This window comes from Nitratireductor rhodophyticola, from assembly GCF_019891355.1.
GTDB classification, from domain to species: domain Bacteria; phylum Pseudomonadota; class Alphaproteobacteria; order Rhizobiales; family Rhizobiaceae; genus Nitratireductor; species Nitratireductor rhodophyticola.
In genome coordinates, this window is record NZ_JAHSSF010000001.1 from 1,077,183 (window position 1) to 1,132,784 (window position 55,602).

Here is a 55,602-nt window from a genome sequence, read left to right on the forward strand (position 1 = left end):
AGCCGGTTGATGCAGCGGATCATGGTGGATTTGCCCGAGCCGGAAGGCCCGCAGACGACGATGCGCTCGCCGCGCATTACCCTGAGATTGATGTCTTTCAGCACATGAAAGTCACCATACCATTTGTGCATGCCGACAATATCGATGGCGACATCGGTGTCTGAGACCTGCATCTTGCTCCGGTCTGCGCGGAGCTCTTCGGCCCGGACGGCGTTTTCCTTTGCCATTTTGTTGTTTCCCCTTGGCCCACGGGCCTAGCGTTTGTGGCCGGTATCGAGCCGGCGTTCCATGAAGATTGAATAGCGCGACATGCCGAAGCAGAACAGCCAGAACACGAAGCCGGCAAACACCAGGCCGGTGATCGGTGTCTGGGGCGATGCCCAGTTGGCGTCCGCAAAGTTCTGCCGCACGGCTCCCAGAAGGTCGAACATGCCAATGATGTAGACCAGGCTCGTATCCTTGAAGAGGCCGATGAAGGTGTTGACGATGCCTGGAATGACCAGCTTGATCGCCTGAGGAAGAACCACAAGGTTCATCTTCTTCCAGAAGCTCAGGCCCAGCGCATCGGCGCCCTCGTACTGCCCTTTCGGAATCGCCTGCAGACCGCCGCGGATGACTTCCGCCATATAGGCCGAGGCAAACAGCGCCACGCCGACCAGCGCCCGCAGAAGCTTGTCGAACGATGTTCCCGGCGGCAGGAAGAGCGGCAGCATGACGCTCGCCATGAACAGGATGGTGATCAGCGGCACGCCGCGAATGGTCTCGATGAAGACAACGCAAACCAGCTTCACCACCGGCATTTGCGACCGGCGGCCAAGTGCCAGAAGTATGCCGAGCGGAAAAGAGACCGCGATGCCCACATAGGCGAGCACCAGTGTCACCAGAAGCCCGCCCCAGAGCGGGGTCGGGACCGGCCGAAGCCCGAACGCGCCACCCGAGAGGAGGAAGAAACCGACAATCGGGAAAACGACGAACAGAAGAATGGCATTCAGCCCCTTGCGCGGAACGCTGGGGATCAGAAGCGGCGTGAGAAGCGCCACGAACAGAAAGCCGGTCAGGTAAACGCGCCAGCGTTCGTCGATCGGGTAGCGCCCGAACATGAACTGCTGGAATTTGGCGTCCACAAAGGCCCAGCATGCGCCGGACCAGCCTTCCGGCTGGGTGCCGCCCTGCACCACGGTGGCGCAGACAGACCGGTCCGCCCCTGTCCACTGGGCATCGATAAAGGCCCACTGGATCACCGGCGGAACGATCATCACGATCAGCGCAATGCCGAGGATTGTGAAAATCGTGTCCGTCATGTTGGCGAACAGGTTCTTGCGCAGCCACGAAACAGGGCCGTGGTCCGAGACAGGCGGTTTCTGACTGGCCACCATCTCGGCGCGAACGAAGGAAAGATCGTGTTCTTGCATCCTACCGCTCCACCAGCGCCATGCGCGCATTATACCAGTTCATCAGGGCAGCCGTACCGAGACTGAGCCCCAGATAGACGACGAGCCAGATCGCAACGACCTCAATGGCCTGCCCGGTCTGGTTGAGGGTCGTCCCGCCCGTGGCAACGAGATCGGGATATCCGATCGCCACCGCCAGCGACGAGTTCTTGGTCAGGTTCAGATACTGGCTGGTCAGCGGCGGAATGATGATCCGCAGTGCCTGCGGTATGATCACCAGCCGCATGGACTGCCCGGAGCGCAGGCCCAGCGCCTGCGCGGCCTCGCTCTGGCCATGGCTGACGCCCAGCACCCCGGCGCGCACGATTTCGGCGATGAACGCGGCCGTATAGAATGACAGGGCCAGGTAGAGTGCCAGAAACTCCGGCCGCACCTGAATGCCGCCGCGCAGATTGAACGTCGACAGTTCCGGAAACTCGAAGCTCAGCGGAAAACCGGTCACGACAAACGCAAGAAGCGGCAGCCCGACAATCAGCCCGGCGCCGGTCCAGAACACCGGGAACTGCTCGCCCGTCGCCATCTGTCGCCGGTGCGCCCAGCGGCGCACGAAGAAGGTGAAGACGATGCCGAGAACGAGACCGACCAGAACGAGCCAGGCGCCCTCGCCCCACAGGAAGCGCGGGAAGTAAAACCCGCGGCTGTTGAGATAGGATCCGAGCGGCAGGTCGATGCTGTCGCGCGGCAGCGGCAGCACGGAAAGAACGCCGAAATACCAAAAGAAGATCACGAGCAGCGGCGGAATGTTGCGAAACACCTCGACATAGACGAGGCAGATGCGGTTGATCAGCCAGTTCTTCGACAGACGGCCGATGCCGATGATGAATCCGATAATCGTTGCCGTGATGATCCCGACAACCGCGACGCGCAGCGTGTTCAGGAACCCGACGAAAAGCGCCCGCCCATAGGTGGAATCGGAAGAATATTCGACAAGGCTGTCGCCAATGTCGAAGCCGGCGCGTCCCTGCAGGAAAGCGAAGCCGGATGCGATGTTGGCACGTTGAAGATTTGCTGTCGTGTTGCCGATGATCCAGTAGATCAGGGCAATCAGGCCGGCAAATACAAGGACTTGATAGGCAATTCCTCGAACGCGCGGATCATAGAAGAGCGGCACACGAGGCGCCGCGCCCTCCACAGTTGATTGCGGGGTGGCCATGGCTATCCTCACCAGGAATGGTGAAAGGCGGCGCGAACCGCCTCTCACGCACTATGTTGACGGGAACCGATCAGCGGATCGGCATACCGTACTGAAGGCCGCCCTTGGTCCACAGGGCATTGATCCCGCGCGAGATTTTCAGCGGGCTCTCGGCACCCACATTGCGCTCGAAAATCTCACCGTAATTGCCCACATGCTTGATCGCACGCACGGCGAAGTCATTGGTCAGACCAAGGTCGGTGCCAAGCTTGGTGCCGTCTTCGGTGCCCAGCAGACGGCGCACCTCTGGATTGTCAGAGCCCATCTTCTCGTCGAGGTTGGCCTGGCTGATGCCCAGCTCTTCGGCGTTGACCAACGCGTAATAGACCCACTTGACGATGTCGAACCACTGGTCGTCGCCATGGCGCACCGCAGGACCGAGCGGCTCCTTGGAGATGATTTCGGGCAGAACGACGTGATCATCCGGATTGGAAAGGTTTAAGCGCACCGCATAAAGACCGGACTGATCGGTCGTGTAGACGTCGCAGCGCCCCGCATCATAGGCCGCGTTCACCTCTTCGAACTTCTCGAAAACAACAGGGCTGTACTCCATGTTGTTGGCCTTGAAGTAGTCGGCAAGGTTCAGCTCCGTGGTCGTGCCAGCCTGCACGCAGACCGCAGCGCCCGAAAGCTGAAGCGCGGAGTTGATGCCCTCGAGCTTCTTCTCGTTGATCATGAAGCCCTGACCGTCATAGTAGGTGACGCCGGCGAAGTTGAGGCCGAGTGCCGTGTCGCGGCTGATCGTCCAGGTGGTGTTGCGCGAAAGCACGTCAACCTCGCCCGACTGCAGCGCCGTAAAGCGGTCTTTGGCGGAAAGCGGGGTGAACTGGACTGCGTCCGGATCGTCAAAGATTGCGGCGGCAACGGCGCGGCAGAAATCCACGTCGAGGCCCTTCCAGTTGCCCTGGTCGTCCGGCGCGCTGAAACCGATCAGGCCGGTGTTGACACCGCACTGGACGTGGCCTTTCGCCTTCACGTCATCCAGCGTGGCTGCCGAAGCCGGCGCTGCCATCATCGCGATCGCGGCCGAGCCGAGCAACGCTTTGACAATTTTTTTCATGATTACGGACCCTTTTTTCTGTGTTCGGGCTTATCCCCTGACATTTTCAGTGCGGAAGCAGGCGAATGTCCCGTACACCCCAAAAGGAGTGCCGGCCCGGAAACGGGCGGACACGCGCTTCCTCTCCCACGCACTGGTCCCATCGAATGCCATAAATCCGTTTGGGTCAAGAGAGAAAGACCCTTGCTCCAGAAGCAAAAGCGCGCTCCATCCCCGGTTGACGGGTCGCCGACAATGGCGTTCCATCCGGCATCCTCCGCGCCCCGTTTCAGGGGATTTCTTCCCCCGGAAGCCCCCTGAAGCCCCCGGGGCGCGCGCCACAGACAATCAAGCGACAGGTCCCATGAACGACAAGAACAAGACTAAAGTCGGAGACAACACGCGGCTTGCCCATATCGGCAACAACCCGCGCGCGTTCTACGGTTTCGTCAACCCGCCGGTGGTACACGCGTCGACGGTGCTCTTTCCCGACGCCGAGACCATGGCGTCGCGCAACCAGAAATACACATACGGGACCCGCGGCACGCCCACGACCGACGCGCTGGCTGCCGCGATGAACGAGCTCGAAGGCGCTGCCGGCACAATCATCGTGCCGTCGGGCCTCGCAGCCGTCACCGTTCCGATGCTCGCCTTCCTGTCTGCGGGCGACCACGTGCTGATTGTCGATTCGGTCTATCACCCGACCCGGCATTTCGCCGATACGATGCTCAGCCGGCTCGGCGTGGAAGTGACCTACTACGACCCGGCTGTGGATGCTGGCATTGGCGCCCTGATGCAACCCAACACCAAAGTGGTCCTTACGGAAGCGCCCGGCTCCGGAACGTTCGAAATGCAGGATATCCCCGCCATCGTCGAGGTGGCGCACCGCGGCGGGGCCATCGTCATGATGGATAACACCTGGGCAACCCCCCTCTTCTTCCGGCCGCTCGACCATGGCGTCGACATTTCCATACAGGCCGCAACCAAGTATCCGGCAGGGCATTCAGACATTCTTCTGGGAACGGTTTCGGCCAACGAGGCCTGCTTCGAACGCCTGCTCGACACCCATGGCGCTCTCGGCATCTGTGCTGCGCCCGACGATGTCTACCAGGTGCTGCGCGGCCTGCGCACCATGGGCGTGCGTCTCGAACGCCATCAGCAGAGCGCACTGGCGCTGGCGCGCTGGCTGGAAGGACAGAAGGGCGTTGCCCGCGTTCTCCACCCGGCGCTCGAATCGCACCCCGGCCACGCGATCTGGAAGCGCGATTTCACCGGCGCCAGCGGTCTCTTCTCCATCGTGCTCGATGGCGGCGGCCAGGCGCAGGCCCATGCATTTCTGGACGCCCTGAAATATTTCGGTCTCGGCTATTCCTGGGGCGGCTATGAAAGCCTTGCCGTGCACGTGCAGCTCAACGACCGCACGATCGCGCACGCTCCGAAGGAAGGCCCCGTCATGCGTCTGCAGATCGGCCTTGAAGATGTGGGAGACCTGAAGGCCGATCTCGCCGGCGCCCTCGCCGCAGCCGCGAAGGCCTGACCGGCACAGCCCCCCCCCGCAGCACGCTCCGGCGGTCAAACCGGGGCGTGCTCCTCCCCACGCTCCCCTTCCCGGCTCGACCGGCCAGGGGATGATCCGGGCGCGCCGTGATGGGATGAGCGTGTTCGAAACACCGGCAGTGCGATTTCATCGTTGATGCGCGCGAACGCTTCGGCTATGAAAGCCACGCGCTGGCGCTTCGCCGCCCTCGCGTTGGCCAGCACCCGTAGCTCAGCTGGATAGAGCGCTGCCCTCCGAAGGCAGAGGTCACAGGTTCGAATCCTGTCGGGTGCGCCAGATACCCCGATTACCCTCCGCAGTACGCCATAGCCACCGAACCTACGCCCGCGCGAGGAACGGGAGACAGCGCCTGTATGAGAAGCGCAGAAACGGCGGCGTTTTACAGGAAGAAAGTTCGAATATCTTCCAGTCGGTCGCTCGACGCCAAGCAAGTGTTGAGCAACTGACAAATCCATGGCGGCGAAACGGCGCGAAGGGGGTGGACAGCGGAGCGGCAGCTACTGAACGAGAAACGGTGGGAGCGAACCTGGAAGTGCGTTGACTTACTTTAATCATCCATTATTTATACGATGTATAATTTGGAGGCTTAAATGATCACCGGACACGTATTCATCGCCACGAGCCTCGATGGCTTTATTGCCCGTGAAAACGGGGATATCGATTGGCTACTCGAGCACGATCAAGCAGGGGAGGATTATGGGTACGATGACTTCATTCGGGATATCGACGTCATTGTGATGGGGCGGGGCACCTACGAAGCGGTCCGGAGCATGGGCGCGTGGTTTTATACCCGGCCGGTAGTGGTTCTGTCGGAACGGCTTGTGCGAGAAGAGGTGCCAAACGAGCTCCGCGGAAAGGTTCGCTTTTCGGACAAGTCTCCCGAAAGCGCGATGGCCATGCTGACGTCCGAGGGCGCTCGACGCGCCTATGTGGATGGCGGGCGTATCATTCAATCGTTCCTCGAACGTGACATGATCAGTGACATGGTGATCACGAGAGTGCCGATCCTGCTCGGTACTGGGCGCCCTCTTTTTGGTGGCGGTCGTCGCGATGTGGCCCTTGCGCACAAGGGCACAAGGTCCTTTCCTTCTGGATTGGTCCAGTCTCAATACGAAGTCATAAAATGACGGCAAGGGGGCGAGGTCGGCCACCAGCGGGCGGAATGCCGGTTTCGCCAGAGAGCATTCTTTCCGAGGCTTTGGGCATACTCGATGCCGACGGTCTCGACGGCCTGAGCATGCGCGCATTGGCAACACGTGTGGGCATTAATCCCATGACAATCTATCACCACTTCAAGGATCGAGATGGACTTATCAAGGCGCTTGCTGAGCTTGTATATGCGGACGTCGCGGCGCCTGAAACGGGCGAAGCGCTTGCGCGAGTCCACAGTCTCCTCACAGCTTACTACTCGAAAGTTGTTCTCTATCCAGATTTGACCTTGGCCATATTTGCGCGGCCAGCGATTTTCCCCGATCATGCCTTGAGGACCACCAACGAGCTGACTCGCTTGTTGAGTGAGCGCAACAACGCCGTTCGCTGGACGCACATACTGGTCGACTACACGCATGGTGCAGCTCTCGCCGTGGCGAGCCAGGACGGAAACGAAAGGCGCCGGCGCTCACATGAAATCATGCTCAACGAGTATGAAATCGGACTTGCAGAACTGCTGGAGGCGTTTGGAAATTCTCCCGATCGCCATAGCGCATAGATCGAGCGCATCAGCCTTCGAGATGACCGGTGCAAAGCGATTCCCGAATGCAGTGGACCGCGCGTAAGAGCGTGAGCGGACGGAAACGCCGCTCCACCCTGTCCGTCCGTTTTCCGCAATTGCGCGGATGTCAGGTGGTTCCACCTGACCGCAAGATGTTCGAGCGGGTTGTCGCTGTTGCGATGGCAGTTGCGCCTGCGCAAGCCATCGCCTTGAAGCTGCCGACGTCCGCTGCGTCGCAGAGCAGCAGCGGCGATCCTCCAACGTGCAATCTGGCAAAACGCACGGCTGTTTCTTTGCTGCTCATGTCGCATTCTCCTCCTGCATCATCTCCAATGCCGGACGCATTCCGCGCCATCATTCTTGGATCAGCTCGAAGTCGGGAACCTGCGCGCTTAGGGCGTCAAGAAAGTCGCCGGCCTCAAACACTGCGCCCGGAGCCCGGGCGCCGCTGCCGCGGCTTCTTCCGTCCAGCAGACGCTCGACGGCTTCGCAGATCAACGGTGCGGAAAAGGCGTAGATATCGCGGCCCCGTGCCGCAATCCGGCGCGTTTCGCCGCCCTTTCGGATAGCAGCTTCTATGGCGAATCGCTGCGGTGAACGGCCGGTTTCGTCGGTGGCCTTCGGGGCCGGGGTCGCGGCGTCACGGACATCGCGCAGCGCAGCCCGGTTCAGAAAGGAATGCAACTCGCGCGGCCGCAGATGGCGGGTAATGACGGGAATCTCGGAAAAGGGCAGCGCGACGACGTTCTGTCGGCCAAACGGCTCAGGAAAGTCCATTTCGAGATCGTCTGCGGCGGGTACGAGCGGCACCAGGCTGCCGTTTGAAACGACCAGCCGCTGCGCCGTGTTGCGCTCGCCCGTGATCCGCGTGCCCTTGGTCGGATGCCAGGTGTCGAGGGCGATGGCGATGCGAATGTCGTCCACATCCGTCCAGCCTCCGGCGGCAGCGGTCACCAGCAGATCGCCAAAACCGCCATAGAACCCCATTGCGGGAAGAATGAGCACACCCGCATTGCGCGCCGCTTCGTCGAAGGTCTCAAAAGTCGCCATTGCGCTCGGCTGCTCTGCGGTCACATCCAGATAATGCGCACCCGCACGAATGGCCGCTGCCGCGACAGGCCGTGCCGTATCCAGGAAAGGACCCGCGCAGTTGATCACCGCGTCCACGCCGGCAAAGGCGCGGTCGAGCGAGGCGTCGTCGTCGATGCCGGCTTCCCGTATATCGATCTCTGAACCGAAGACGCCTTCCCGCTGGAGCGTCGCGGCACTTCGCACGACGGCCATCGGCGCGATGCCCCGCCGCGTCAGCTCCGCCACCACGAAACGGCCCGTATGACCGCCCGCTCCGAAAACGGCCACCGCCTTCGCCTGACCGCCCTTCACCGTATTTTCCTCAGCGGTTTCCACTTGCCCGATCATTTTCCCGCTCCGCGCTACAGACCTGTTTGTATCAGCACAGTACGTACAGGTCTGTAGCGCGTCAAGCGCGATTGTGTTAGGGTCCTCTCGATGGAGGTGCCCGAATGGCGAAAACAGGCAGCAGCGTAGCCGAAACGATGGCAGTAAACGGCACGGATGTCCGTGAACGGGTGCTGGAAACAGCCTCGAAGCTTTTTTACGCGCGCGGTGTCCACGCGGTCGGGGTCGATCTCGTTGTGGCGGAAGCCGGGGTCGCCAAGACCAGCCTCTACCGGCATTTCCGCACCAAGGATGATCTGATCGCCGCCTTCCTCAGACGCGAAGACGAAGACTTCTGGAGCACCTGGAACGCGGTCGCACACGAAAACGCCGCAGATCCGGCCGCTGAACTGGACGCGCATCTTGCCTGGATCGGCGAACGCGCCGGTCGGCCGAATTATCGCGGCTGCCCGCAGATCAATGTCGCCGCCGAGTTTCCGCAAGCCGATCATCCGGCACGCAAGGTCGCGCACGATCACAAGGCGGAAATGCGCCGCCGCCTGACTGTCCTCGCCGAACGCCTTGGAGCAGGAAAGCCGGAAGAGCTCGGCGGACAGCTTGCCGTGCTCATCAACGGCGCTTTCGTCAGCTCCGGAATGCTCGATGGCCGGGAAGCGATCCCCCTATTGCAGCACATGGCGCGGGCGCTGGTGGCCGCGAGCTGCGCATAGGTAGAAAGGACGAGGGCGACTTCCATCCAGTCCAGCTTCCGGCGATAGCGGGCGATGCTGCACACGCTTTCCCGACGCTTCGTCAGCGCTCACGCGGCCATGTGACATGCATGTCGTCGATGACATAGGCATGGGCATGGCGGTGCCCGTGCCCGGCGTCGGCAAGATGGGGATGATCTGCCGGAAGGTCGTCATGGGTGTGCTCGATGACCACCGGGTCGTCGGCCGGCCAGATCGCCAGGGCGATGCCGATGGCGATGGCGGCCACGGCGGCAAGGATGACCGCGGTGAACGGCAGGCCAAGCGCTGCACCCGCCCAGCCGGCAAGCGGATAGGCGATCAGCCAGCAGGCATGCGAGAGCGCGAACTGTGCCGCGAACAGCGCCGGACGGTCCTCTGGATTGGCCGAACGCCTGAGAAGCCTGCCCGAAGGCGTCTGCGCGGTCGAATACCCGATGCCAAGCACGAACCACAGCGGGAGCATCCAGCCATAGCCGGGCAGCACCGCAGCCAGAACTGTGCCGGCGGCCAGGAGCGAAGCCCCTGTCAGCATTGCAGTGCGGTCCGGCATGGTGTCCAGAAGCCGCGGCAGCGCCAGCGCCGCCGCCATCGAACCGCCGCCGAATGCCGCAAGCGCCAGCGCCGTCGCCTGGTTGTCGAGGCCGAAGGCGGCCTGCACATAGACCACCGTGTTGACGATCACCAGTGCACCTGCCGAGGCAACGGCAAGGTTGACCGCGAGAAGCCCGCGCAGGCGCGGCGTTGCCAGATAAATACGGATGCCGCGCGTCGTGCGGTCGTAAATGCCGCGCGGCCGGGCAGGCTTCGGGCTCGGCAGCGCCACCGACACGACAAGCGCGGCCGAGGCGAGAAACCCTATCACAGTCCCGGCGAACAGGCTGTGATAGGTGATGAAGGAGAGCAGCGCCGCCGCCAGCATCGGGCTCACCACACTTTCCAGATCATAGGCGAGACGCGAAAGGGAAAGCGCGCGCGTATACGCTTTCTCATCCGGAAGGATATCTGGAATCGTGGCCTGGAAGGTGGGCGTGAAGGCCGCTGAGGCCGATTGCAGCATGAAGATCAGGATATAAACCTGCCAGATTTCCGTGACGAAGGGCAGAAACACCGCGACGCCGGCGCGCACCAGGTCGAGCGCCACCAGCATGGCGCGGCGCGGCACCCTTTCTGCGAAGGCCGAAGCGATGGGCGCGACGCCCACATAGGCGATCATCTTGATCGCCAGCGCCGTGCCCAGAACGGCGCCTGCGTTCTCGCCGGCCAGATCGAAGGCGAGCAGACCGAGGGCCACCGTCGCAAGGCCGGTTCCCACCAGTGCGATGATCTGGGCAGCGAAGAGATGACGGTAGGTGCGGTTTTTAAGGATCGCCAGCATCAAAGATACTTCGCTATTTCCCTGAATTCATCGATCGACTGCCGCCGCTCGCGCGTCATGGGGCCGACCACCGCCTCCAGACAATGATCGAGATGATCCTGAATCAGCGTCTTCTTTGCCTGGGCGATGGCCTTTTCGACGGCGTGGAGCTGCTGGGCGATGTCGAGGCAGGGCCTGCCGGCTTCGATCATGTCAATGACACCGCGCAGATGCCCATCGGCGCGCTTGAGCCGCTTGACGATCTGGGGGTGGGTTTCGTGCAGATGGGGTTTTGTGTCCATTTGGATATGCTATCCCCCTGTAGAGGATATGCCAAGACATTGCGCCGCCAGAAATTCGCCCTTTGAGCATGCGACCCCGCCAAGCGACCCGCCGAGCGACCCATCGAGCGACCCGTTCAGCTGCGACGCTCCCAGCCATGCCCAGGCGGCACAAAAAGCCGTACTGCACGTCATCCCTGCGTTGGCGCATCGCTGTATCGGTGCAGGGCCGGCTGCTACGCCGCGCTCCGCATGTTCTGTCGCCAGCGCCCGCATTTCCTGGAATTGCCCTGAAGAGCCGGACCGGCAATCCTCGCCGATCCGGTCCTCATCCATGTCGGCCGTGGGATCACCGGCTCGTTCTCCGGCTGGATCAGGAGCCTGAACATGTTTCAAATCGTTTCGCCACGAACGGCACTGTCGGCCCCGGCATTTTCCGCCAGGTCCGGCCCGGCATCGGAGAGCCGCGTCCATATCGCCCGGGCGACCGGCCCCAGCGCCTGATCGCGGCGTCGAATGGCAAAGAGTTCAGAGCGACGCGGTGGAAACGCTTCGACAGTCAGCGGCACCAGCGTTCCTGCGGCAATCTCATCTCTGATCAAGTGATCCGGCATGCCGCCCCAGCCCTGCCCGCTCAGGATAACCTGTTTCTTTGCAGCGAAATCCGACACCGTCCATTTGCGCCCTCCTGGCAGCAGGTCACGGCTTTGGTCGCCTTCCGGTCCCCCGGTACCTGCAACGACAATTTGCGGAATGGCCTGCAGCCCCGCCGCCGACTTTGCATCAGGTCCCAGCCGGTCGGCCAGAAGCCGGCTGGCCACGGGGCGGATGGTGACGTCAGCCATGCGCCGGGTTTCCACCGCATCCATCGGCACGCCATCCAGCGTCGCCACGGCAAGATCGGCATTGCCTTCCATCAGCCGTGCGATCGCACCGCCCATCATTTCAGTCGAGAGGCGCAGGTGCGTGGCGGCAAACCGTCGCCCGATTTCTTCAAGCACCGGCAGGAGCCGTTCCAGCGGCAGGGTGGCGGTCACCGCGATCCGCAGTTCGGCTTCTTCGCGTGCCCTGAGCCGCGCCGCGATCTCGCCAAGCGCCTGCATCTGCGCCAGAGCGCGGCTGGTTTCACGAAAAAACACCTCCCCCTGCGCCGTCAGTTTCGGCCGGTAGCCATCACGAGAAAAGAGCTTCAATTCCAGTTCGTCCTCCAGCTGCCGGATCGCGTGGCTCACCGCACTCTGGGATTTGTTCAATCTCTCGGCGGCCTTGCGGAACGTGCCGGCCATAACGATCGCATCGAAAGCGAGAAGCTGGTCGTATTTCATGATGATCTATTTTATGCATCGAGCTGTTGAAATCTTGATATTATCATTAGATCGAATTCGGAGCTAGAGAGAGTCATCCTGTCAACCGGAGACTTCAGAATGAAGCTTTATTACAAACCCGGCGCCTGCTCTCTGGCGAGCCACATCGCCCTTTATGAGACCGGCGCGGATTTCCAGATCGAGCGGGTGGATACCGAGGCCGGACGCACCGAGACCGGCAGCGACTATCGCGCAATCAACCCGAATGGCTACGTGCCCGCCCTGCACCTCAACGACGGGAATATCCTGAGTGAAGGTGCCGCCGTGCTTCAGCTCATCGCCGACCGTCACCCCACGGCCGGACTGGCACCGCAGGCGGGCACCTTTGAGCGATCCCGCCTGCACGAGGCGCTCAACTGGGTGGCGACGGAGTTGCACAAGGCGTTCGGACCTCTTTTCCGAACCGGCGCAAGCGAAGACGAGAAGGCGGACGCCAGGACGGCCGTGGCCACCAGGTTCGACCGGGTCGAACAGCAGCTGGCCAATGGCGGCGAATGGCTGGTGGCGGACCGGTTCTCGGTGGCGGATGCCTATCTCTTCGCCGTAGCCAGTTGGGCGAAGGTCACGGAGATCGACCTTTCCCCCTGGCCCCGTCTTGAAGCCTTCATCGAGCGCGTCGCCGCGCGCCCTTCCGCGCAGAGCGCCATGAAAGCGGAGGGCCTGATCCAGTGACCCCCGCCGATCACAGCGAAGTGGTGGCGCTGATGGCGTCCTATTTCGAGGGACTTTACCGGGCCGACAGCACGCTGCTGCGCGACGTTTTCCATCCGCGTCTTGCCTATGTCTGCGCAACGGAGGGAGACGAACTCTACCTCGACATCGACGCCTACATGGCCCGCATCGACAGGCGCGAACCACCGGTCAAACGCGGGGACCCGCGCGATGAAGCCATTCTCGAGATCGCGTTCGGAGGCGATCGCATCGCCCGCATCACCGCGAGAATGAGCATGATGGGACGCGATTATCTGGACTATCTGACGCTCGTCCGGCACGCTGGCAAGTGGCGCATCGTAAGCAAGACCTTCTCTTACATTCCCCGAAAGGACTGACCCCATGCCCTATGTGAACATCAAGATCACGCGGGAAGGAGGTCCGGGCGGCACCGGCCCTTCAGCCCGGGACAAGGCCCGCCTGATTGCCGGCGTTACGGAGTTGCTCCGGGAGACACTTGGAAAGCATCCCGCGACAACCTTCGTCGTAATCGACGAGGTGGAGCTCGAACACTGGGGAATCGGCGGGCTGCCCGTGGAAGACTACAGGGCAAGGCAATGAGGACCCGGCTCACGGAACGGTTCGGCCTCACGCTGCCGCTGATCCAGGCGCCGATGGCCTTCGTTGCGGGAGGCGCGCTTGCTGCCGCCGTCTCCCGCGCCGGCGGCCTCGGGCTGATAGGCGGCGGGTATGGCGACAGGGGCTGGATTGAAGATCAATTCGCCATTGCCGGCGATATGCCGGTCGGATGCGGCTTCATCTCCTTTGCCCTGGATGATCAGCCTGACCTGCTCGAAACGGTGCTGATGCTTCAGCCCCGTGCGCTGTTTCTGTCCTTTGCCGATCCTGCCCCGTTTCTCGCCACGGTGCGGAAAGCCGGCGTACCGGTGATCTGCCAGGTTCAGACCTTTCGCGACGCCTGTCATGCCATTGACCTCGGCGTTGATGTGGTGGTGGCCCAGGGGGGCGACGCGGGCGGGCACGGCCAGAGCAGAGGCACGATGGCCTTCGTTCCTGAAGTGGCCGATGAGATTGCCCGTCGCCGCAGCGAAACGCTTCTCTGCGCTGCCGGCGGCATTGCCGACGGACGTGGTCTCGTTGCCGCGATTGCGCTTGGTGCCGACGGCGTGGTGGTCGGGACACGTTTCTGGGGCGCGGCAGAGTCCCTGGTCGACAGGAGGCTGATCCAGACGACTCTCGCCCATACAGGCGACGATACGGTCCGAACCCGCGTGATCGACACAATCCGCCGCATCGACTGGCCCGAACGCTATTCAGGCCGGGTGTTGCGAACCGCCTTCGTGGACCGTTGGACCAATGACGAAGCCGGCCTCAGACGAGCGCTGCCGACAGAAGAGCAGCGCTGGCAAACCGCCGTTGAAGCCGCAGACACGTCCATTGTCGCACCTTTCGTCGGGGAGGCTGTCGGCCTTGTCGATACCGAGCAGAGCGCCTCGGATATCATCGCTTCGATAAGCGCTGAAGCACAGGGAATTCTCGACCGCAGGCTGGGTCTCTCCTAGAAATGTCGACTGATGCCAGAGCATCGCACCGAAACGTGAAATCCGGTTTTCGGGTTATTCCGTTGCTCCATCAATAGCCTGGATCGCCGTGCCTCCGAATGGACGCACGGCGATCCAGGCCGCTGACCTGTCACGAGTGGCTGCCTCCGGCACCCATTGGCTTCATCAGCATTGGCGGCTGGCCTCTCGTGCGCTCGCCGATTCCGCCGCCCCTGCCATTCTGCGCCCTGCATAGGCGGCACGATTTACCGCCCAGCCGCTCCGGCTGCTATAGGGGGCAAAATCACCCACTGCACCAAGCAGCGCCCCCATCACGGCAGCGCCGTCCTGTGATTGTCGTGCCTGTCCGCACGCGTCTTTCCGCGACGCATACCGAGCCACACCCTTCTCGCCGGAGGCGGAGACGCTCCTCCCCGGGCCGTCCGATGTCGAACTGCAGGCTGCGATAGAAAGACAGAGCAAAACAGCCAAAATGATCTTCACAATACCCTCCAAGAACCTTCAGCCATCCTCGCGATAGCTGCCTTGTAAGGGGTTCATCACAGCAAAGTCGGGAAATCTACCTGTACAGGTGTACTATGCAGGGATGGGAACTCGTTCAAACCTGGGAGATTACGGCTGCTACGAGCGCGATAGCTGACAGGCAATCGGAAGCGAGGCGATCAGATCGCGTTGCGCCTGCCGAAATTCAGGGTGGCGATCCCGGCAGGGCTCGAACCTGCGACCATCGGCTTAGAAGGCCGGTGCTCTATCCAACTGAGCTACGGGACCGACGCGTGAACGCCGAATTCAGTGCGTCCACGGGGTCTTGCGGTCATAGCGGAAATTGTCCGCGTAGGAAACCTGGCGCCGCTTGGGCTGGTGCGGTTCTTCCACACGGAAGGGAATGCCGTTCCGCTCCGCGTAGGCCACGGCCTCTTCCCTGCTTTCAAAGGTCAGGCGAACCTGGCTCTTCATGTCGGAAGAAGACGTGTAGCCCATAAGCGGGTCGATCTTGCGCGGCACCTCGGGATCGAACTCCAGTATCCAGAGGCCGGTCTTGGCCTTGCCGGACTGCATGGCCGTCTTGGCCGGGCTGAAAATGCGCGCAGACACGTCGTAAACCTCGTTTCCAGCAGGCGTAAAAACGCCGAAACAGGCAGCATGTCGCAGTTCATGCGACATGCGGAAAGATGGTCGGAGCGGCAGGATTCGAACCTGCGACCCTCTGGTCCCAAACCAGATGCGCTACCAGGCTGCGCTACGCTCCGAGCGAGAGAACCCCTATAGTCTCAGAATTTTCCGCGCAAGCCCAAATTCATGATTTCCGCATGAAGCGCGACAACAAGTGTGGCTTCGCCCCGAGACGGCGGGCGACGGGAGGCATTATTGGGCTGGCTCGGGCGTCTCGATGATAACTTTCTCTGGCACATCGATATTGATGCCGCTGCCCTCGCCTCCTCCCAGGGCACCGCCGAAAAGCAGGAAACCTCCAATAATCAGGGCGACAATCAGCCCTCCGGCTATGAACCAGCCGGCCCCACCGCCGCCTGAAGTCACCACTGTGGTCCGTTCCTTGCGCTCATCCGTCATCATGCACTCCTTTGCCGCTTGTCTGGCCTGTGGAGAGCAAACAGAGACAGGCGCAATTGGTTCCCGGCAACCAACCGCGCAGCCGCGCAGCCGATTCGCGATACCGGTCAGCGGCTAATTTTCCGCAGGGTTTTCACCCGCTTCGAGTGCCGTCACCACCTCTGCCGCCAGGGGCCGGGTGATGCGCGTCTTGCGCTCGAGTGCGGCACGGTCGATGGCGTCCACCACCCGGATCGCGCTCGACAGGGAGCGCTCGATGCGGCGCACGAGAAACTGCACCACATGCGGTTCCACATCCACCTGACGGTCGGCAAAGAGTTTCGTGATCACGCCGGCGAGCAGCATGTCGTCGGGTTCGTCGATCTCCACGGTCGCCGCCGCCTTGAGGCGCGACAGGAGATCCGGCAGTTTGACGCCCCAGGCGCCGGGAAAACGGCGCGCGGTCAGAAGCATGGGCTGGCCGCCGGCGCGCGCGGCGTTGATCAGGTGGAAAAGGCCGTTCTCGTCGATCGGCCCGCTGTCGACATTGTCGATCAGGATCGGCCGCAGCCCAGCTTCTTCGATCGCCGCCGCTTCGATACCGTCGCAGGCTATTTCGGCTGCGCCCGCTTCCTCGCGCCAGATGGCGGCGAGATGCGACTTGCCGCTGCCGGCGGGGCCGGCAAGAATGACCACCGGCGCCGGCCAGGAAGGCCAGTTTTCGATCAGGGCGGCTGCGCGCGCATTGGCCGGCGTCACCACCAGATCGTCGCGGCTCAGCGCTTCTCCCGGGGCCAAATCGAACGGTAGCTGGCGCGACGGCATGGCTTCAGCCCCGGGATTTCGGCGTTTTGGCCGGCGTTTCCGCGTGCCCGCTATAGAGCGGCGAAGCGAGGTACTGGTTGATGGCGAAGCGCACCAGAACGGCAACGGCCGCCGCCGCCGGAACGGCGATCAAGAGCCCCGCAAAGCCGAACAGATAGCCGAAGGCGAACAGCGCAAACATCAGCCACACCGGATGAAGGCCCACGCTCTTGCCCACCAGTTTCGGCTGCAGGATGTTGCCTTCCAGGAACTGGCCGGAGAAGAAGATCGCCGCCACCGCGAGCACCCACCACCATTCGGGCCAGAACTGCACCAGCGCGATGCCGATCGACAGGCCGAAGCCGAGCAGCGAGCCCACATAGGGGATGAAGCTGATCAGCCCCGCAAAAAGCCCGATCAACAGCCCGAAATTGAGCCCGACCAGCGACAGACCGACGGCATAAAAAATACCGAGAATGAGACACAGCGTGCCCTGCCCGCGCACAAAGCCTGCCGTGGCCACATTGATGTCGCGCGCGATCTGGCGCACCGTCTCCACATGGTCGCGCGGCACCCAGCTATCCACCTTCTCCACCATGTGATCCCAGTCGAGCAGCATGTAAAACGCCACCACCGGCGTGACGATGAAAAGGCTCGCCACGTTGACGATCGCCACACCCGAACTCCAGACCGATTTGAAGAGCGTGCCGAGAAAGCCCGTCCCCTGCGCCAATATCGAGCTCAGATTTTCCCGCACAGCGTCGGTTTCACCATTGATGAAATTGTCGACCCATGCCGGCTCGAGCCGGTTCGCCAGTTCCTGAAGCCGCGTCAGATATTCGGGCAGACGGCTTGCGAAATCGGCTAGCTGGGTGCCCAGCACCGGCAGCACGATCATCAGGCCGAGCAGGACCGCAACAATAAAGCCGATCAGGATCACAACGGTCGCAGCGATGCGCGAAAGCCCCATCTTCTCCAGCCGGTCGGCAACGGGATCGAGGAAATACGCCAGCACCATGCCGGCCAGGAAGGGCAGCAGAATGGAACTGAAGACGTAGAGAAACAGAACGAGGCCCAGCCCCGCCAGGCCCCAGAAGGCGATATGGCGCGCCAGCGTCGGACGGGCGATCACCGGCCCGGCCTCGTTTTCAGCGTCCTTCGGCGTCACTTTCGGCATAACCACTCATATGCTTGATCCAGGCGACGAGATAGGCCGCTCCGGAAGCCACGGTCAAGAGGCCTGTGGCGACGATCAGCGCGATCCGCACCGCACCCGAACTGTATCCGAATGCGAGTTCGGCCAGAACCAGCAGCGCCAGCAATATCTGCGCCAGCGTGTTCGCCTTGGAGACGAAGAGCGGCTTCATGGCCACCGGATGCCCCATCACATTGGCCAGAAGCACGCCACCGACGATCAGCGCATCGCGCGACACGACCGCGATCACCAGCCAGAGCGGCAGCTCCATCATATAGCCGAACACCACGAAAACGCTCACCAGAAGCAGCTTGTCGGCGATCGGATCGAGATAGGCGCCAAGCTCGGTGCGCTGGTCGAAATGGCGCGCGATGAACCCGTCCACACCGTCGGAGATGCCCGCCGCCAGAAACCCAGCGAACGCCCAGCCATACTCCCCCGTCAAAAGGGCAAACACCACGCCCGGCACAAGGAAGAAACGCATCAATGTGATGATGTTGGGTATCGTCAATGGAAAATCTCCACCCTCGCCGCCCGCTGCCCTGCCCTTTTCGTTGCGGTCGGGGGCATTTTCGGGACACACTTATCGCAGGCTTTGACACATTGTAGGAGAGCGGCACGCTTTCAATAGGCCAGCCTGTTAATATCTCCCGCCTTGCGGAAGCGCCCCCTTCATGTCAGAAGCCGAAAAAAACGCGGCGGCGAGAACGAAATGGCTCAGGAACGTAAAAACGGCCTCACCTATGCCGATGCGGGCGTCGATATCGATGCCGGCAGCCGGATGGTGGACAAGATCAAGCCCATGGTGCGCGCCACGCGCCGGCCGGGCGCCGACAGCGAGATCGGCGGTTTCGGCGGCCTGTTCGATCTCAAGGCGGCCGGCTTCACCGACCCCATCCTCGTGGCCGCCAATGATGGCGTCGGCACCAAGCTCAAGATCGCCATCGACGCGGACCGGCACGACACGGTCGGCATCGACCTCGTTGCCATGTGCGTCAACGATCTTGTCGTTCAGGGCGCCGAGCCGCTCTTCTTCCTCGATTATTTCGCAACCGGCAGGCTCGATCCCGACCAGGGTGCGGCCATCGTTTCGGGCATTGCCGAGGGCTGCCGGCAGGCCGGATGCGCGCTGATCGGTGGCGAGACGGCGGAAATGCCGGGCATGTATCACGGCGAGGATTACGATCTGGCCGGCTTCGCCGTGGGCGCGGCAGAGCGGGACCGGCTTCTGCCCACAGGCGACATTGCCGAGGGCGACGTTCTTCTGGGCCTCGCCTCCTCCGGCGTTCATTCCAACGGTTTTTCGCTGGTGCGCCGCATCGTTTCCGATGCCGGCCTCGGCTGGGGCGACAAGGCTCCTTTCGCGCCGGGCAAGACGATGGGCGAAGCGCTGCTTGAGCCCACCCGCATCTACGTCAAACCGATCCTTGAAACGCTCAAGGCCGCGTGGGGCATCAAGGCGCTCGCCCACATCACCGGCGGCGGCTTTCCCGAAAACCTGCCACGCGTGCTGCCTGATCATCTGGCTGCCGAGATCGATCTCGACGCAATTGATGTTCCCGATGTCTTTTCCTGGCTTGCCAAAACCGGTGGTGTTGCCGAGAGCGAAATGCTCTCCACCTTCAATTGCGGCATCGGCATGGTTGTGGCCGTTGCCGCCGATGAGGCGGCGCAGATCGCGGCGCTCCTCCAGCAGGCGGGCGAGCAGGTCACCATGCTTGGCCAGATCGTGCCGCGCCAGGCTGCCGGCGTCACCTATCGCGGTTCTCTCGCCCTATGACGCGCCGGACACGCAAAAAGGTCGCGATCCTTATTTCCGGCCGCGGGTCCAATATGGCGGCCCTCATCGCGGCCGCCATCGACCCATCATTCCCTGCCGAGATCGTTGGTGTGATTTCCAATCGGGCCGATGCGCGCGGGCTGGAGGTCGCCGCCACGCACAGCATCCCGACAACAGTGGTTTCATCGCGCGATTATGATGGGCGCGAGGCGCATGACGCCGCCATCCATAAGGCTCTGACCGAGTTCAAGGCGGAAATCGTCTGTCTGGCTGGCTATATGCGCCTTCTGACACCGGATTTCGTGCAGAAATGGAAAGGGCGGATGATCAATATCCACCCTGCCCTCCTGCCAAGCTTTCGCGGGCTCGACACCCATGCCCGCGCCCTTGCGACGGGCGTGCGCGTCCACGGATGCACGGTGCATTTCGTCACGCCGGAGATGGATGAAGGCCCGATCATCGCCCAGGCGGCCGTTCCCGTCCTCACCGGCGATACGGAAGAGACGCTGGGCGAGCGGGTTCTCAAGGTCGAGCACCGACTTTACCCGCTGGCGCTTCGCCTTTTGGCGGAAGGCCGGGTACGGATGTCCGATGGCGTCGCCGTGTTCTCCGGCGTCGAGGACGAACATCGAGATATCGCGATCATTTCTCCCGGCGAACGCCGCGATTGAGGGGGAAGCCTCAATCTTCGTCATCCTCGGACCTGATCCGAGGACCCATGCCAAAGCGCCGGGGATAAACCGCAGCCCTTAAAGGCGTCACGCAATTTTTCTCAGCCGCACCCCATCACCACCGCAACGGCATGGATCCTATGGTCAAGCCATAGGACGACGAGGCGAATGAAGCGCGTTCCCTACTCGCTATTCGCTACTCCCTATTCGCTCTTTTCTCCCCCACCCCCAAAACCGCCGCTACACTTCCCCCCATCGCCCCTGTCGGGAACCGGGTCCGGAGCCGGGGATCAGGAGGGGCGACGGCAGCCTCCCCCTCGGGTTCGGTGACCCGAGGCCTGTGAGGGCCCGCGAAAGGCCGGCGGCCGGCATCATGTCGGTTGCGGAAAAGCCGCTAGGGCACAGATCGCCCGAGTGACCGGCCGGCAGACGGGACAGCGGCCGGCGGGGCGCGCTTTTCGCGCCACTTCAATTCCAACAGAGAGGCACGAAAAACGCGCCCCGTTTCCCGAACCACGCAAACCCCGGCGGCAACCCCGCGCGGCAACGAAGGAGCCTGTCTTGAAATGCCCGCGCCACACCCCCCTCTGTCCTGCCGGACATCTCCCCCTCAAGGGGGGAGATCAGGCGGTGGATGGGTTTCTGCCAATCGCCACCGGATTGAGGAGTGTGCAGCCTGCCTGCCAGCCATTCTCCCCCCTTGAGGGGGAGATGTCCGGCAGGACAGAGGGGGGGCAATTGCGCCAACGGTCGAAACCAGCCCCACCCCCTCTGCAGAATGCGCACCAACGTCAAACGCCCCCTTCTCCCCGCGAGCGGGGAGAAGGTGAGGATGAGGGGCGAGCGCCATCAGTGGCCGGGATACCGACAGAGGTGGAAAAGCTCGCAAGGCGCCGCCCGCCCCTCATCCCCCTGCCGGGACCTTCTCCCCGCAGACGGGGAGAAGGAGGCCGTCATCCCGGGCCTGACCCGGGACCCATTGGAGGAACGCGCGAGCGCAGGGTCCGGTCCTCACCTCCGCACCACCAGCCGCACCCTCTGCGGACACCGGCCGCGCCTCTCAATGGGTCCCGGCTCTCGCTCCGCTCGGCCGGGATGACGACGATGAGAACATCACCCCACAACGTCATCCCGGAAGCCGCAGGCTATCCGGGACCCATTGGAGGAACGCGCGAGCGCACGGCCTGGAGTTCACAAAGCGCGCACCCAGACTTTCGTGTCGTGGAACGCCGCGCCGCCATATGGCGCGATGGAATCGGCACCGGTCAGAACATTGATGCCCTCGCCGCGCTCATGCGCGCTGTTCGGCCAGATGCCCTCGGCAATCACCACGCCGCGTCGCACACCGTCGAAGAGCTTCACATGCAAAACCACCTCGCCGCGTCGATTGCCGATCTCCACGCGATCGCCGGCCTGAAGCCCGAGCTCAACGGCATCGTCGGGGTGCAGCATCAGCTCCGGCCGCCCCTCCCGTTTCACCGAGCCCGGTGTCTCCGTAAAACTCGAATTCAGGAAGGTGCGCGCCGGCGAGGTCGCCAGCCGGTAGGGATGCTCCGGATCCGCCACTTCGATAAAATCCATATGGTCGGGAAAGTCCGGCATGCGCGCGTGCGGCCCCTGCAGGCCGATAGAGGCCGGCGGACGGTTGGGCGCTGGCGTTCCGGTCCAGTCCGGCCGGAACCGATACTTGCCATCAGGATGACCGAAACCGTCGACGAAATGAGCGGTGTCGAAATCCGGCTGTACATCGGCCCAGCGATCGGCCTTGAAGCTTTCGAACGTACCAAGCCCGCGCTTCTCCAGCATGACTTCGACATGCTCGCGCGCCGTCAGGCCAAAACCGCCCTTGTCGGCAACGCCGAGACGCTCCGCAAGCTCCTCGATCACGAACAGGTTTTCCCGCGCCTCACCGGGCGCATCCACCAGTTTGGGGCCGAGAATGATGTGCTGGTGACCGCCACCTCGATAGATGTCGTCATGTTCCAAAAACATCGTCGCCGGCAGAACCACATCGGCAAGCTTCGCCGTGTCGGTCATGAACTGCTCGTGCACGCAGGTGAAAAGGTCCTCGCGCAGAAAACCCTTCTTCACCAGCCGCTGTTCCGGAGCGATGTTGGCCGGATTGGTGTTCTGGATCAAAAGTGCCGTGACGGGCGGGCCCCCATGCAGTGCCTCAGCATCATTGGTCAGAATGCGCCCGATCTGCGCCTGGTCGAGCGAACGGATCGAGGAATCGCGCAGCGCACTGCCCTCGATCTGCGACTTGTCGAGGCGGAAGATGCCGGAATTGGAATGAAACGCCCCTCCACCTTCATATTGCCAGCAGCCGGTAACGGCGGCGATGGAAAGGGCGGCGTGCATGTTCACAACACCGTTGCGGTTGCGCGTGAACCCATAGCCCAGCCGGAAGAAGGTGCGCTTCGTCTCGCCCACCAGCCTGGCAAAGCCCTCGATTTCGTCAACCGAAAGGCCGGTGATGGCAGACGCCCATTCGGGTGTGCGCGTCTTCAGATGCGCTTCAAGTCCCTTGGGGTCGTCCGTGTATTTGTCAAGAAATGCCCAGTCAGCCAAACCATCGTGGAAAAGAACATGCATGACCGCGCAGGCAAGGGCCGCGTCCGTGCCCGGCTTCAGAACGAGGCCGAGATCGGCCTGTTTCATGGTGGCATTGTCGTAGACATCGATGACGACGATCTTCGCACCGCGCTCCTTGCGCGCCTTGATCGCGTGAGTCATCACATTGACCTGGGTCGCAACGGCATTGGTGCCCCAGATCACCACGCAGTCGGACTTGGCCATTTCGCGTGGATCGGGCCCGCGCAAATCGCCCGCACCCATGACAAAGCCGGTCCAGGCGGCATTGGTGCAGACCGTGCCGAAGAAGCCGGAATAGCGTTTGGCGTGCCGCAGCCGGTCGATGGAATCGCGCTGCACCAGCCCCATCGTCCCGGCATAATAATAGGGCCAGACGGTCTCGGTCCCGTATTTTTCCTCCGCCTTCAAGAAGGCTTCGGCCACACGGTCGAGCGCGGCCTCCCAGCTCGCCTCCTTCCACTGCCCCTCGCCCTTGGCGCCGGAACGGACCAGCGGCTTCAGCAGGCGGTCGGGGTGGTGGATGCGTTCGGCATAGCGGGCAACCTTGGCGCAGATCACGCCGGCGGTGTAGCTGTTGTCCTTTGCGCCATGGACGCGGCCAATGCGGCCGTCCTTTATCTCGACATCGAGGGCACAGGTCGATGGACAGTCATGCGGACAGGCCGAATGGCCGATATGGATGTTTGCGTGTGTGTTCATGGCGGGAACACTAGCGATTTTTCGCGCGGACGCGTAGAGCCAGTGAGCAGAAAATCAGGTGCAGACCTCACCGAAGCGGGAAACATGAATTATCGCCACGCCTATCATGCTGGAAACTTCGCCGATGTGGTCAAGCACGCCATCGTTGCCCGCATCGTTGAATATCTGAAACGCAAGGACAAGGCTTTCCGCGTGATCGACACCCATGCGGGAATCGGTCTTTACGACCTGAGTTCCGAAGAAGCACAGAAAACCGGCGAATGGCGGGACGGGATCGGCCGGCTCGTCGAGGCTTCCCTCGATGAGAAAACAGCAAGCCTTTTGAATCCCTTGCTGGAAGCGGTTCACAAGGAGAATCAAGGCCGCGGCATCCAGTATTATCCCGGTTCCCCGCGCCTCGTTCGCCATCTCTTGCGCAGGCAGGACCGACTGACCGCCATAGAACTGCACCCACAGGATGCCGGGCGGCTGAAGGAAATTTTTGCCGGCGATTTCCAGACACGGGTCATCGAACTCGATGGCTGGCTGGCGCTGGGCGCGCATCTGCCGCCGAAAGAAAAGCGTGGACTGGTGCTGATTGACCCGCCCTTCGAAGAGGAAGACGAATTCGGACGGATTGTCACGAAACTCGAAAAGGCACACCGGCGCTGGCCGGGCGGCATCTATGCGGTCTGGTACCCGATCAAGAACCATGACGCGGTTCAGGCTTTCCGCAGACGCCTAGCTGAAAGCGGCATTGCCGATGTGATCGACATCCGTCTCGAATTGCGCCCACCCTCCAGTGAACCGCGCCTCGACGGGACCGGCATGATCGTGGTCAATCCGCCTTTCGTGCTGCGTGAGGAGATGGAAACGCTGCTTCCGGTTCTTGCCGGCATTCTGGGCGAAGAGGGCAAGGGGCGCTGGGCACTCGAAAGGCTTACGGCAGAATAGCGTGACCATGCTTGACCCAAACCGCGCACTGGCGCAAAACTTCAACCCACCGCACCGCAACAATCCGGGAGACAGACCTATGGCGCGCTTTTTGGCTCTTGCAGCCGGCCTCACCGCATCATTCCTTTCGATGCAGGCGATGGCAGCCGATCCGGTCGGCTCTTATGGCGCGGTGGACGATGTCTGCGCGGATGCGCGCGTTCATTCGACCATTCAGAAGCGTTTCCGCTATCAGGTCACCCATGTACCGAACCTGCCAGACGTCGACATCGTCGATTTCTACGGGTCCTACCAGACACGCTACAGCCCGTCCTCCTATGACAGCCCGATCGAGCGGCGCTATTGCCGCGCCACGGCGCGCCTTTCCGATGGGCGTGACCGGACGATCTGGTATCTGATCGAGTACGGCCAGGGCTTTGCCGGGCTCGGCAACAATGTCGAGTTCTGCGTTTCCGGCTTCGACCGCTGGAACGTCTATGACGGCCACTGCCGCGTGCTGCGATAGACGACGCGATTGCGGGGCGGACCATGCGTATCGCAAAGCGGCTTTCCGCCGCCCTTCTGGCATGTCATGTGACATTCCCTGCCCCGGCGATTGCCGGCGAGCGCGGTGCACCGGCGGGTGAGTTCGATTTCTATGTGCTGTCACTAAGCTGGTCGCCCAGCTACTGCGCCGCCGAAGGCGCGGAGGCCAACCGGCAGCAATGCGGACGCGAGCGGCCCTATGCCTTCGTGGTCCACGGGCTCTGGCCGCAATATGAGAAAAGCTACCCGGAATATTGCCAATCCAAGCGCCCGCAGCGTGTGCCCAATGCGCTGGTTGATCAGTATCGAGACATCATGCCCTCGGCAGGCCTGATGGGCCATCAATGGCGCAAGCACGGCATGTGTACGGGGTTTGCGCAGGAGGACTATTTCGCCCTCTCGCGCAAGGCGCGCGAGCGTGTGGAAACGCCCTCCGAGTTCCGCCGGCTTGCAAAGCCGGAGATGGTTTCGCCGAAACGGGTCGAAGAGGCCTTTCTTGCAGCCAATCCCGGCCTGAAGAAAGATGCCATCGCCGTCACATGCGACAATCGCTATCTGCGCGAAGTGCGCATTTGCATGACCAAAGATCTGGAGTTCCGGTCCTGCGAGGCCGTCGATCGAAAGGATTGCAGGCGCGAGCGGGTTCTGATGCCGCCGGCGCGGGGCGGATAAAGAAAAAGCCGGGCACAGGGCCCGGCTTTTCCAGTTCAGTCTGTCGCTTCGATCAGAACTGCATACCAAGGCCGAACATGACCTTGTTGGAGCTGTCGCTGACTTCCTGCGCACCGCTGCCGGTGTTGAACGCTTCGTCACCGAACTTGGTGTAACGGTATTCGACGCGGCCGAAGACCTTGTCGGTCAGCTTGGCATCGACGCCGGCACCGGCCGTCCAGCCGAGCATGGTGTTGGTGTCGGAACCGGCCGCATCGGTGATCTTCAGACGCTGCGCAGCGCCACCGGCCGTGCCGTAGATCAGGATGTTGTCGGTCGCGGCAACGCCGAGACGGGCGCGCAGCGTGCCGTCGACGCCGTGCTTGGATTCGACACCGGCATTGGTGCCCTTCATACCGTTGTAACCGACATCGCCTTCAACACCGTAGACAAAGCTGCCCGACTGGAAGTTCCAACCGGCAAAGCCGCCGCCCACAAAGCCATCGGTATCAATGTCGTTGCCGGCAACCGGCTGGTTTGCAGACGTCTCACCGGAGAAGCCATAGCCAAGCGCGATACCGGCATAGCCACCTTCCCAATCGTTGATCGGGGTGGAGATCACCGGCGCGGCAGGCGGTGCAGGCGGCTGCTCCATGACTGCGTCAGCAGCCTGTGCGGCACCGGCCGCTGCAACAAAACCGACGGCTGCGGCCGCGGAAAGAATGACGTTCTTATGGGCTTTCATGGTCCATACTCCTTAAGCCACTAGCATTTTCAAAGCTGTGGGCGCCCCTCTTGGCATCATGCCCGTTCAAACGCACCACGCTGGCGAGACCGGTCATCCTGGGAGGAAGCGGGCCGATCTCGCATGAGACCTATCTGGGCGCGAAATGAGGCTGAACGTGCCCGAAAAATGGGTCTTTCAGGGGCACCAATAAGGCGGAAAATTGACGTTGCAAAAGAGCAACATGCCGGGGCGGAGACCTTGGGGGCCGGCATTCGAGCACCTATATTCCGGCGGCTGTTCCGATTCTCACGAGGTTTCTCATGCTTTTCAGCCTGCTCATACTCGCGGCCGGTGTCGCCCTCCTAGTGGTGGCCGGTGACATATTCGTCAAGGGCGCTGTGGGACTGGCGGAAAACCTCGGCATCTCTCCGCTGATCATCGGTCTGACAGTGGTGGCCTTCGGAACGTCTGCGCCCGAACTCTTTACCTCCATCCAGGCGGCCCTTTCAGGAGCGCCCGGTCTGGCGGTCGGCAATGTGGTCGGCTCCAACATCGCCAACATCCTGCTGGTGCTTGGTCTGCCGGCGATCATCTATCCGATCGTATCGGACGGCAAAGGGCTGCGGCGTAATCTGGTGGCCATGCTCGTCTCGACCGTCATCTTCATGTGGATGCTCACGGGTGGCATCATCACCCGGATCGAGGGCGCAGTGCTTTTCGCGGGTCTCTGCGCCTTCATCGCGTGGCAGGCGCGCGATGCGGTGAACGGCAAGGCACCGGCCGACCACGACTTCCATGAAGAGATCGGCGAGGCCCCACACGACCGCAAACGGATCACCGCCTACCTGATCGCCGGCGTGATCGGACTGCCGGTCGCAGCCCAGTTGACCGTGGCCGGTGCCGTCAGGATCGCCGAGAGTTTTGGCGTGAGCGATGCCGTCATCGGCCTGACGATCGTCGCCATCGGCACCTCGCTTCCCGAGCTCGCCACGAGCCTGGCGGCTGCATTGAAGCGTCATTCCACCGTTGCGCTGGGCAATATCGTGGGATCGAACATCTTCAACATCGCCTGCATCATGGGCCTGACGGCGTTGATTACGCCAATCGCCGTGGATCCGCGTATTGTATCCATCGACATGTGGGTGATGCTCGCCGCCGCCTGTGTGCTGGCACTTCTCGGCTTCCTGCGCATCGCGTCGGGCAAGCTTATGGGCAGCGCAATGCTTGCCGGCTTTGCAGGTTACATCGCCACGGTCTTTTGATCCTGCGCGAAAACCCGGTAGCGGAAAAAAATCGTGCACCTGTCAGCAGTGAAGGGTCGAACGCTCTGCGGGCTTGGACGTCATAGGCATTGGGCTTAAACAACGTTGTTGAATGCGATGACGCTTGGCGTCAGGATTCGCAGCTGAGTTGAACAAGACGGGAAAGACATGGCTCAATCGAGAGCAACGGCACTGATCACCGGAGGTGCGAAGCGCATTGGCGCGGCCATTGCGCGCGATCTGGCAGAGCATGGGTTCGCCGTTGCCATTCACTGCAGCCGGTCCCGCGAAGCTGCCGAGAACCTGGCCGATGAGATCGTCAGGACAGGCGGTGAAGCCCATGTGGTGCAGGCTGATCTGCAGGATGGCGCGGCCACCCGCGACCTGATCGGCCACACACGACGAGTGCTTGGCGTGCCATCCATTCTCATCAACAACGCCTCGGTATTTGAAGATGACGGAATTGCCGACTTTACAGACGAAAGCTGGGATGCGCACTTCGACCTGCATGTGAAAGCGCCGGCACTGCTCGCACAGGCCCTAGTGGGAGCGCTCGAGGACAATCAGGAAGCGTTGATCGTCAACATGATCGATCAACGTGTGTGGCGCCTCAATCCACGCTTCTTCAGCTACACGCTTTCAAAGTCGGCCCTCTGGACAGCCACGCGAACCATGGCGCAGGCGCTCGGACCGAACATACGCGTCAACGCGATTGGCCCCGGCCCCACCCTGCCGAACCAGCGCCAGCAGCAGGCGGATTTCGACAGGCAGACGGACGCCCTTATTCTGGAGCGTGGCCCCGATCTGGCGGATTTCGGTCGCACCATCCGGTATCTGTGGGAAACACGTTCAATTACCGGTCAGATGATCGCGCTCGACGGCGGACAGCATCTGGCATGGGAAACGCCGGACGTGGCGGGAGTGCCCGAGTGAGCGCCAAAATCACATTGAAAGAGCCGGCGAACCTGGCGCTGGAGTGGGACAGCGGCGAGACGACGGACGGTGCTGTCGGCATTGAGGTCATCCAGTCGGCCGTCAAGCGTCTACCCAACGCTCCCGGCGTCTACCGGATGATGAATGCCGAAGGCGATGTCCTTTATGTGGGCAAGGCGCGCAGCCTCAAGAAGCGCGTGACCAACTACGCGCAGGGCCGCGGCCATACAAACCGTATCGGCCGCATGGTGCGCGAGACGGCGTCCATGGAATTCGTGGTTACGCGGACGGAAACCGAAGCGCTGCTTCTGGAAGCGAACCTCATCAAGCGGCTGCGGCCACGCTTCAATGTCCTTTTGCGCGACGACAAGTCGTTTCCCTATATCCTTCTGACCGGCGACCATCCGGCGCCCGGCATCTTCAAGCATCGCGGCGCACGCTCGAAGAAGGGCGACTATTTCGGCCCGTTCGCCTCGGCGGGGGCCGTCGGGCGCACGATCAACTCCCTGCAGCGCGCCTTTCTTCTGCGCACCTGCACCGATTCGGTGTTTGAAAGCCGCACGCGCCCCTGCCTCCTCTTCCAGATCAAGCGCTGTTCCGGGCCCTGCACGGGCGAAATCAGCGAGGAAGGCTATGCCGAACTGGTTTCGGAGGCCAAGGCCTTTCTTTCGGGCCGTTCCAGCAAGGTAAAAGCCGAAATCGCCCAGTCGATGCAGGAAGCCTCCGAGGCGCTGGATTTCGAGCGTGCCGCGATCCACCGCGACCGGCTTTCCGCCCTGAGCCATGTGCAAAGCCATCAGGGCATCAACCCGCAGGGTGTCGAAGAGGCCGATGTGTTCGCCATTCATCAGGAGGGCGGGCAGAACTGCATACAGGTCTTCTTCTTCCGGACCGGACAGAACTGGGGCAACCGGGCCTATTTTCCGAAGGCCGATCCGAGCCTTGAAGCGCAGGAAGTGCTTGGTGCCTTTCTTGCCCAGTTCTACGACGACAAGCCCTGCCCCCGCATGGTGCTCCTGTCGCACGAAATCGAGGAGCAGGATCTTCTGGCCGATGCACTCGCCACACGGGCGGGCAGGAAGGTGCAGGTCTCCTGCCCGCAGCGCGGCGAAAAGAAGGATCTGACCGATCACGCCCTGCAAAACGCCCGTGAGGCGCTGGGGCGGCGGCTGGCCGAGACCTCCTCGCAGGCGCGGCTGATGGAAGGGTTTGCCGAAACATTCGGCCTGGATGGTGCGCCGCGCCGCATCGAGGTCTACGACAACTCGCACATCATGGGGACAAACGCGGTGGGCGGCATGATCGTTGCCGGCGCCGAGGGTTTTGCGAAGAACCAGTACCGGAAGTTCAACATACGTTCGACCGACATTACGCCCGGCGACGACTACGGCATGATGCGCGAAGTGATGCAGCGGCGCTTCTCACGGCTGATCAAGGAGAACGGGTTGCCGGGCTCCGCGGATACACCTGACATCGATACGCAGGAAACGGATGCAGCGGAGATGCCTGCCTGGCCCGATGTCCTTCTCATCGATGGCGGACAGGGGCAACTGGCGGCGGTCACGCAGGTTCTGGAGGAACTCGGGATTGCCGGCCTGGTGACGGCCATCGGTGTCGCCAAGGGTGTTGACCGCGATGCCGGGCGCGAGCGGTTTTTCATGGCAGGCAGAAACCCGTTCAGCCTGCCCGTGCGCGATCCGGTTCTCTATTTCATTCAGCGGCTGCGCGATGAAGCGCACCGGTTTGCCATCGGTTCGCACCGTGCCCGGCGCAAGAAGGAGATGGTGAAGAACCCGCTCGACGAGATTGGCGGCATCGGCCCCGGCCGCAAGCGCGCACTTCTGCACCATTTCGGCACCGCCAAAGCAGTGAGCCGCGCCGGCATCGAAGACCTTACCGCGGTGGACGGCATTTCCGAGGCCATCGCACGCCAGATCTACAACCACTTTCACGAAAACGGCTGAAGCGGCGTTGTTTCGTCGCGCCCCGGAAGGTTGGCGCTTGCCGTGGGCGCCGAGTTCTGATTTGACAGGAAGTGATTGACAGGCGGCCGGTTCAAGCTGGCAGCGTCGAATTCAACAGACTGGGGCGCCCGCGGGTGCTCCGCGGCAGACCGGAGCAGGATTGCGCTTCATGGCCAGACGTAGCACACCGGCATTCAACATCCCGAACCTCCTGACCTATGGCAGAATTCTCGCGGTGCCGGCGATTGTCCTGTGCTTTTTTCTGGAAGGCAGGCTTCAATCGAGCGATTTCGCCCGCTGGTCGGCACTGGCGCTGTTTATCGCTGCCAGCATCACAGACTATCTGGACGGCTATCTGGCCCGCATCTGGGAGCAGACTTCGAACATCGGCAAGATGCTCGATCCCATCGCTGACAAGCTGCTCGTTTCCACCTGCCTTCTGCTGCTTGCAGCCGACACGGACCGCACCATCGCCGGGTGGACGCTGTGGGCAGCCATCATCATCCTTTGCCGTGAAATTCTTGTTTCGGGTCTGCGCGAGTATCTTGCTGCCCTCAAGGTCAGCGTTCCCGTCACGCAGCTCGCAAAATGGAAGACCACGATCCAGATGGTCGCGATCGGCTTCCTGCTCGCAGGCCCTGCCGGTGACAAGGTCCTGCCCTACACCACGCAGCTCGGTATCGTGCTGCTCTGGATTTCCGCCATCGTCACGCTTTATACGGGCTATGACTATTTCCGCGCCGGGCTGAAGCACATCGTGGAGGAATGACGATGAAGCTGATTTACTTTGCATGGGTGCGCGAACGCATCGGGCTGCCTGAAGAGACGGTGGACCTGCCTGCCGACGTCAAGACGGTGGCAGACCTGCTCAACTGGCTGAAAGAACGCGGCGAAAACTACGAGACCGCGCTGGAGCGCCCGGAGGTCATTCGCGTCGCCATCAACCAGGAGCATGCGGACCATGCGGCCCCTCTCCCCGCCAAGGGTGAGATTGCGCTCTTCCCGCCGATGACCGGGGGGTGACCATGAGATCCGTCTGCGAACCGCTGGTGCGCGTTCAGGCCGGTGATTTTGACCTCGCCACGGAAGCCCGGCGGCTGAGCGACGGACGGCGCGATGTGGGCGCCATCGTGAGCTTCACCGGGCTCTGCCGCGATGACGGCGGCCGGCTGGAAGCGCTTGAGCTGGAACATTATCCCGGTATGGCCGAGGCGGAGATTGGCCGCATCGCCGGCGAGGCTGCGCAGCGCTGGCCGCTTAGCGGTCTGACGGTTATCCACCGTTTCGGCAGGATCGCACCCGGCGAAAACATCGTCCTCGTGGTCGCGGCCTCCGCCCACCGGCGCGCGGCTTTCGAGGCCGCAGACTTTCTGATGGACTATCTCAAATCGCGCGCACCCTTCTGGAAGAAGGAACATGCCGCGGGCGAAACCGAGGCCGGCTGGGTGGAAGCCAAAGACCGTGACCAGGAAGACATGAAGCGCTGGAAGCGTTGAGGCCGGCGGCCTTTACGCCTTGCTAACGATAGCGATCATTTCTCTCAAGACTAGACGTTTCGACAAACCATTCAGGGTTATAGCTTCCTCAAGGTAACGCCGGTGGGAGAGCAATGTCGGAACCTTTCCAGACAATGCTGGTTGCGGGAGCACATCCCGCCTGGTTGATTGCGGCAGCAGGCATTCTGGGATGCCTGGGGCTTGGTTTTCAGTTGTTTCGCGTTAGCCGGCGCTATCGCGGCGTGCGCGACGAGCAGAAGAACCACCACGACCTGATCGAGCACCTCTCCGAAGGCATCTACCGGTCGTCGCCGGACGGGCGCCAACTGAGCGCGAACCCGGCGCTTGTGCGCCTGAACGGCTACGGAAGCGAGGCCGAACTGCTTGCCGGCGTCAAGGACATCGCCAAGGAATGGTATGTAGACCCCACCCGGCGTGAGGCTTTCCGGGCCGAGCTTGAGACCAAGGGCAAGGTCGAGAACTTCATCTCGGAAGTCTATCGCCACAAGACACGGGAGCGCATCTGGATCAGCGAATCGGCACGCCTCGTGCGCGACCGGCGCACCGGCAAGGCGCTCTACTATGAAGGCTCCGTGCGCGAAATCACGGAGACGATGAAGCGCCTGAAACTGCAGGACATGTTCGAGAAGCTTACATCGCAGCTGCCGGGCGGGCTTTTCCAGTTGCTGCGGCGTGCCGACGGCGAGTTTTCCGTTCTCTACGTGTCAAAGGGCTTCCGCCACCTGCTCGGATACGACGACCGCACCGTGCCGGAAAACCCGAACACCGTTCTTCACATGGTCCACAACGACGACCGTGCGCACTATCTGGAAACGTTGAGGGAATCAGGCACCAGGCTCACCCCCTGGGAATGCGAATTCCGCATCCATGCGGCGGACGGGACGGAGAAGTGGCTGCGCGTCGCGGCCATGCCCGAAACCACCGAAGAAGGCATTGTCTGGCACGGCTATCTTGCCGACGTCTCCCTGCGCAAGAAGAATGAAATGGAGATCGAGCGCCTAGCATTCTACGATCCGCTGACCAGGCTTCCCAACCGGCGACGGCTTTTCGATCAAATTGGCCGGCAGATGGCGATGTGCTGCAAAGACGGGCACCGCGGGGCGATCCTCTTCATCGACCTCGACAACTTCAAAACCCTCAACGACACGATGGGACACGATGTCGGCGATACCTTTCTCAAACAGGTTGCCAACCGCCTGCAGGCTGCCATCGGGCCTCAGGATTCCGTCGGGCGGATCGGCGGGGACGAGTTCGTTATTGTGCTGTCACTGAACGACACGACCGCTGCGAGTGCGACCCGCAATGCGATCGTGGCGGCCAACCGGGTGCTTGCAGCGCTGCGGCAGGAATTCGTGCTCGGGCAGATGATTCATCACACTTCGGCAAGTGTCGGCGTGCTGGTTTTCGATGGCCACGAAAAGGGGCCCGAAGTCCTGATGAAAAATGCCGACATGGCGATGTATCAGGCCAAGAGTCTCGGGCGGAACAATGTCGCCCTGTTCGACCCGAAGGTGCTGCGGAAGGAACGCCGGCGCTTTCGCCTGCTGAGCGACATGCGCAGCGCGCTGGTCGACAACAATCTGGAACTGCACTACCAGCCGCAGGTGAACGCCGCCGGCCATGTGGTTGGCGCGGAGGCGCTGCTGCGCTGGAACCACGCCGAGCACGGGGCGCTTTCGCCAAGCGATTTCGTGGGGCTGGCAGAACAGCACGGGCTTGCGGAACTGCTCGGGCGCGGGGTGATCGAGACCAGCGTGCAGACGCTCGCGCTATGGAACCAGAACCCGCGCCTTGCGGACCTGCGGATGGCGGTCAACATCAGCCTCAAATCGCTGCGCGACCCGGATTTTCTCGATTTCCTGCACGACCGGCTCAACGCGCATGGCCTCGACCCGCAGCGTCTCACCCTGGAGATGACGGAACGGGTGCTGACCAGCGACCAGATGCAGATCACACGGCGGATGAACGAGTTGAAGGCGCTTGGCGTACGGCTTTCGCTGGACGATTTCGGGACAGGCTACTCGTCCATCGCCTATCTGAAGAAACTGCCATTTAACGAATTGAAGATCGACGGCAGCTTCATCACCGACATCGAAGGCAGCGAAAGCAACCGCGCGCTTGTTCAGACCATGCTCGACATGGCATCGACACTCGGTCTCTCGGCGGTGGCGGAGCATGTACAGACACCGCAGCAGGAAGCGCTTCTGAAATCGTCAGGCTGTGCGTATTTTCAGGGTTGGCTCTATGGCCGCGCGATGACGGGCAAGGACTTTTCCAAATTCGTCCTCGAGCGCAATCCCGCCTCGATACTCAAGTTTCCGAACTCGCGGCAGGGTGCATGAAAAAACCGGGGCCGAAGCCCCGGTTTCAAAAAAACAGCGTTCGATGAACGTTTGTCCTCAGCCGACGATTTCCGTGTCAGAGAACCAGTAGCGGATCTCCTCGGCTGCCGTCTCGGGCGCATCGGAACCGTGAACGGAGTTCTCGCCGATCGAGGTGGCGAACTCCTTGCGGATCGTGCCTTCGGCGGCTTCAGCCGGGTTGGTGGCGCCCATAACTTCACGGTTCTTCAGGATGGCGTTCTCGCCCTCGAGAACCTGAACGATGGTCGGGCCGGAGGACATGAACTCGCACAGCTCATCGAAGAACGGACGCTCCTTGTGCACGGCATAGAAGCCCTCGGCCTGACGGCGGCTCATCCACACGCGCTTCGATGCCACGACACGCAGGCCGGCATCCTCGAGCTTCTTGGTGATGGCACCGGTCAGGTTGCGCTTGGTGGCATCCGGCTTGATCATGGAAAATGTGCGTTCGATCGCCATGGTCTGTCCTTCGATTGTCTGGATTGAGAGCGTGAGCTCATTCGTGGAGATGGCGCGCTCTATAGCGGTCCGGAACGCACATGGGAAGGCCCTTCCCTTCAGGCGGCGGCGGGCACAGCCCGGCCAAGACCATCATGAAGGTCCAGGCAGCGACCGAACCACGCGGCAACCGGATCATCCGGGGAAAGAAGCTGGAATGGCGAGATGACGCGGGCCCACTGAAAAATGCCGGCCACGATATAGTCGGCGAAGAGGGGTCCCTGCCCGCCGATGAACGGCTGATCGGAGAGCATCAGGCGCAGCGGCGCCAGGCTCGCCCGAAAACCCTCAAGCCGATCCTCACGGCCCTTCGCCGTTTCCTCCAGGGTGCGCCCGAAACGTTTTTCACGGCTTTTGCGGAAATAGGCCTGATCGGCAGGCTCAAGTGCTGCATGGATCTCTAAAAGCAGGGAGGGGCCGATATAGCCGACAAGCGCGGTCTGCGCCCATTTTTCGATGAAGCGCGAAAGAGACCTGCCGCCTTCGCCGGCAAAAAGCGAGGGCCGGTCGGGATAGGTCTCCTCAAGATAAAGTGCGATCTGGAAGGAATCGGTCAACGCCCGCTCTCCATCCCGAATGACCGGAACGGTCCTGAACTCTCCAGCCTCGATGCCCGCGATCTGGGTGAAGCGCACGGGAACCGACCTGAAATCGAGCCCCTTGTGGGCCAGCGTAAAGGCAGTTTTCCAGCAATGCGGACTGAACGGACGCGTTTCGTCCGCGCCCACGAGATCGTACAATGCAATCGTCACGCTTGGACCTTTCGGTTACGGATGAGACCTGACAGGGTGCGCACGATTGCACATTCGGCTCGTATGACAATGCGCCAAATGCAGGAATTCCTGCTCCAGATTCCGGACAAGAGACGATGAAACAGCATTTTGAAATGTTCGCTTCCTACAATTTCTGGGCCAATGCCAGAATCTACGAAGCCGCGCAGACCCTCGATGCGGCGGCGCTCAACCGCGACGTGGGTGTCTTCTTTAAATCGCTTATGGGTACGCTGAACCACATCCTCGTGGCCGACCTGATCTGGATGAAACGTTTCACAGGCGAAGGAGCCGCCCCCGGTCGTCTCGACACAATCCTGCATTCAGCGCTGCCAGCCCTGCGCATTGCCCGGGAAGGTGAAGACCAGCGGATCATAAACTGGGTCGAAAGCCTTGAAGAAGAAGCTTTTTCCGGACGCTTCACCTATGTGACCGTTACCGATGTCAGAACCGTTTCCCAGCGCCTTGCACCGGCACTGAGCCATTTCTTCAATCATCAAACCCATCATCGGGGGCACGCCCACGCCGCTCTCTCCATTCTGGGAGCGGAAGCACCCTCGATCGACCTGATTTATTTCCAGCGAACGAAGGTCGGCTCCCGTTTTGGATGAAAGCACTTCCATTAAAACAAAAGAATCGAGAATTACATTATTTTTATAAATAAGTTCTCTTACTTATTCGATAAACCATATCGATAATGTAAGTATTTATCAGAAAAGGAAATCCCTACCCTCCTCCTTGTTTGAAATATTTCGATCCGCAAGGAGGACGACAATGAATATTATACATAAGAATATGCTCATCATCATGGCGAGCGGAGCGATTGCACTCGCGATGGCGCTGCCGGCTGCCGCAATCGACATTGGCGGCGTGAGCGTTGGCGGAAATGACAATGGCGGCGTCAGCGCCAGCGTCGGTGACGTCTCCGCCTCGGTTGGAACCAGCGACGGCGTATCGGCCAGCGCCGACGTTGGATCGACCTCGGCCAGTGTCGGCGCGTCGACCGGCGGAGGCGGCAGTCTGGCCGACGTCAGCGCAGATGCGAATGTGGGAGGCGCCGTCGGCGCCACGAGCAGCACGACGGTCGGTGGCGGCGGCGGCCTCCTCGGCTCAAGCACCTCTGCATCCATCGACGGCGGCAGCGGCCTGAATGCCAATGTCGGCGCAAACATTGGAAGCGGGGGCGTGAATGCGGGCGTTGGTGCGAATGTCGGAACCGGAGGCCTTGGCGCGCTTTTCCGGTTCGGTCTCGGCAGGCGCAACAACTCCAACGACAAGGGTTCGGATGCAGGCAATCCTGGAGGACACAACCCGGGCAATGGCGGCGGCATCTCTGGAGGCGGCAATCGCGGCAGCAAGAACTTTGGACGCCGCTCCCTCAGCGGCCTCAGCGATCAGCAGCTCGCCGTCTACCGCAAACGCTGTGTGAACATTCTGCGCAATCCGAACGCGTGGGACTACGATCTCGTGCAGTTGTGCAAATTCCTGCGCCAGGCGGCAGCCCGGTGAGGAGCGCGAACAACAGCGATGTGGCCCATTTTGCCTGGGCCACACCTGTCTGCTTTCGGCAACACCGGACATTTTCCGACACGGCACGGCATCAGCTTTGACGGTCGCGGCTTGCCAGGCTGGCGGCGAGCCGTCAAAACGCCGTCATGTTGACGATTTCAAACCTATCGCTGCGCATCGCCGGACGACTTCTGATCGACCAGGCATCGCTTACCCTCCCCGCTGGAACCAAGGCTGGCCTTGTGGGCCGCAACGGCACCGGCAAGACCACGCTTTTTCGCGCCATCACCGGAGACCTCGTTTCAGAGACCGGTACCGTCAGCGTGCCGAAAGGAACCCGAATAGGCCAGGTCGCGCAGGAGGCGCCGGGCACGGACGAACCGCTGATCGACATCGTGCTGCGGGCGGACACCGAACGCGAAGCGCTGCTGAATGAAGCCAAGACGGCAACCGACGCTCACAGAATTGCGGAAATCCAGACGCGATTAACCGATATCGACGCCCATTCGGCAGAGGCCCGGGCAGCATCCATCCTGTCCGGCCTCGGTTTCGACGCGGACGCGCAGAAGCGTCCCGCATCTTCGTTTTCCGGTGGCTGGCGCATGCGCGTGGCGCTGGCGGCCGTGCTCTTTACCCAGCCCGACCTCTTGCTGCTCGACGAACCGACGAACTATCTGGACCTCGAAGGCACGCTCTGGCTCGAGAACTATCTTTCGCGTTATCCGCACACGGTTCTTCTCATCAGCCACGATCGCGATCTTCTCAACCGGGCCGTTTCGTCCATCGTGCATCTGGAGCGCAAGAAACTGACCTTCTGGCGCGGCGGGTACGACCAGTTCGCCCGGCAGTATGCCGAGAAGGTGGAGCTTCAGGAAAAGATGCGCGTCAAGCAGGAAGCACAGCGCAAGCACATGCAGTCCTTTGTCGACCGCTTTCGCTACAAGGCGTCCAAGGCTCGCCAGGCGCAGTCACGCCTGAAGGCGCTGGAACGCATGTCGCCCATGGCCGCGGTGGTGAACGAGACAGTGCTGCCTTTCCGCTTTCCCAATCCGGAGAAAGCGGTCGCCTCCCCGATCATCGCGCTCGACGGCGGCGCGGTCGGCTATACGCCCGGCAAGCCCGTTCTGCGCGGGCTTTCGCTGCGCATCGACAATGACGACCGGATCGCGCTTCTTGGCGCGAACGGCAACGGCAAGTCGACATTCGCAAAGCTGATTGCCGACCGGCTGACGCTGGAAAAGGGCTCGAAGACCGTTGCACCCGGACTGAAAGTCTCGATCTTCGCCCAGCATCAGCTTGACGACCTGCGCCCGGACGAGGACGCCTATCAGCACCTGAGACGGCTGATGCCCGACGCGCCAGAAGCGAAAGTGCGGGCGCGGGTGGCGCAGTTCGGCCTGACCACCGAAAAGATGTCGACACCCGCCCGCGACCTGTCAGGCGGCGAGAAGGCACGGCTTCTGATGGGGCTCGCCACGTTCGAGGCCCCGCATCTGCTCATCCTCGACGAGCCGACGAACCACCTCGACATCGACAGCCGCGAGGCGCTTGTCGAGGCGCTCAACATGTTCGACGGAGCGGTGATCCTCATCAGCCATGATCGTCATCTGATCGAGGCAACGGCCGACCGGCTGTGGATCGTCGGTGACGGGACGGTCTCGTCTTATGATGGCGACATGGATGACTATCGCGCCCGCATGACGGGCGGGGCGAGCCGCAACCGGGAGAAGCGGGAAACGGATAAGGCCTCCAAGGCGGACAGGCGCAAGGAGGCGGCGCGCAAGCGCGCAGCCCTTGAGCCGCTTGCCAAGGAAATCAAGGCAACCGAGGGGCTGATCGAGCGGACACGCAGGCGGATCGACGCCATCGAGGCGCGGCTTGCCGATACGAGCCTTTACGACAAGGAGCCGAAAAAGGTTTCCGAGCTGGCCAAGGAGCGCTCCGATCTTGCCACCATGCTGGCAAGGCACGAAGATCGGTGGCTGACGCTTTCCAGCGAATACGAAGAAGGAATGGCCTGATGGCACCGCCGCTCACCATCGGTTTCGACGCGGACGACACGCTCTGGCACAATGAGCGCTTCTACCGCCTGACCGAAGCCCGTTTTGCCGAACTTCTCGCCGATTTCGCCGACGCCGGGCATCTGACCGAGCGGCTTCTTCAGGCCGAGAAGCGCAATCTCGGCAAATACGGTTTTGGCATCAAGGGGTTTACCCTCTCCATGATCGAGACCGCTGTCGAGGTGACGGACGGGCGTGTGCCTGCCGCAACGATCCGCGACATTCTCGACGCAGGCCGCGAAATGCTCGATCATCCTGTCGAGACGCTGCCCTACGCAAAGGAAGCGCTGGAAGCGCTTACCGGGCGCCATCGGCTGGTGCTGATCACCAAGGGCGACCTTTTCGATCAGGAACGCAAGCTGGCGGCATCGGGCCTTGGCGATTATTTCGATGCCGTCGAGATCGTCAGCGACAAGTCGCGCGGGACCTATCAGCGGATTTTCGCGGCGCATGGCGACGGGCCGGACCATGCAATGATGATCGGCAACTCCCTCAAGTCCGATGTGATCCCGGCAATCGAGGCAGGCGCCTGGGGGGTGTTCGTGCCGCACGACCTGACCTGGTCGCACGAGCACGCGGACGAACCGGACGCCGCACCCCGCTTCCGAAAAATCGCACATCTGGGTGAAATCGAGGCGGTTCTGGCGGAAATCGGTTAGCGATTTTGGTGGATTGGCGGTGCGGGCGCCCTCGCCCTTCGACGCGCTCAGGATGAGGGTTTTTGCAAGGCAGGGTGCTCGACGCGCCGAAAGCCAGTCCGTCTAGGCCTTCTTCTGCCAGCGTCTGTCCGGCCCCTGCTGCCAGTAGGTGACGGCATGGCCTGCAGATTTAAGCGCTTTCCAGTGTCCGCGCGCTGCATCGAGCTGGGAAGCATCGTGGCCGTCGAACATCACGACGGCACGTTCATATCCGTCCACACCGGTCGGATCGGCTCCGTCAACGAAAAAGCGAATCTGCGCGCCATTCGGATTGGATGCGGCATCGGTCAAAAGCACGGGCTGATGCCCGGGATGCGCGTCACGGTCCGTGCCATGGGCGAGGAAAGCTTCCTCGCGCCATGTCCACAGCCAGTTGTCGAGCGCGTCGCAACGCTCGCGGGTGCCCGTCTGGATCACCACCCTCCACCCCCGTTCGAGGCTTTTCTCCACCAGAGGCGGCAGCGCCTCCTCCAGGGTCGATTCGGTCAGGTGGTAGAAGAGGACATCCATCGGCCTATTCGTAGCTGTCGGCCACCAGGCGATCGAGCAGACGCACGCCGAAGCCCGACCCCCAGGACCGGTTGATCTCATCAAGCGGCGCGCCCATGGCCGTGCCGGCGACATCCAGATGCGCCCAGGCACCGTCCTTGACAAAGCGCTTCAGGAACTGGGCCGCGGTGATGGAACCGGCCATGCGACCAGCGGAGTTTTTCATGTCCGCATTCTTGGAATCGATCTGCTTGTCATATTCCTCGCCAAGCGGCAGGCGCCAGACCTTCTCGCCCGTTGCCTCGCCGGCAGAGAAAAGCCGCTCGGCAAGCGTGTCGTCGTTGGAAAACAGGCCCGCCCGATGATGACCAAGCGCCACCATGACCGCGCCGGTGAGTGTGGCGAGATCGACCATGAACTGCGGCTTGTAGCGGTCGTTGCAGTACCAGAGCACATCAGCCAGGACGAGGCGCCCCTCCGCATCGGTGTTGATGACCTCAATGGTCTGGCCGGACATGGACGTGACAATGTCGCCCGGACGCTGGGCATTACCATCAGGCATGTTTTCGACCAGGCCGATCAGGCCGACGGCATTGACCTTTGCCTTGCGGGCGGCGAGCGCGTGCATGACGCCGACGACAGCGGCGGCACCGCCCATGTCGCCCTTCATGTCTTCCATACCGCCAGCCGGCTTGATGGAAATGCCGCCCGTGTCGAAGACAACGCCCTTGCCAACGAAGGCGACCGGCTTTTCCTTCGCCTTGCCGCCGTTCCACTCAATGATCGCCAGACGCGGTGGGCGCACCGAGCCCTGGGCAACCCCCAGAAGCGCGCCCATGCCGAGCTTCTTCATCTCCTTCTCGGTCAGGATCTCGACCTTTGCGCCGAGCTTTTCCAGTTCCTTCGCCTTCGCGGCGAACTCGACCGGGCCCAGAACATTGGCTGGTTCGTTAACGAGGTCACGCGCAAGCACGACGCCATTTGCGACAGCCTCGGCGCGTGCAAAGGCCTTTTTCGCCGCCGACGGATCGGCACACTGGACGGAAATCTTCAGCTTCTTGGCCGGCTTGTCGTTGCCATTGTCGCGATTCGTGGTCTTGTATTTGTCGAAGCTGTAGGCACGCAGAAGCATGCCGAGCGCGATGCCGGCTGCTGCCCCGGCGTCGATTTCGGCACCGTCAACATCCGCCACGACGGTGATCTCGGAAGCGGACTTGCCGGCGGCCAGCGCCGCACCACCGATTTTCAAAAGCGCCTCTTCCGCGAGCTCATCAGGCTTGCCGACGCCAACGGCCGTCAACCGGTCGAGCTGCGAGCCGGAGGGCGCCAGAACTTCGACGCTCTTTGCCAGTTTGCCCGAAAAACCCGACACCTCGAAAGCCCGCGCGAGAACCCCCTCCGGATCGCAGACCTTCGCGTTTTTCCCCAGACCGCCGCCTTCGGACGCCAGAACGATGACGGTGCCCTTGCCGGGCATTGCGAATTTGGCGAAGGAGACGCTCGGTCTGTCGGTCATGATATTTCCCAGATTTCCGTGATTGGTCGATAGAAGGCGCCGGCGATCTTGGAGGTTTTATGCGAATTGGCAAGGCCCGCACGCGGGGGCGTCCGGATTTTTCACCGGTGCGTGCGATCCGTGCGGCGTGGTTATCTCTCCGTAAGCAAGCTGTTAACCGCATTTGTTTCGCATTTTCTAACCAATCCCACCCAAAGTCTCGCAAGGGACAAGAAATGGTGGGCCGCCCTTCAAAGCCGGCAGTTGCGCATTGTGCGCGCGCGTCAGGACCGTTAGGTTCGCGCGCGCCTTTAAAGGGCTGTTCCAACGAAACGGATTGTCGATATCCATGCGGGTGATCGAACTTTACATCATGCGTCGCACCTTCGCGCTTTTCGCGGCGGCGTTGCTGTGGGTGCTCGCATTGGTGTGGACGACGCAGGTCCTGAACCGGATCGACCTCGTGACCGACAGTGGCCAGTCCGCCGGCACGTTCTTTTTCGTTGCCGCCCTGGTTCTGCCGTCCGTGATCCCCATCGTGATTCCCTTTGCACTCGGGATCGCCATCGCCCAGACGCTGGCGACGATGAATTCCGATTCCGAGCTGGTGGTCATCAACGCGTCGGGCGCGCCGCGCGCCACCATCATCCGCCCGATCCTCATCATCGCCATCGGCGCCAGCCTTGCCTCCTTCCTGATCAACAACACGCTTGAGCCGGCCTCACGGCAGGCTTTCCGTTCGGTGCTCGCCAACGCCCGCGCGGACCTGATCACCACCGTGCTGCAGGAAGGCTCGTTCCAGAAGGTGGATGACGGGCTTTTCGTGCAGGTTTCGGAGCGCCTGCCCAACGGGCTGCTCGGTGGCATTTTCGTGGCCGATTCGCGCGATGAGAACACCAAGCTCGTCTATCACGCACGAACGGGCGCTGCCGTGGAGCGCGAAGGCGGTTCCATTCTCGTGATGCAGGACGGCATGGTGCAGCGGCAGTCGGCCAATGGCGACGTGTCGACGATCCGTTTCGATTCCTATGCGTTCGATCTTTCGCAGTTCTCAAGCGGGGGTGGTGGAGAACCCACCCTGCACCCCAAAGACCGGTCGCTTGCCTTTCTTATGAACCCGGATGTGAACGACAGTTTCTACAAGAAGTCGCCGCAGATCATCCGTGCAGAACTGCATATGCGCCTTTCCGAATGGCTCTATCCGCTCGTTTTCGCCATGGTGGCGCTGGCGGTTGCGGGCGATGCGCGGTCGTTCCGTGAAGCGCGGCTGCACCCGATCGTCACCACGATGGCGATTGCGCTGATCGTGCGATGGGTCGGGTTCTACTCGGGTACGGAAGCCGAAAGCTCCCCATTCTTCTCCTTCGTGCTCTATGCCGCTCCGCTTTTGATGATTGGACTATGTGCGGTGTTCATCGCCACCAATCGCGTGATGGAACTGCCAACGCACTGGGTCGAGAAGCTGAACGCGCGCATGCAACGACTGACCGACGGTATGACGCACTGGCGCGTCCGGCTCGCGAACAGGCGGACACCGGCCGGGAGGCGCGGATGATCGGCCTGACGCTGGGCGGCTACTTCTTTCGCCGATACGCCTCGATTGCGGCATGGAACTTCTTCGGCATCGGCCTGCTGATCTTCATCGTGACGTTCGCAGAAGTGTCGAGCCGCTCGGCCGGATTGCCCGGCTATACGGCACAATGGGCTTTTTCACTCGCCGCGCTGCAGACCCCGATCATCCTGCTCCAGGCAGTCCCCTTTATCGGACTCATCGCGGCAATGGCGACGCTGATCAGCCTGAACCGCAAATACGAACTGGTGGTGGCCCGGGCCGCCGGCGTTTCGGCCTGGCAGTTCCTGACGCCGATCGCGTTCGGCTCCTTCCTGTTCGGTGTCCTTGCCGTGGCGGCGCTCAACCCGCTGGCGGCCAATGGCTTCGCCCAGGCACAGAGCGTCGAAGCCGAAGTGCGCGGGGCCAAGAGCAGCACCAATTCCGAAGCCGAGCAGTGGATCAAGCAGCGCTCGGGCGACGAGGAAACCATCATCGGATCGAGTGCCGTTCTGAACGGCGGCCAGGTGCTGGTGCGCCCGACCTTCTTCCGAATCGATGCCGAGGGCCGGATATTCGAGCGCCTCGACGCAGAGCGGGCATTCCTGCGCGACGGATACTGGGATCTGCAGGCCGTGGCACGTCGACGCGGTACCGCTGCGGCAGAAAAAATCGAGAGCATCCAGATCGAGACCAACCTGCAGCCGGAGTTCGTCGGCGAGCAACTCGCCCGGCCGGAAGCGACATCGATTTACGCACTGCCCGGGAAGATTGAAGTTGCCCGCTCGTTCGGGCTTAAAGCGAACGCGTTTGCCACGCATTTTCATTCACTTGTGGTGTTGCCACTGCTCTTGGTCGCCATGACCCTGATTGCCGCTACGGTATCGATGAGATTTACCAGAATGGGACAGTCAGCAACGGTGATTCTGGGTGGAATCCTCGCCGGGTTTCTGCTTTATGTGGTTTCGGTCCTGGTCAAGGCGTTCGGCAGCGCCGGAGTTGTTCCTCCGGTTGTGGCTGCTTGGACGCCTGTGGTCGTGGCGATGTTCTACGGGGTGACTTTCCTATTGTACAAGGAGGACGGTTAGTGGGGGTTGCGGCAATCAGAGCCGGCATGTCCGCACGGTTAGCGCATTTTATGGGCGCGACCGCGCTGGCAACCTTGTGCACCTATACATTGCTCCCGCAGGCCCCTACCCTGGCGCAGACGGGCGGTCTGGACGTTGCCGACCTGCCGCAGGACGCCCAGATGCTCCTGACGGCCGAGAATCTCATTTACGATAACGATCTCAACACGATCACCGCCGCAGGCGGCGTGCAGATTGAATATGCCGGCAACAGCCTTGTGGCTGACCGCGTCGTCTATGACCGCAGGACGTCGCGCGTGGTGGCGCGCGGACGCGTGCAGATCATCGAACAGGATGGCAACAAAATTTTTGCCGACGAAATCGATGTGACCGACGATTTCCGCGATGGATTCGTCAATGCCCTGCGAATCGAGACCGTCGACAAGACCTACTTCGCTGCCGAGAGCGCGGAGCGTTCACGCGGGCAACTGACGACCTTCAACAATGGCGTCTATACCGCGTGCGAGCCCTGCCGCGAAAAACCCGGCAAACCACCGATCTGGCAGATCAAGGCCCAGAAGATCATCTGGAACGGCGAATCGAAAACCGTCCGGTTTGAAGGCTCGCGCTTCGAATTCTTCGGCATGCCGATCGCCTACCTGCCCTTCTTCGAAGTCGCAGACCCGACGGTGAAGCGGAAGTCCGGCTTCCTCATTCCCGGCGCCTCCTACAAAAAGGAAATGGGGGTTGGCGTCAGCGTCCCCTATTATTTCGCATTCTCCCCTACCTACGACCTGACCGTCACCGGAACCTACTACACCAGGCAGGGCTTTCTGGGCGAAGCCGAGTGGCGCCAGCGCTTCGACAACGGCCAGTACAGCATCAAGATCGCGGGCATCAAACAGCAGGAACCGGAAGCCTGGGGCGCAAACAGCGTCAATGGCAGCGAAACCGGCCGCGGCATGATCGGTTCGAAAGGGCAGTTCCGCATCAATCCGCGCTGGACATTCGGCTGGGATGTCCTGGCGCAGACCGACAAGAATTTTTCGCGCACCTATGGCATCGATGGATTTTCCGACACGGTTCAGACATCGCAGCTCTACCTGACGGGCCTCGACGACCGGAATTTCTTCGACCTTAGAGCCTATCATTTCGACATTCAGGAAGATGTTCTGGATACCTCGCCCAACGCGCGGAACGACAAGCAGCCCTGGGTGCTGCCGAGCTTCGATTATTCCTACACACCGGATGAGGCCGTTGCCGGCGGCGAGCTGAATTTCGATGTGAACGTGCAGAACGTCTATCGGGACAGCCTTAGCCAATCGATCGTCAACGGAGATTCCACAAGAATCGACGGCGTCGAAGGGCTGGCCAGCCGCATGACGGCCGAGGCCGAGTGGAAACGTTCCTTCGTCAGCACGGGCGGTCTGGTGGTGACGCCGATCCTGCAGGCACGCGGCGATGCGATCTATACCGACTACGATGCAACGACCGTCAACGGCGTCACGAGTTTCGAGCTGAACGGAACCGCCGTCGGCAGCGACGTGCGCTCTTCCTATTACCGCTACATGGCGACGGCCGGCCTCGAAGCCCGCTGGCCGATCCTCTTCTCCACCTCGAGCGCCAGCCATGTTCTGGAGCCGATGGCACAGATTTTCCTGCGCCCGGATGCCCCCTATCAGGACAGGCTCGGCATCCCGAACGAAGACGCCCAGTCGCTTGTCTTCGACGCAACGACGCTGTTCGAGCGCGACAAATTCTCCGGTTATGACCGGATCGAAGGCGGCACGCGCGCCAATGTCGGCATCCGCTATTCCGGCAGTTTCGCCAATGGATGGACCACGCAGGGGCTGTTCGGCCAGTCGTATCATCTGGCCGGCGCCAACCCGTATGCCCAGACGGATCTGGTTCACGCCGGCGCTTATTCCGGCCTGGAGACCGATGTCTCCGATTTTGTCGGCATGATCGGCATTGCCAGCCCGAACGGATTCGCGTTCTCCGCCGGTGCACGGTTTGACGAGAAAACATTCGACATTCGCCGCACCGACCTGAAAACGGCCGCCACCTTCGGGCAGCTCACAACATCGCTGCAATATGCATATATCGAAGCGCAGCCGCTCTACGGCTTCGAAGATGACCGTCAGGAAGTCACCGGTGTGGCCAAGGTTCGCTTTGACGAAAACTGGAGCGGCTTCGCTTCGGGCACATATGATATCGAAAGCCAGACCCTTGTAAAGAACAACTACGGGTTCTCCTACGGGGATGAGTGCTTCATCTATTCGATGACCTATTCGCGCAGCAAGAACCGCGACACGCAGGAAGTCAGCCAGTCCTTTGGCTTCCGTATATCACTGCGCACGATCGGCGACTTCGGAACGAGCAGTGGCGATCTGAACACCAGCTTCTAGTATTTTTCTGAAAGGCCCCGTTTGATCGACGGGGGCCGCCTTCATGACCGTCTATGACCTGCCGCGGCGTCAAAGGTCATGTTTTTGCCCCACGCGCTGTCGATAAAAACAGCCTAAGGGACTGTAGCTCCCGTGCATTTGCTGTTATCTCAGTCGCAATTGCGGGGTGCAAAGATGAGAAAAATGACGATGTTTAGCAATTGCAGACGCTTCCTGCGCACAGGCGTTCTGACGCTGGCCATGGCGGCGGCAATGCCTCTGTTCAATGGAGCTGGCGCACTGGCGACGGAAATTCGCTACGTGGTGAACAACGTTCCGATCACGAGCTACGATATCGACCGCCGCGTGGCGTTTCTGAAGCTTCAGCGTGAAGGCGGCAATCTGCGCCAGAAGGCTACGGATCAGATGATCGAGCAGACGCTGAAGCTGCAGGAAATGCAGCGCCGCAATGTCAACATTCCCGACGAGATGGTGAATCAGGCCTATGCCCGCTTTGCCAACGGCAACCGGATGTCGACAAGCCAGCTGAACACCGTGCTTGCGCAAAGCGGTGTGACTTCCGATCACTTCAAGGAGTTCATCCGCTCCCAGATCGGCTGGGGCCGTGTCATGCAGGCCCGCACCAGCTCGACCGGACGCATGAGCGAACAGGATGTCGTCGCCAAGATGCTCGAGCAGGGCGGCAGCAAGCCCAGCGCGACCGAATACATGCTCCAGCAGGTGATTTTTGTCGTTCCATCAGGCGAGCGTTCGAGCCTGCTCGGAAAGCGCAAGCGTGAGGCGCAGGCAATGCGCGACCGGTTCCAGGGCTGCGACAGCACGCGCCAGTTTGCCAAGGGGCTGATCGACGTGACGGTGCGCGACCTGGGTCGTGTTCTTGAGCCGGAACTTCCCACGGACTGGAAAGACCAGATCAAGAAGACCTCCCCCGGCAATGCGACGGGTGTGCGCGAGACAGATCGGGGTGTCGAGTTCATCGGCGTGTGCAGCACGCGCGAGGTCTCCGACGACCGGGTTGCGCAGATGGTGTTCCAGAACGAAAATTCCGGGAACGACGCCATGGAAAAGGAAGCGCAGGCGTATCTCGCCGAGCTGCGCAAGAACGCACGTATCAGCCAGCGCTGATCAGCCGCGGGCGCGAAAAGACCGGGCCCCTTTCTTTCAACCAGGTGTTTCTCCAGGAGGAGATGGCTCGTGCTCCCGCTCGCGCTCAGCATCGGCGATCCTTCCGGGATAGGTCCCGAGATTATCCTTCAGGCCTGGCTTGAGAGGAACAGGTTCGGGCTGCCCCGGTTCTATGTGCTCGGCGATCCCGGCCTGCTCGCAGCGCGCGCGCGCCGCCTGGGGCTCGACGTTCCCCTCTCAGAAGCCGATCCGGAGGCGGCGCCCGCCGTCTTTTCCGAGCGTCTGCCCGTGTCGCCGCTCCAGAACAGGCTGGCAGACAATCCCGGGCATCCCGAAACGGTGAATGCTGCGGGCGTGATCGAGGCGATATCGCGCGCCGTTGACGACACGATGCAGATGCGCGCGGCGGCTGTCGTCACCGCGCCCATCGCCAAGAAGCCGCTCTATGACGCCGGTTTCCGTTTTCCCGGCCATACCGAGTATCTCGGCCATCTCGCAGAGGAGATCACCGGACGCGCGGCCATACCCGTGATGATGCTTGCCGGGCCTGAACTGCGCACCGTGCCTGTGACCGTGCACGAGGCGCTGGCGGGTGTTCCCGCGACCCTCACGCAATCGCTGGTGGAAGAGACAGCCCGGATTGCGGCGCGTGACCTCATGGAACGCTTCGGCATTTCCGCACCCCGCCTTGCCATTGCCGGCCTCAACCCGCATGCGGGCGAAGGCGGAGCGATGGGAACGGAAGACCGCGATGTCATCGCACCGGCAATCCACGCATTGCAGGCTGAGGGCATCAACGCATTTGGCCCCCTGCCCGCCGATACGATGTTCCACGCACGTGCGCGCCAAGGCTACGACGCAGCACTGTGCATGTATCACGATCAGGCACTGATCCCGGTGAAAACCATCGCCTTCGACGAGACGGTGAACGTCACGCTTGGTCTTCCCTTCATCCGCACCTCTCCCGACCATGGCACGGCCTTCGATATTGCCGGGAAGGGCATCGCGCGGGCCGACAGCATGATTGCGGCGATCAGGCTCGCCCGTGAGCTGGCGGACAATGCCGGTGGCGCGCGATGAGCGCGGACGGACTCCCGCCGCTGCGCGAGGTTATCTCCCGCCATGGCCTTGCGGCGAAGAAATCGCTCGGCCAGAATTTTCTACTCGATCTCAATCTGACGGCCAAAGTGGCGCGTGCCGCCGGCAATCTCGAGGGTGCGACGGTGATCGAGGTCGGGCCCGGCCCCGGCGGGCTGACGCGTGCATTGCTGATGGCGGGCGCGGAGCGGGTTATCGCCGTGGAGCGCGACGAGCGCTGCCTTGACGCGCTAGCGGAGGTCGCCGCACGCTATCCGGGACGGCTCGACGTTGTGAGTGGCGATGCCATGGAGACGGATTTTGCCGCTCTGGCCGCGAACGCGCAGGGCGCGGTGCGGATCGTCGCGAACCTGCCCTATAATATCGGCACCGAACTTCTGGTGCGCTGGCTTACGCCCGGGAGATGGCCCCCCTTATATGCGTCGATGACACTGATGTTCCAGCGCGAGGTCGCGCAACGCATCGTTGCCAGTGCCGGCGACAAGGCCTATGGCCGGCTTGGGGTTCTGGCCGGGTGGCGCACGGAGGCAAAGATTGCTTTCGACCTGCCGCCACAGGCCTTCACCCCGCCGCCCAAGGTAACCTCTTCGGTGGTGCACATCGTCCCGCGCGCGGCGCCGCTGGCCGTGGAGCCGGCGAAACTGGCGAAGATCACCGAAGCGGCCTTCGGGCAGCGCCGCAAAATGCTGCGCCAGAGCCTGAAATCGCTCGGTGGGGAGGCGCTTCTGGCGCGGGCCGGCATCGATGCCACGCGCCGGGCAGAGACGCTTTCGGTGGCGGAATTCGTGGCGCTTGCAAACAACGCCTGAGCGTCAGTTTGGCTCTTCTGCGAGAAGCCCCGCCACAAAATCAAACAGGCCGGGACGCCGGTCGCGGCGCAGACGCTCCGCCTCAACAATCGAGCGGACGGCCGAAAAGGCCGGGTCGAGCTGTTCGTTGATGACCACGTAGTCGTAATCGATCCACTTCTCGATCTCGGTGCGCGCGTTCCTGAGACGGGTCTGGATGATCTCCGGCGTATCCTCGGCCCGGCGTGTCAGGCGACCGAGAAGCTCCTTCATGGTCGGCGGCAGGATGAAGATGGACACGACATCTCCGCGCATTTTCTCGCGCAACTGCTCAGCGCCCTGCCAGTCGATGTCGAACAGCATGTCTCGGCCCTCGGTCAGCGCCTTTTCAACCGGCGCACGGGGCGTGCCGTAAAAATTGCCGTGAACCTCTGCCCATTCGAGCAGTTCGTCATTGTCGCGCATGATCTCGAACTCGCGCTGCGACTTGAAATGATAATGCACGCCCTCGATCTCGCTGCCACGGCGCGCGCGGGTCGTCACGCTGACGGAAAGCTCGAAACCGGGAACCTGCGCCAGAAGCGTGCGCGCGATGGTGGATTTTCCGGCACCCGAGGGCGAGGACAACACCAGCATCAGGCCACGGCGTGCGACGTCTGTCAAAACGGCAGGAGATGTTTCCGAGGACATGGTCTACTCCAGATTTTGCACCTGCTCGCGAAACTGATCAACCACGGCCTTCAACTCAAGGCCGATGGCCGTCACCGTTGCCGCGTTGGATTTTGAGCAAAGCGTGTTGGATTCGCGGTTGAATTCCTGGCCCATAAAATCAAGCTTTCGGCCGATGGGACCGCCGGACGCGATCAGGGCCCGCGCGGCTGCAATGTGCGTGCGCAGGCGATCGATCTCCTCGCGGATGTCGGCCTTGGCGGCAAGGATGGCGGCTTCCGCATGCAGTCGGTCCGCATCGAAGCCGGTGGTCGCATCCATGAGACGGGCCACCTGCTCCCGCAGACGCTCCCGGATGGCCTCCGGCGAGCGCGAGCGGTCGGCCTCAACCTGATCAGTCAGCGTTTCGATGCGCGACACCTGATCGAGCAATATGGCTTCCAGTGCGCCACCTTCCGCGCAGCGGGCTTCTTCAAGCCCCCGGAGAGCATCGTCGAGAGCGGCGAGAATCGCCTCGTCGAGGGAGGCGCGCAGGTCTTCGTCAGCCACGGGATCGGCAGAATCGAGGACCCCGCGCAGCGCAAGGAGCCCGTCGGCTGTCGCCGGAGCCGTGCCGAACTGCTCCTGAAGCCGGCCGGCAAGTGCTGCAACCTCTTTCAGAAATTCTTCGTCTACGACCGGACGGCGCAGGGCATCGCTCTGCGTAAAGGTCAGGGAAGCCTGTACATTTCCACGGGCAAAGCACTTTTGCAGGCGTTGGCGGGCCATCGGCTCGATACGCTCGAACCCAGGCGGCAGACGAAAACGGGCTTCAAGGCTCCGTCCATTGACCGACTTGATCTCCCAGACGATGCCGCCGGCCTCATGATCACGCGCGGCGCGGGCAAAACCCGTCATGCTCTGGAGCCTGCTCATGCGTCCCCTCGTGCAGTCGTTCCCTGCGCGCATGTCCGGCTCAGTTCGAACCGTTCTCGCCCGCGTTTTCTTCCTCTGCCCGACGCTCGCGCTCAATCTTGCGCCAGCGTGCGACATTCTCGTTGTGCTCTTTGAGCGTCCTGGCGAAAACGTGTCCGCCCGTTCCGTCAGCGACGAAATAGAGTTCGTCGGTCTGGGACGGATTGGCCACGGCCTCCAGGGCTGCCCGGCCGGGATTGGCGATGGGTGTGGGCGGGAGACCGTCTATCAGATAGGTGTTGTAGGGCGTTTTCTTGTCGAGATCGGAGCGATAGATCGGCCGATCGGATGGTTTTCCCTGCCCGCCAAACAGCCCATAGATGATGGTGGGATCCGACTGAAGCCGCATGCCCTTGCGCAGACGGTTGATAAACACGGCCGCGACGCGCGGACGCTCATCGGCAATGCCGGTTTCCTTTTCGACGATCGAGGCCAGCGTCACGAACTCGTTCTTGTCCTTGACGGGCAGGTCCTCGTCGCGGCGCGCCCATATGCTGTCCACCAGCTCCTGCTGGTCCTCAAGGAGTTTTTCAACAACGGCGCCACGGTCCATACCGCGTGTAAAGCGCAGCGTGTCGGCGGCGAGACTGCCCTCTGCCGGCATCTCCTCGGGCAGCGTGCCGGAAAGCTCTTCGGTTTCGCGGATCCGCTCGAACACCTGGAACACGGTCTGCCCCTCGGGAATGGTGAGCGAATAAAGAACGCTCTTGCCGCTCTTCAGGAGTTCCATGATCTCGTGCATCGAAGCACCGGCATCAATGGCGTATTCACCCGCTTTCAGTTCAGAATCCGCCCCATAGGCACGGACGCCGAGCGAAAAGATGCGGGCATCGGAAATGACGCCTTCCCGCTCAAGCAGGCTCGCGATCTGGCGCACACCGGTGTTCGGCTTGATCATCACGGTCTCGGCCGTACGCGACGGACCGGGCTGATGAAACTCACGCTTGCCGAAATAGAAGGCGAACCCGGCAAGAATGACCAGGAAGACTATGGAGGAGAAGACGAAGTTCAGGAAAACCACGAACTGGCTGCGCGCGCGCCTGGAGCGCCGCGGCGGTGGTGTGCCGGCCTCCGGTCGCAAAGTCTGGTTGGCCGATTTGAACGTGCGACCACGTTCTTCGCCTGCCTGACGGCCGAAGCCGGAATTGTCGCCGGAAGTCCCTGTCATGCCTCTTGGACCGCTCCCTTCAGAACGGCGCCAATGGTCGCCGGTCCTGTCCTAAATATTCGCGCGTTGAACGTTCACGCAGGCTTCGGAAAAAAGCATCTCCCGGGCCTGGCGTCCGCCTTTTCGATTCGTGTCCGTCAGACTGAATTGCGAAAATGGCAAAACTGCAAGCCCGTTATTGGAAAGCTTCAGGCTTCATAACGCTTGAAAACGAGAGACGCGTTGGTGCCGCCAAAGCCGAACGAGTTGGACAACGCCACGTCAATCTGCCGCTCACGCGGTTTGTTGGGCACCAGATCGATGGGCGTTTCCGCCTGTGGATTGTCGAGATTGATGGTCGGCGGAGCGATGTTGTCGCGGATGGCGAGAACGGAGAAGATGGCTTCTGCCGCACCGGCTGCACCCAACAGATGACCGATCGACGACTTGGTGGACGACATCGACACCTTGCTCGCGGCATCGCCCAGAAGACGCTCCACGGCACCAAGTTCGATCGTGTCCGCCATGGTCGATGTGCCATGCGCGTTGATGTAATCGAGATCGTCCGCGGTCAGGCCGGCGCGGTTCAGCGCTGCCTTCATGCAGCGATAGGCGCCGTCACCATCCTCGGCGGGAGCGGTGATGTGATACGCGTCGCCCGTGAGGCCGTAGCCGACCACTTCCGCATAGATCTTTGCGCCACGCGCCTTTGCGTGTTCCAACTCTTCCAGAACGACAACGCCGGCGCCCTCGCCCATGACAAAACCGTCACGGTCGCGGTCATAAGGCCGGGAAGCCTTTTCCGGCGTGTCGTTGAAGCTGGTGGAAAGCGCCTTGCAGGCGGAAAAGCCGGCAATGGAGAGGCGGGTGATCGGTGCTTCCGCACCACCCGCCAGCATGACGTCTGCGTCGCCGAGCATGATGAGACGGGCTGCGTCACCGATGGCATGTGCGCCTGTGGAACAGGCGGTCACCACCGCATGGTTCGGTCCCTTCAGCCCGTGGCGGATCGACACCTGACCCGAGACCAGGTTGATGATGTTGCCAGGGATGAAGAAGGGGCTGATGCGGCGCGGGCCGCGCTCAGCAAGCGTCAAGGCGTTTTCAGCAATGCCCTCGATGCCGCCGATCCCCGAGCCGATGAGCACGCCGGTGGCATATTTCTCATCGTCGGTTTCCGGTTTCCAGCCCGAATCCTCAAGCGCCTGGTCTGCCGCAGCAATGCCGTAGGTGATGAACTCACCGATCTTGCGCTGCTCGCGCGGCTCCAGAAAGGCATCGGGGTCGAATGCCCCCTCGCCTTCGCGCGGGATCGAATTGGCGATCTTGCAGGCCAGGTCATCGACCTCGAAACGATCGATGCGGCTGGCCGCACTCCTGCCCGAAAGCAGGCTCTTCCACCCATGTTCAACACCGAGGCCGAAGGGTGAAAGAAGCCCCATACCGGTGACGACAACGCGTCTCATATGCTGATTATCCGCCTTGACTACGTTTCGTAGCGAAAACGCCGGACGGCGTCAGGCGGTCGCCTTGTCGATGTACTTCACAGCGTCGCCGACGGTGAGGATCGTCTCGGCTGCATCGTCCGGGATTTCAACGCCGAACTCTTCTTCGAACGCCATGACCAGCTCGACCGTGTCGAGGCTGTCTGCGCCAAGATCATCAATGAAGCTTGCGCCTTCGGTCACCTTGTCGCCTTCGACGCCCAGATGTTCGACAACGATTTTCTTAACGCGTTCTGCAGTATCGCTCATGAGAGAACCCTCGACTTTCTGAATTTCCGATCTTCGTTAGCCGCACGAATGCCGCTAATCAAGCGAAATGACGACTAAAGCGCCGATACGATCGACGCCCAGTCTGTTATGCTCCGATGACGATGCACAGCGTGCATGCGGCGGGCGGAACGGCTTCGAGCGGGCGCTTATCACGATTTTGGCGCGCGCGCCAAGCGTTATTCCACGTCCCGCCACTCCTGCGACCAGTCGCATCAGACACCGGACCCGGCGCGCCAGTCACGGCGCAGGAAACGCCAAACGACAGGCTCTCCCGGGACCTCGATCCCTTTGTTTCCCTGTCGTACAGGTCTTTCGAGACGAGCGCCAAGAAAGGAAGCAAGCCTTGCCGCCTGGTGGTTTTCTGCGGTGGTTTCACCAAATATCTCGCAGAGGGCGAGCGTGGAGAAACCGAAGTCGAGCAGGCCGCGCGTGATCTCTGCGGCACTGCCGTAGCGCCCCCACATATCCGGCGAAAGCTCTATACCCAGCTCACCACTGCCCTGTGGACAATTTGCCGTGCGGACACCGGCGCAACCGACGAGCCGGCCGGTTTTGCGCTCGATGACGGCAAACTGGTGGTTCCGGCGCGGGCGCTCCTGCGCCCATGTGCGGAAGAGCGCCACGAGTTCGGCGGGATCGCCCGCTTCCTGCCCGGCCTTATTGCGGGCGGAAACGAAGCGCGGGTCGGACTGGTAGGCGGCCAGTGCCGGAACGTCAGCGGGCTCGAAGTCGCGCAGCACAAAGCGCCTTGTGGCAAGCCCGTCCATCGTTCCCCCTGCCCGAACCGCGCTCAGATCATCGCCATGCCGCCATTGACGTGCACGGTCTGGCCCGTGACGTAAGAGGCCTCATTGGAGGCCAGATATGCGACGGCGGACGCGATTTCATCACCGCTGCCCATGCGCTTCATGGGAATGGCACCCATGATCGCGTCGCGCTGCTTGTCGTTGAGCTTGTCGGTCATGGCCGATTCGATAAAGCCGGGGGCAACGCAATTGA

General features: G+C 61.9%; 57 protein-coding genes and 3 tRNA genes (2 of these 60 running past the window's edge). 31 read left to right on the forward strand and 29 right to left on the reverse strand.

Features of this window, described 5'->3' with window-relative positions:
* The 4 genes from KUG85_RS05175 to KUG85_RS05190 all read right to left on the reverse strand — a co-directional run.
* Positions 1-227, reverse strand: partial view of an amino acid ABC transporter ATP-binding protein gene (locus KUG85_RS05175; protein WP_272491819.1) — the 5' end (the start) only. Its footprint begins 577 nt before the window's first position; 227 of the gene's 804 nt are visible here — the first part of the coding sequence; its start codon is at positions 225-227; its stop codon lies off the left edge, out of view.
* A 27-nt stretch (positions 228-254) separates the two neighbouring features.
* On the reverse strand, positions 255-1,412 hold the full coding sequence (locus tag KUG85_RS05180) for an amino acid ABC transporter permease (RefSeq protein WP_065817735.1): 1,158 nt from the start codon (positions 1,410-1,412) through the stop codon (positions 255-257).
* A 1-nt stretch (position 1,413) separates the two neighbouring features.
* Positions 1,414-2,604, reverse strand: coding sequence for an amino acid ABC transporter permease (locus KUG85_RS05185; protein ID WP_065817736.1), 1,191 nt, complete (start codon positions 2,602-2,604; stop codon positions 1,414-1,416).
* A 70-nt stretch (positions 2,605-2,674) separates the two neighbouring features.
* A complete protein-coding gene (locus tag KUG85_RS05190; protein WP_065817737.1) occupies positions 2,675-3,703 on the reverse strand; it encodes an amino acid ABC transporter substrate-binding protein in 1,029 nt (342 codons plus the stop codon).
* Positions 3,704-4,046: 343 nt separating this feature from the next.
* On the opposite strand from KUG85_RS05190, the gene KUG85_RS05195 reads away from it, so the two are divergent.
* The 4 genes from KUG85_RS05195 (at position 4,047) to KUG85_RS05210 (ending at position 6,948) form a co-directional block, all read left to right on the forward strand.
* Positions 4,047-5,219 carry a cystathionine beta-lyase gene (locus tag KUG85_RS05195; RefSeq protein WP_223004372.1) on the forward strand — a complete coding sequence of 391 codons (1,173 nt, stop codon included), beginning with the start codon at positions 4,047-4,049 and terminating at the stop codon, positions 5,217-5,219.
* 220 nt (positions 5,220-5,439) lie between these two features.
* A tRNA-Arg gene (locus KUG85_RS05200) sits at positions 5,440-5,516 on the forward strand.
* A gap of 314 nt (positions 5,517-5,830) precedes the next feature.
* A complete protein-coding gene (locus KUG85_RS05205; protein WP_223004373.1) occupies positions 5,831-6,367 on the forward strand; it encodes a dihydrofolate reductase family protein in 537 nt (178 codons plus the stop codon).
* A gap of 35 nt (positions 6,368-6,402) precedes the next feature.
* The gene (locus KUG85_RS05210; protein ID WP_255606255.1) at positions 6,403-6,948 is read left to right on the forward strand and encodes a TetR/AcrR family transcriptional regulator; all 546 of its coding nucleotides are present in this window, start codon (positions 6,403-6,405) and stop codon (positions 6,946-6,948) included.
* Positions 6,949-7,078: 130 nt separating this feature from the next.
* Here the strand turns inward: KUG85_RS05210 and KUG85_RS05215 are convergent, their stop codons facing one another.
* Both KUG85_RS05215 and KUG85_RS05220 read right to left on the reverse strand, forming a co-directional pair.
* Entirely contained in the window at positions 7,079-7,255 is a 177-nt protein-coding gene (locus KUG85_RS05215; RefSeq protein WP_223004375.1) for a hypothetical protein, read from the reverse strand.
* Positions 7,256-7,305: 50 nt separating this feature from the next.
* Positions 7,306-8,370, reverse strand: coding sequence for a saccharopine dehydrogenase family protein (locus tag KUG85_RS05220; protein WP_223004376.1), 1,065 nt, complete (start codon positions 8,368-8,370; stop codon positions 7,306-7,308).
* A 104-nt stretch (positions 8,371-8,474) separates the two neighbouring features.
* Here KUG85_RS05220 and KUG85_RS05225 point away from each other — a divergent pair, with 104 nt between their 5' ends.
* On the forward strand, positions 8,475-9,080 hold the full coding sequence (locus KUG85_RS05225) for a TetR/AcrR family transcriptional regulator (protein ID WP_223004377.1): 606 nt from the start codon (positions 8,475-8,477) through the stop codon (positions 9,078-9,080).
* A gap of 82 nt (positions 9,081-9,162) precedes the next feature.
* Here KUG85_RS05225 and KUG85_RS05230 read toward each other — a convergent pair whose 3' ends face one another.
* The 3 genes from KUG85_RS05230 to KUG85_RS05240 all read right to left on the reverse strand — a co-directional run bounded on the left by KUG85_RS05230 (position 9,163) and on the right by KUG85_RS05240 (position 12,061).
* On the reverse strand, positions 9,163-10,476 hold the full coding sequence (locus KUG85_RS05230; RefSeq protein ID WP_223004378.1) for an MFS transporter: 1,314 nt from the start codon (positions 10,474-10,476) through the stop codon (positions 9,163-9,165).
* Positions 10,476-10,757, reverse strand: coding sequence for a metal-sensing transcriptional repressor (locus KUG85_RS05235; protein WP_223004379.1), 282 nt, complete (start codon positions 10,755-10,757; stop codon positions 10,476-10,478). Before KUG85_RS05235 ends, KUG85_RS05230 begins: the two co-directional genes overlap by 1 nt.
* A 371-nt stretch (positions 10,758-11,128) precedes the next feature.
* Positions 11,129-12,061, reverse strand: coding sequence for a LysR family transcriptional regulator (locus KUG85_RS05240; RefSeq protein WP_223004380.1), 933 nt, complete (start codon positions 12,059-12,061; stop codon positions 11,129-11,131).
* A gap of 99 nt (positions 12,062-12,160) precedes the next feature.
* Here KUG85_RS05240 and gstA point away from each other — a divergent pair, with 99 nt between their 5' ends.
* The 4 genes from gstA to KUG85_RS05260 are packed head-to-tail and all read left to right on the forward strand — an operon-like array spanning position 12,161 to position 14,334.
* Positions 12,161-12,772, forward strand: coding sequence for a glutathione transferase GstA (gstA, locus tag KUG85_RS05245; protein ID WP_223004381.1), 612 nt, complete (start codon positions 12,161-12,163; stop codon positions 12,770-12,772).
* A complete protein-coding gene (locus KUG85_RS05250; protein ID WP_223004382.1) occupies positions 12,769-13,149 on the forward strand; it encodes a nuclear transport factor 2 family protein in 381 nt (126 codons plus the stop codon). The genes gstA and KUG85_RS05250 overlap by 4 nt, the downstream gene beginning before the upstream one ends.
* A gap of 4 nt (positions 13,150-13,153) precedes the next feature.
* Positions 13,154-13,372, forward strand: a complete 219-nt coding sequence (locus tag KUG85_RS05255) for a tautomerase family protein (protein ID WP_065817749.1) — start codon at positions 13,154-13,156, stop codon at positions 13,370-13,372.
* Entirely contained in the window at positions 13,369-14,334 is a 966-nt protein-coding gene (locus KUG85_RS05260; RefSeq protein WP_223004383.1) for an NAD(P)H-dependent flavin oxidoreductase, read from the forward strand. The genes KUG85_RS05255 and KUG85_RS05260 overlap by 4 nt, the downstream gene beginning before the upstream one ends.
* A 694-nt stretch (positions 14,335-15,028) precedes the next feature.
* Here KUG85_RS05260 and KUG85_RS05265 read toward each other — a convergent pair.
* From KUG85_RS05265 to KUG85_RS05295, 7 genes are all read right to left on the reverse strand, one after another.
* Positions 15,029-15,105 (reverse strand) — tRNA-Arg (locus tag KUG85_RS05265).
* Positions 15,106-15,123: 18 nt separating this feature from the next.
* Positions 15,124-15,429, reverse strand: a complete 306-nt coding sequence (locus KUG85_RS05270) for an ETC complex I subunit (RefSeq protein ID WP_007010323.1) — start codon at positions 15,427-15,429, stop codon at positions 15,124-15,126.
* Between the two features lie 78 nt (positions 15,430-15,507).
* Positions 15,508-15,584 (reverse strand) — tRNA-Pro (locus tag KUG85_RS05275).
* A gap of 115 nt (positions 15,585-15,699) precedes the next feature.
* The gene (locus KUG85_RS05280; RefSeq protein WP_065818647.1) at positions 15,700-15,906 is read right to left on the reverse strand and encodes a hypothetical protein; all 207 of its coding nucleotides are present in this window, start codon (positions 15,904-15,906) and stop codon (positions 15,700-15,702) included.
* A gap of 114 nt (positions 15,907-16,020) precedes the next feature.
* Positions 16,021-16,710: a DnaA regulatory inactivator HdaA gene (gene hdaA, locus KUG85_RS05285; RefSeq protein ID WP_223004384.1), complete on the reverse strand. Its 690-nt coding sequence runs from the start codon at positions 16,708-16,710 to the stop codon at positions 16,021-16,023.
* A 4-nt stretch (positions 16,711-16,714) separates the two neighbouring features.
* Complete coding sequence (locus tag KUG85_RS05290) at positions 16,715-17,866, reverse strand: AI-2E family transporter (protein WP_223004385.1); 1,152 nt, start codon at positions 17,864-17,866, stop codon at positions 16,715-16,717.
* Positions 17,838-18,395, reverse strand: a complete 558-nt coding sequence (locus KUG85_RS05295; protein ID WP_036541085.1) for a CDP-alcohol phosphatidyltransferase family protein — start codon at positions 18,393-18,395, stop codon at positions 17,838-17,840. The genes KUG85_RS05290 and KUG85_RS05295 overlap by 29 nt, the downstream gene beginning before the upstream one ends.
* 201 nt (positions 18,396-18,596) lie before the next feature.
* Here KUG85_RS05295 and purM point away from each other — a divergent pair, with 201 nt between their 5' ends.
* Both purM and purN read left to right on the forward strand, forming a co-directional pair.
* Positions 18,597-19,664 (forward strand): phosphoribosylformylglycinamidine cyclo-ligase, encoded by a 1,068-nt coding sequence (purM, locus tag KUG85_RS05300; RefSeq protein WP_223004386.1) that lies wholly within the window; start codon positions 18,597-18,599, stop codon positions 19,662-19,664.
* A complete protein-coding gene (purN, locus tag KUG85_RS05305; protein ID WP_223004387.1) occupies positions 19,661-20,335 on the forward strand; it encodes a phosphoribosylglycinamide formyltransferase in 675 nt (224 codons plus the stop codon). The genes purM and purN overlap by 4 nt, the downstream gene beginning before the upstream one ends.
* A 1,191-nt stretch (positions 20,336-21,526) precedes the next feature.
* Here purN and KUG85_RS05310 read toward each other — a convergent pair.
* A complete protein-coding gene (locus tag KUG85_RS05310; protein ID WP_223004388.1) occupies positions 21,527-23,629 on the reverse strand; it encodes a molybdopterin-containing oxidoreductase family protein in 2,103 nt (700 codons plus the stop codon).
* An 84-nt stretch (positions 23,630-23,713) separates the two neighbouring features.
* On the opposite strand from KUG85_RS05310, the gene KUG85_RS05315 reads away from it, so the two are divergent.
* The 3 genes from KUG85_RS05315 to KUG85_RS05325 all read left to right on the forward strand — a co-directional run bounded on the left by KUG85_RS05315 (position 23,714) and on the right by KUG85_RS05325 (position 25,759).
* A complete protein-coding gene (locus KUG85_RS05315) occupies positions 23,714-24,562 on the forward strand; it encodes a 23S rRNA (adenine(2030)-N(6))-methyltransferase RlmJ (RefSeq protein ID WP_223004511.1) in 849 nt (282 codons plus the stop codon).
* A gap of 79 nt (positions 24,563-24,641) precedes the next feature.
* The gene (locus KUG85_RS05320; RefSeq protein WP_065818287.1) at positions 24,642-25,067 is read left to right on the forward strand and encodes a hypothetical protein; all 426 of its coding nucleotides are present in this window, start codon (positions 24,642-24,644) and stop codon (positions 25,065-25,067) included.
* A 23-nt stretch (positions 25,068-25,090) separates the two neighbouring features.
* Positions 25,091-25,759 carry a ribonuclease T2 family protein gene (locus KUG85_RS05325; protein WP_223004389.1) on the forward strand — a complete coding sequence of 223 codons (669 nt, stop codon included), beginning with the start codon at positions 25,091-25,093 and terminating at the stop codon, positions 25,757-25,759.
* A gap of 52 nt (positions 25,760-25,811) precedes the next feature.
* Here the strand turns inward: KUG85_RS05325 and KUG85_RS05330 are convergent, their stop codons facing one another.
* Entirely contained in the window at positions 25,812-26,483 is a 672-nt protein-coding gene (locus KUG85_RS05330; RefSeq protein ID WP_065818289.1) for an outer membrane protein, read from the reverse strand.
* Positions 26,484-26,785: 302 nt separating this feature from the next.
* Between KUG85_RS05330 and KUG85_RS05335 the strand changes: the two genes are divergently transcribed.
* The 7 genes from KUG85_RS05335 to KUG85_RS05365 all read left to right on the forward strand — a co-directional run bounded on the left by KUG85_RS05335 (position 26,786) and on the right by KUG85_RS05365 (position 34,483).
* Positions 26,786-27,727 (forward strand): calcium/sodium antiporter, encoded by a 942-nt coding sequence (locus KUG85_RS05335; protein WP_065818290.1) that lies wholly within the window; start codon positions 26,786-26,788, stop codon positions 27,725-27,727.
* 168 nt (positions 27,728-27,895) lie between these two features.
* Entirely contained in the window at positions 27,896-28,660 is a 765-nt protein-coding gene (locus KUG85_RS05340; protein WP_223004390.1) for an SDR family oxidoreductase, read from the forward strand.
* Positions 28,624-30,624 carry an excinuclease ABC subunit UvrC gene (uvrC, locus tag KUG85_RS05345; RefSeq protein WP_223004391.1) on the forward strand — a complete coding sequence of 667 codons (2,001 nt, stop codon included), beginning with the start codon at positions 28,624-28,626 and terminating at the stop codon, positions 30,622-30,624. The genes KUG85_RS05340 and uvrC overlap by 37 nt, the downstream gene beginning before the upstream one ends.
* A gap of 169 nt (positions 30,625-30,793) precedes the next feature.
* Positions 30,794-31,393, forward strand: a complete 600-nt coding sequence (gene pgsA / locus KUG85_RS05350; RefSeq protein ID WP_007007669.1) for a CDP-diacylglycerol--glycerol-3-phosphate 3-phosphatidyltransferase — start codon at positions 30,794-30,796, stop codon at positions 31,391-31,393.
* Positions 31,390-31,647, forward strand: a complete 258-nt coding sequence (gene moaD / locus KUG85_RS05355; protein WP_223004392.1) for a molybdopterin converting factor subunit 1 — start codon at positions 31,390-31,392, stop codon at positions 31,645-31,647. The genes pgsA and moaD overlap by 4 nt, the downstream gene beginning before the upstream one ends.
* A 2-nt stretch (positions 31,648-31,649) precedes the next feature.
* The gene (locus tag KUG85_RS05360; RefSeq protein ID WP_223004393.1) at positions 31,650-32,120 is read left to right on the forward strand and encodes a molybdenum cofactor biosynthesis protein MoaE; all 471 of its coding nucleotides are present in this window, start codon (positions 31,650-31,652) and stop codon (positions 32,118-32,120) included.
* A 113-nt stretch (positions 32,121-32,233) separates the two neighbouring features.
* The gene (locus KUG85_RS05365; RefSeq protein WP_223004394.1) at positions 32,234-34,483 is read left to right on the forward strand and encodes a putative bifunctional diguanylate cyclase/phosphodiesterase; all 2,250 of its coding nucleotides are present in this window, start codon (positions 32,234-32,236) and stop codon (positions 34,481-34,483) included.
* Between the two features lie 57 nt (positions 34,484-34,540).
* Here the strand turns inward: KUG85_RS05365 and ndk are convergent, their stop codons facing one another.
* On the reverse strand, positions 34,541-34,963 hold the full coding sequence (ndk, locus tag KUG85_RS05370) for a nucleoside-diphosphate kinase (RefSeq protein ID WP_025030191.1): 423 nt from the start codon (positions 34,961-34,963) through the stop codon (positions 34,541-34,543).
* 98 nt (positions 34,964-35,061) lie between these two features.
* Positions 35,062-35,754 (reverse strand): glutathione S-transferase family protein, encoded by a 693-nt coding sequence (locus tag KUG85_RS05375; protein ID WP_223004395.1) that lies wholly within the window; start codon positions 35,752-35,754, stop codon positions 35,062-35,064.
* A gap of 116 nt (positions 35,755-35,870) precedes the next feature.
* Between KUG85_RS05375 and KUG85_RS05380 the strand changes: the two genes are divergently transcribed.
* From KUG85_RS05380 to KUG85_RS05395, 4 genes are all read left to right on the forward strand, one after another.
* Entirely contained in the window at positions 35,871-36,383 is a 513-nt protein-coding gene (locus tag KUG85_RS05380; RefSeq protein WP_065818296.1) for a DinB family protein, read from the forward strand.
* Between the two features lie 163 nt (positions 36,384-36,546).
* On the forward strand, positions 36,547-37,281 hold the full coding sequence (locus KUG85_RS05385; RefSeq protein ID WP_255606256.1) for a hypothetical protein: 735 nt from the start codon (positions 36,547-36,549) through the stop codon (positions 37,279-37,281).
* A 146-nt stretch (positions 37,282-37,427) separates the two neighbouring features.
* Entirely contained in the window at positions 37,428-39,302 is a 1,875-nt protein-coding gene (locus KUG85_RS05390; protein WP_223004396.1) for an ABC-F family ATP-binding cassette domain-containing protein, read from the forward strand.
* Positions 39,302-40,000 carry an HAD family hydrolase gene (locus tag KUG85_RS05395; RefSeq protein WP_223004397.1) on the forward strand — a complete coding sequence of 233 codons (699 nt, stop codon included), beginning with the start codon at positions 39,302-39,304 and terminating at the stop codon, positions 39,998-40,000. The genes KUG85_RS05390 and KUG85_RS05395 overlap by 1 nt, the downstream gene beginning before the upstream one ends.
* Positions 40,001-40,102: 102 nt before the next feature.
* Here KUG85_RS05395 and KUG85_RS05400 read toward each other — a convergent pair whose 3' ends face one another.
* Both KUG85_RS05400 and KUG85_RS05405 read right to left on the reverse strand, forming a co-directional pair.
* Positions 40,103-40,549: a DNA polymerase III subunit chi gene (locus KUG85_RS05400; protein WP_065818300.1), complete on the reverse strand. Its 447-nt coding sequence runs from the start codon at positions 40,547-40,549 to the stop codon at positions 40,103-40,105.
* 4 nt (positions 40,550-40,553) lie between these two features.
* Positions 40,554-42,044, reverse strand: coding sequence for a leucyl aminopeptidase (locus KUG85_RS05405; protein ID WP_223004398.1), 1,491 nt, complete (start codon positions 42,042-42,044; stop codon positions 40,554-40,556).
* Positions 42,045-42,372: 328 nt separating this feature from the next.
* Between KUG85_RS05405 and KUG85_RS05410 the strand changes: the two genes are divergently transcribed.
* From KUG85_RS05410 to rsmA, 6 genes are all read left to right on the forward strand, one after another.
* A complete protein-coding gene (locus KUG85_RS05410) occupies positions 42,373-43,578 on the forward strand; it encodes an LptF/LptG family permease (protein WP_065818302.1) in 1,206 nt (401 codons plus the stop codon).
* Positions 43,575-44,660: an LPS export ABC transporter permease LptG gene (lptG, locus tag KUG85_RS05415; protein ID WP_223004399.1), complete on the forward strand. Its 1,086-nt coding sequence runs from the start codon at positions 43,575-43,577 to the stop codon at positions 44,658-44,660. The genes KUG85_RS05410 and lptG overlap by 4 nt, the downstream gene beginning before the upstream one ends.
* 26 nt (positions 44,661-44,686) lie before the next feature.
* Positions 44,687-47,047: an LPS-assembly protein LptD gene (locus KUG85_RS05420; RefSeq protein ID WP_255606257.1), complete on the forward strand. Its 2,361-nt coding sequence runs from the start codon at positions 44,687-44,689 to the stop codon at positions 47,045-47,047.
* A 189-nt stretch (positions 47,048-47,236) separates the two neighbouring features.
* Positions 47,237-48,172, forward strand: coding sequence for a peptidylprolyl isomerase (locus KUG85_RS05425; RefSeq protein ID WP_007007684.1), 936 nt, complete (start codon positions 47,237-47,239; stop codon positions 48,170-48,172).
* 69 nt (positions 48,173-48,241) lie between these two features.
* A complete protein-coding gene (gene pdxA / locus KUG85_RS05430) occupies positions 48,242-49,252 on the forward strand; it encodes a 4-hydroxythreonine-4-phosphate dehydrogenase PdxA (protein ID WP_223004400.1) in 1,011 nt (336 codons plus the stop codon).
* Positions 49,249-50,079 carry a 16S rRNA (adenine(1518)-N(6)/adenine(1519)-N(6))-dimethyltransferase RsmA gene (gene rsmA / locus KUG85_RS05435; RefSeq protein WP_223004401.1) on the forward strand — a complete coding sequence of 277 codons (831 nt, stop codon included), beginning with the start codon at positions 49,249-49,251 and terminating at the stop codon, positions 50,077-50,079. Before pdxA ends, rsmA begins: the two co-directional genes overlap by 4 nt.
* A 3-nt stretch (positions 50,080-50,082) precedes the next feature.
* Here the strand turns inward: rsmA and gmk are convergent, their stop codons facing one another.
* The 7 genes from gmk to fabG form a co-directional block, all read right to left on the reverse strand.
* A complete protein-coding gene (gmk, locus tag KUG85_RS05440) occupies positions 50,083-50,748 on the reverse strand; it encodes a guanylate kinase (protein WP_065818307.1) in 666 nt (221 codons plus the stop codon).
* A gap of 3 nt (positions 50,749-50,751) precedes the next feature.
* Complete coding sequence (locus KUG85_RS05445; protein WP_065818308.1) at positions 50,752-51,642, reverse strand: YicC/YloC family endoribonuclease; 891 nt, start codon at positions 51,640-51,642, stop codon at positions 50,752-50,754.
* A gap of 40 nt (positions 51,643-51,682) precedes the next feature.
* Positions 51,683-52,849: an endolytic transglycosylase MltG gene (gene mltG, locus KUG85_RS05450; RefSeq protein WP_065818309.1), complete on the reverse strand. Its 1,167-nt coding sequence runs from the start codon at positions 52,847-52,849 to the stop codon at positions 51,683-51,685.
* Between the two features lie 188 nt (positions 52,850-53,037).
* The gene (gene fabF, locus KUG85_RS05455; protein ID WP_223004402.1) at positions 53,038-54,294 is read right to left on the reverse strand and encodes a beta-ketoacyl-ACP synthase II; all 1,257 of its coding nucleotides are present in this window, start codon (positions 54,292-54,294) and stop codon (positions 53,038-53,040) included.
* Positions 54,295-54,345: 51 nt separating this feature from the next.
* Complete coding sequence (locus KUG85_RS05460; RefSeq protein ID WP_007007691.1) at positions 54,346-54,582, reverse strand: acyl carrier protein; 237 nt, start codon at positions 54,580-54,582, stop codon at positions 54,346-54,348.
* 233 nt (positions 54,583-54,815) lie between these two features.
* Positions 54,816-55,370, reverse strand: coding sequence for a GNAT family N-acetyltransferase (locus KUG85_RS05465; RefSeq protein WP_223004403.1), 555 nt, complete (start codon positions 55,368-55,370; stop codon positions 54,816-54,818).
* Between the two features lie 23 nt (positions 55,371-55,393).
* Positions 55,394-55,602: the 3' portion of a 3-oxoacyl-[acyl-carrier-protein] reductase gene (gene fabG / locus KUG85_RS05470; protein WP_223004404.1), read on the reverse strand. The gene runs 529 nt beyond the window's last position; only the last 209 of its 738 coding nucleotides appear in the window; the start codon falls outside the window, past its right edge; it ends in the stop codon at positions 55,394-55,396.

Coding starts and splice junctions, on each gene's coding strand:
- lptG (WP_223004399.1), top strand. CDS start 43,575: ATGATCGGCCTGACGCTGGGCGGCTACTTCTTTCGCCGATACGCCTCG.
- KUG85_RS05210 (WP_255606255.1), top strand. CDS start 6,403: ATGCCGGTTTCGCCAGAGAGCATTCTTTCCGAGGCTTTGGGCATACTC.
- KUG85_RS05395 (WP_223004397.1), top strand. CDS start 39,302: ATGGCACCGCCGCTCACCATCGGTTTCGACGCGGACGACACGCTCTGG.
- KUG85_RS05365 (WP_223004394.1), top strand. CDS start 32,234: ATGTCGGAACCTTTCCAGACAATGCTGGTTGCGGGAGCACATCCCGCC.
- KUG85_RS05360 (WP_223004393.1), top strand. CDS start 31,650: ATGAGATCCGTCTGCGAACCGCTGGTGCGCGTTCAGGCCGGTGATTTT.
- KUG85_RS05260 (WP_223004383.1), top strand. CDS start 13,369: ATGAGGACCCGGCTCACGGAACGGTTCGGCCTCACGCTGCCGCTGATC.
- fabF (WP_223004402.1), bottom strand. CDS start 54,294: ATGAGACGCGTTGTCGTCACCGGTATGGGGCTTCTTTCACCCTTCGGC.
- KUG85_RS05410 (WP_065818302.1), top strand. CDS start 42,373: ATGCGGGTGATCGAACTTTACATCATGCGTCGCACCTTCGCGCTTTTC.
- KUG85_RS05405 (WP_223004398.1), bottom strand. CDS start 42,044: ATGACCGACAGACCGAGCGTCTCCTTCGCCAAATTCGCAATGCCCGGC.
- rsmA (WP_223004401.1), top strand. CDS start 49,249: ATGAGCGCGGACGGACTCCCGCCGCTGCGCGAGGTTATCTCCCGCCAT.
- KUG85_RS05215 (WP_223004375.1), bottom strand. CDS start 7,255: ATGAGCAGCAAAGAAACAGCCGTGCGTTTTGCCAGATTGCACGTTGGA.
- KUG85_RS05290 (WP_223004385.1), bottom strand. CDS start 17,866: ATGCCGAAAGTGACGCCGAAGGACGCTGAAAACGAGGCCGGGCCGGTG.
- purN (WP_223004387.1), top strand. CDS start 19,661: ATGACGCGCCGGACACGCAAAAAGGTCGCGATCCTTATTTCCGGCCGC.
- mltG (WP_065818309.1), bottom strand. CDS start 52,849: ATGACAGGGACTTCCGGCGACAATTCCGGCTTCGGCCGTCAGGCAGGC.
- pgsA (WP_007007669.1), top strand. CDS start 30,794: ATGGCCAGACGTAGCACACCGGCATTCAACATCCCGAACCTCCTGACC.
- hdaA (WP_223004384.1), bottom strand. CDS start 16,710: ATGCCGTCGCGCCAGCTACCGTTCGATTTGGCCCCGGGAGAAGCGCTG.
- KUG85_RS05180 (WP_065817735.1), bottom strand. CDS start 1,412: ATGCAAGAACACGATCTTTCCTTCGTTCGCGCCGAGATGGTGGCCAGT.
- KUG85_RS05460 (WP_007007691.1), bottom strand. CDS start 54,582: ATGAGCGATACTGCAGAACGCGTTAAGAAAATCGTTGTCGAACATCTG.
- KUG85_RS05380 (WP_065818296.1), top strand. CDS start 35,871: ATGAAACAGCATTTTGAAATGTTCGCTTCCTACAATTTCTGGGCCAAT.
- purM (WP_223004386.1), top strand. CDS start 18,597: ATGGCTCAGGAACGTAAAAACGGCCTCACCTATGCCGATGCGGGCGTC.
- KUG85_RS05185 (WP_065817736.1), bottom strand. CDS start 2,604: ATGGCCACCCCGCAATCAACTGTGGAGGGCGCGGCGCCTCGTGTGCCG.
- KUG85_RS05445 (WP_065818308.1), bottom strand. CDS start 51,642: ATGAGCAGGCTCCAGAGCATGACGGGTTTTGCCCGCGCCGCGCGTGAT.
- KUG85_RS05335 (WP_065818290.1), top strand. CDS start 26,786: ATGCTTTTCAGCCTGCTCATACTCGCGGCCGGTGTCGCCCTCCTAGTG.
- KUG85_RS05310 (WP_223004388.1), bottom strand. CDS start 23,629: ATGAACACACACGCAAACATCCATATCGGCCATTCGGCCTGTCCGCAT.
- KUG85_RS05280 (WP_065818647.1), bottom strand. CDS start 15,906: ATGACGGATGAGCGCAAGGAACGGACCACAGTGGTGACTTCAGGCGGC.
- KUG85_RS05425 (WP_007007684.1), top strand. CDS start 47,237: ATGTTTAGCAATTGCAGACGCTTCCTGCGCACAGGCGTTCTGACGCTG.
- KUG85_RS05235 (WP_223004379.1), bottom strand. CDS start 10,757: ATGGACACAAAACCCCATCTGCACGAAACCCACCCCCAGATCGTCAAG.
- gmk (WP_065818307.1), bottom strand. CDS start 50,748: ATGTCCTCGGAAACATCTCCTGCCGTTTTGACAGACGTCGCACGCCGT.
- KUG85_RS05400 (WP_065818300.1), bottom strand. CDS start 40,549: ATGGATGTCCTCTTCTACCACCTGACCGAATCGACCCTGGAGGAGGCG.
- KUG85_RS05220 (WP_223004376.1), bottom strand. CDS start 8,370: ATGATCGGGCAAGTGGAAACCGCTGAGGAAAATACGGTGAAGGGCGGT.
- KUG85_RS05230 (WP_223004378.1), bottom strand. CDS start 10,476: ATGCTGGCGATCCTTAAAAACCGCACCTACCGTCATCTCTTCGCTGCC.
- gstA (WP_223004381.1), top strand. CDS start 12,161: ATGAAGCTTTATTACAAACCCGGCGCCTGCTCTCTGGCGAGCCACATC.
- uvrC (WP_223004391.1), top strand. CDS start 28,624: ATGGGAAACGCCGGACGTGGCGGGAGTGCCCGAGTGAGCGCCAAAATC.
- moaD (WP_223004392.1), top strand. CDS start 31,390: ATGACGATGAAGCTGATTTACTTTGCATGGGTGCGCGAACGCATCGGG.
- KUG85_RS05255 (WP_065817749.1), top strand. CDS start 13,154: ATGCCCTATGTGAACATCAAGATCACGCGGGAAGGAGGTCCGGGCGGC.
- KUG85_RS05225 (WP_223004377.1), top strand. CDS start 8,475: ATGGCGAAAACAGGCAGCAGCGTAGCCGAAACGATGGCAGTAAACGGC.
- KUG85_RS05325 (WP_223004389.1), top strand. CDS start 25,091: ATGCGTATCGCAAAGCGGCTTTCCGCCGCCCTTCTGGCATGTCATGTG.
- KUG85_RS05320 (WP_065818287.1), top strand. CDS start 24,642: ATGGCGCGCTTTTTGGCTCTTGCAGCCGGCCTCACCGCATCATTCCTT.
- KUG85_RS05240 (WP_223004380.1), bottom strand. CDS start 12,061: ATGAAATACGACCAGCTTCTCGCTTTCGATGCGATCGTTATGGCCGGC.
- KUG85_RS05190 (WP_065817737.1), bottom strand. CDS start 3,703: ATGAAAAAAATTGTCAAAGCGTTGCTCGGCTCGGCCGCGATCGCGATG.
- KUG85_RS05205 (WP_223004373.1), top strand. CDS start 5,831: ATGATCACCGGACACGTATTCATCGCCACGAGCCTCGATGGCTTTATT.
- KUG85_RS05465 (WP_223004403.1), bottom strand. CDS start 55,370: ATGGACGGGCTTGCCACAAGGCGCTTTGTGCTGCGCGACTTCGAGCCC.
- KUG85_RS05385 (WP_255606256.1), top strand. CDS start 36,547: ATGAATATTATACATAAGAATATGCTCATCATCATGGCGAGCGGAGCG.
- KUG85_RS05390 (WP_223004396.1), top strand. CDS start 37,428: ATGTTGACGATTTCAAACCTATCGCTGCGCATCGCCGGACGACTTCTG.
- KUG85_RS05315 (WP_223004511.1), top strand. CDS start 23,714: ATGAATTATCGCCACGCCTATCATGCTGGAAACTTCGCCGATGTGGTC.
- KUG85_RS05340 (WP_223004390.1), top strand. CDS start 27,896: ATGGCTCAATCGAGAGCAACGGCACTGATCACCGGAGGTGCGAAGCGC.
- ndk (WP_025030191.1), bottom strand. CDS start 34,963: ATGGCGATCGAACGCACATTTTCCATGATCAAGCCGGATGCCACCAAG.
- KUG85_RS05330 (WP_065818289.1), bottom strand. CDS start 26,483: ATGAAAGCCCATAAGAACGTCATTCTTTCCGCGGCCGCAGCCGTCGGT.
- KUG85_RS05420 (WP_255606257.1), top strand. CDS start 44,687: ATGTCCGCACGGTTAGCGCATTTTATGGGCGCGACCGCGCTGGCAACC.
- KUG85_RS05195 (WP_223004372.1), top strand. CDS start 4,047: ATGAACGACAAGAACAAGACTAAAGTCGGAGACAACACGCGGCTTGCC.